Genomic DNA, 57,671 nt, shown 5'->3' on the forward strand with positions numbered 1-57,671 from the left:
CTCGTCATCTTCCCAAAGAATCCCGTACCTGGTACCTTGTTCGCCTTCTGGAACTTGATAAGCGCAGCCTTGGTAGCGGGGCCAAAGTATGTAGTCTCCTTTCCTTTGGAACCAACACCTGTCTTTGCAATAGCAAAGCCATTGTTGTTCAAGAACTTCTGTAGTTGTAGTACATCATTGTTTCTCATACCAAGTCTAAGGTCTTTGGTGAAGTCGTACTTTGTTGATGAAGTTGTAATACCACATGCTTGACCTGTGACTGTACTGAATAGGTTTCCGGAAGCACAACCAATGTTGTTTGATGTCGTGCTTGATGAGACAAGAGTAGCAAGGAGAGCTGGAGGATAATATCCACCACCTCCTCCCCCACCAGAAGATACAACAATACTTGGATCAGCAGATGTGGTGAAAGACATTACAGAAGTTGTAGAAGTGTTTGAGTCAGCATCGGTTGAAGTGATTTGGTAATAGTATGTAGTGCTGTAGCTTAAGTTTGGGAGTATCACATAGTGTGATGTTGAAGCAAATGATGCATCGGTTGTTGTTGAGGTTGTAACAGATGAGTCTGTTCCATAGTTTAATCCAGTTGTTGCTCCCTTGTCTGTGTTCCAAGAGATTGTAGCTTGAAGACCAGATAGTGAGACGGCGGTGTTTGTAATTACAGATGGTATTGTTAAGCCAAAGATACCAAATGTTGAGAAGTGTGTTGTTGGGCAAGTTACGGTGTGAAGTCCAGTATCAACTACACAAGATGATAGCGGAGACCATACAGATCCATCAGTACTGAATATTGTAAGGGTTGAGGGATCAGTGACACCAAGTGTTGCTGGGTTATACGTTAGGGTGATGAATAATGGATTGGTGAATGTTGTAAGGGTTGAAGTTGCTGTTGGCATTGCTTGCAATTGATACAGTGAGTTGAATAGATTGTATCTTGCTGGTTTGCCGAGAGTGGAGATGACGGTTGTTGTTGCGAGTTCTGTGGCTTCGAACTGGGCGGTGGTTGTTGTTGCGGAGAAGCCGGTGGGGATGGTTAGGTGTAGGTTTCCCAGACTGAGTGTTCCCAGGTTGCTGATTGCAGTTGAGGTTGATTGAATGTATGTGGTGTTTGCTATACAGCCCGATGTTTTAAAGGAGTAGTTGGGGGAGGTGGCAGGATTGCTGTATATATCCATTACATCGTATTTATAATTATATGTGGTGCATGGAAGGAGGTTGGTGATGTTAAAGGAAGATGTTGTTGAAGCGGTTGATGTTGATACTGTATCAGTGTATATACTTGGTGCGAGACCGTATGATACTGATGATGTTGCTGATTTGTCCGTAGTGAAGGAGATGGTTGAGGTAGATACTCCGGCTGAGAGGCTGTTGTTGGAGATTATTGGGGTGGTGAAGGAGATGGTGCCACTGTGATCTAGTGAAGTTATTGTGAGACCATCATAAGAGACAAATAATCTTCCAGGAGTTGAATCAAACGTTGCGTTAGTACCAAACACGTTCGAATCCGAAGAACGAACAAAAGCAGTACCTCCGTCTATAGAACTATACAAAAACCAATTACCTGCATCCGGTGTACGACCTGCAAACACCTTCATTCCATCATAGGATGAAGCAATCTTTCCCCATCCTGCAGTAACTCCAGGTATATCATAATATGTCCAAGATAAACCATCATTTATGGATGTGTATATCTTAGAGTCAGCATCATCAGCCCAAAATAAATGACTTCCATCAGGAGAATATTTAAAGCCCATCAAAGTCCCAACCACTGTTGGAAAAGTAGCGGATCTATCTACCCAAGTCGCACCACTAGTTGTTGATACATAAAATTTATTAACACCATTAGAAATAGATATTTTTGTACTACTTGCTGACATAGTGAGATAGTTCCAATATCCAGACGGTATACTAGAAGTTGCCCAGGTCGCACCACTTGTTGTTGAATAATATAAATACGGCGCAGTATTATTGGTTAAAAATAAATTTACGCCACTAGCTGATGACCACATGTCTTTCCATTGTGTATGCGGTATAGAATTTACAGAAGTACTTGTCGCCCACGTTAAACCACTATCTATCGAATACCATATATTTGTATTTGTTTTTAGCCATAATTTTGTAAAATCGTCTGACCCCGTTATACTTATACCCATATCGGACCATGTACTTGTACCCAATTGACTGATTGGAGTAAAGGTAGCGCCGCTTGTAGTTGAAATGTTGATAGATCTGGTTCCGCCCCTAACGCCAACGATATTCCTGCCATCAGAAGATACAAAGTTAGTGTAAGACGTTTGAGTAAAATTTTTTTCCACGTGGGCAGTAGAAGCTTCAGCTTTTTTATACTCAACAGGACATAAAACAATCGAAAACAAGAACAATGACAAGGTAATCAGTTTAAGATTATTTTTTAACATATGTTTTATTCTAACATAAAAACAAAATATTTACTAGTAAAATAGACAATCGAGCCCTCGTTAGAGAGCTCGATATAATGTCTTGACCTTCCGTATTAATAATTTAAATACCTATTCTGGTGACTATTTAGCTTTTACGATTTTTGTTGTAACAGCAGCCCCTTTTTTAACGACCTTCTTTACAGACTTTGCTCCTACTCCCAATTCCTTTGAAATTGTCTTCCAATGAGACTTTAATTCTGTTGCTAATTTTTCAAGCTCTGGAGCCTCAATCTTCTTGATTTTAGTGTACTTTGATAATACAGAGTCCACATTAGTTTTGTACTTGTCCTCTGTAACATCCTTCATGTCTTCTAGTCTATCAAGTACCTCACCCTTTGCTTTTAATATCCAACCTTTAGCGTTTTTAATTTTTTTCTTTGCATCTTTTGAATTGTGAACAAAATATGCTCCAACTGCAGCTGCTGCAGTAAGACCACCAATAACTCCTAGAACACCCGCAACATTACTGCCTTTAGCGTCAGTGCTTTTTTTAGCACCTGCTTTGTTTCCTGTTTTTGTTGTATTCATAACTCATATATTATATCAAGAGTAAAAAATTATGCAAAATAGATATACCCTAATATTAGGCAATTCAGTCCAAGGTTTAAATTGTGAGTAACTACGCCCCGAATACCTAGTCCTCTTTCTTTACCTTCTTCTTTCCCCCAGCTCTAGATTTACGTGTAGTCCTTTCTTCCCCATCCCCAGCAGATCCATTACCCGATCTAATAAAAGATCCAAAAACAAACTTCATTAGATTCATTGCCTTGCTTCCCTGCTCCTCAATAGACTCTCTAACCATCAAAACATCTTCCATAATACGGTCAGCCTCTTCTTTTAATTTTCTAGATGTATATTCCAAATGCCTAGCTATTTGTATAATGTAATATAAAAATATTATTAGCAGCGATGTAAGGACCACCATTGCTAATGTTGTCATAAAGAAAAATATATCGGCATGAACAAAAGATGAATTCATTTTAATTTAAATTAAGTATTTTTTTAAAGGTTGAACCGTGTGCTACAGATATTTTACCATACTTATTTGGTTTGGACATACCAGAATCGAACATAAGAAATATAAATAAAATAAAAAGGGCTGTATCATAAAGAAACATTCCTATGGGTGCGTATTCTGAAGATGGAAAAACAAACATTCCAAGATATAGAAAACTTATAATTCCCGGTAGTTCCAAATCATGAAGTCTTCTTGTAATCAATGAAAGGAAAATTAAAGTAAAGGGTGCAAACATAATTGGCATATACAATAACAAAATATTATTTGTATCACTTGCAACTAATTGACCAAGAAGTCCCCATGCCTCCGGTGACATAGCTTGAATAAAGCTAGCTACAATTATTAATACACTGAAGAAAAGGCTGAATAAAAAAAGTACAGAAATTGTAAAATCTTTTTTATTCAGTCTTCCAGCAAATAGCCCAAGATGAGCATGCTGATCTTCTGCTGACGGTGATTTTTTATTCTTGACCACACCCTTATTCTTGTTAAGTGTCGGTAAAAAGTTATTAGCTGCAGCAACATCCTGATGTAATGTTCTGTGGGTTTTCTTGGTATTACTGATACCTTCTTCTATCTCTGAGTCAGAAAAACCAGCACTTTTTAAAGACACGTTTATCTCGTCTATAGTGTTAGCTTTCTCAAGCTTTCTAATTATAAAATTTTCAATTCCTTCCTTTGATTTAGTCACAATATTATATTACTTTATTAAACCAGCATAAACTCATTTATCCCTAGTCATTATAATTAGTATACTATGATTATTTTAAAATAAAACAGCCGGGTGTGAACTAATTAGTTCACACCCGGCTGTTTATAATAGAATCGCTATTCGTAATTACTATTGATTATAACTATTTCTTTGAAGGTAATCTATATTTTGTTGAATCAACTGAAACAAGAACAAAAAGTAAGGCTATAATAACAATATCAAACTCCCACCCACCTACTCCAGAAAAACCAGCATTCCATACGAATATTTTTGAAAATATCGCTCCAAGTATCACTACTCCCAGAACTGATCCAGCTAATCTTATTTTTGTACCTAACAATATAAATACCGCTGACGCTAATTCTACAAGACCTACTATTGTCATAAATATTGACCCTTGTCCGCCTAGCTTAGTAAGTGCGTGATAAATAAAGACACATCCGATAACGATACGTGCAAACATCATTGCCTCATGAGCATACTTTCCCACCTGAGTTATTTCATGTATTTTGTTATTCATTTTTTTTAATTCGTTCATTTTGTAATTTTATAAGTATCTAATAATTAAATTTATTTAAGCTTTCTTATGACAGCTTTGACAACAGCAGCAATCTGAAGGTCGTATTCTGGATAAATATTTGAGTATTTTTTATTTGCTGGCTGTAAGTATATCTTACCATGTTTATCATGCTTTAAGTATTTGAGTGTCCAACCCCCATCTATTTCCGCAACTATTATTTCACCATCTTTAATTTGTTTACCACCTTCAATTCTCTCTACTAATACATAATCACCTTCACTAATATGGGCTTCTATCATGGAATCCCCTTTTACTTCTAGCATGTATGTAGAGGAACTACTTTTACCATCAAGAAGCCACTCATCCAAGCTCAATGTATCTAGAACCTCCTCTTCTGCTGTTGTTGGGATTCCAGCTTCAACCACTCCAAGCAATGAGACTTCTCCAAAAATATGTCTTGGGGACAATTTACCAGTTGAATCTTTCTCTATGATGCCATCATCAATCAATTTATTAACTAATTTAAATACGGCATTCTTTGACTTAAAACTAAGCAAGGACATTATCTCTGAATAACAAGGCATGCGCCTGTTGCTTCTATAAAAGTTTGTTATTTTTTGTTTATAATCTTCGTAGGACATTATTAATTATTTTTATTTTACTCAGCTCATTGAATTCACATTCATTTTACCAGAGACTACAGGAAGAAAGAAGCTAGAGCGAAAGTTCTGGCCATTGATGCCTCCCCTTCAATTTTTCTCAATTGACTTACCAAATGTCTATGACGGCGTGACTCTTTCTCGTAAGACTGATTACGTATTATTTTTTTATCAATAGCATTGTTTAGTGACTTAACCTCTCTTCTTATTTCAAACATCATTGTCATTTTGCTCATATTATTTAAATTAATTATTGTTATTAATATAAATATATTATAAGTGAACGAACGTTCACCGTCAAACATTACAGAGAAAAATGTTGTGGATAACTCAAAACTCCACTTAAGAACCTAGATTAAGCTGATGATTCCTCCTGCATTAACAATATTAGTAAAATCCATTAATTTTAATAAACGCACAGCTTTCTCTGATCTTGCACCAGACATACAGTAAGCATAGATTTTAGAATCTCTAGGCACATTTGGAACCTTCCCATATTCAATATCTTCAACACTTAGGTTGATTGAATTTGGCAGTGAAAACTCTGCAAACTCTTCCTTTGATCTCACATCCAAAAGATATGCATTACCAGCCTTCACTTCCTCGTGTATTTGATGTGTATCAATTTTTTCTGTCATAGATATATTATATGCTATTTTTGGAAAAATAAAAAACACCAGATTGGTGTTTTTTGAGTTGTATTTATTTAACTAGAATTTAATTTATATTTTTATTGTTGATGTTGTTGATGTTGCTGATGTATTTTGTTTGACTTTTTTAGGAGTCTTTATTTTTTTTGATTTATTATTTTGTATCCTTACTGATGTTGACGTAGGTGTTATTTTTTTTGTTGATATTTTAGCCTTTAAATTAACTTTTCTTTGTGCGGCCGTAAGCTTTGGAGATACTACCTTGTTTTGAGTTAAGACCACTTGGGTCGATGTAGAATTTACATCACTAGCAAGAGATACTCCTCCACTTACAGCAAAAAGAACGACAAACGGGGCTGAAATAGCTAAATTTTTAAAAGCTTTTCTTAATTTCATTTGATTATTTTAATTGCACCATACTGTTTATAATATTGTATGACTTCATAGCCTTACACTTGTTATTACGCTGGTCTGAAATATTTCTTTCATTTTTATCTGAGTTTTTTAAATGCTCTCTTATATCCGCTACGGCAGGAGCATATTTAGCGCTATCCCAAGGAAGAACATAGCAAGCACTCATTACTCTTGTCATAGAAGATGAAGCTATTCCATTTCCACTAGTGATACCAACAACTCTAATCTGAGATGACGTGGATATTAGATCTAGACTTACATCAGGAATATAATCGGAAGATATCGTCCATAAATTACCGGTGAAATCTTTTAGAACAAAAGTTGAACTACCATCGGAAAATGAAATAACCTCTCCAGAAAGCACTCCTTTATCTGGCTGATTCCAAGCCTGCCTTCTCGTAAAGTCTGATGATCTAATAAACATATTGTTTGTTGTAATATTTTCATCAATTAATCTTGAAATTCCAAACTCATGTAAGGCTACTCCTCCCGCAATATTTGCAACTAATCCAAATAAAAGCACTATACTAAAAGAATACTTATAACCCTTATTTGTATGTCGATAATTTTCATATCCCAGGAATGCAAATGTGGCAAATAAGACTATCCATATATATGGTGTCATCTCTAGTATGAACTCGATGATGCTGTCGTGAGTTATTTCATAAATTTCAGACTCTGAATTAGTAAAAGTAAAAATCATCACAGAAAAAGCTATAGACCCAATTATCAATGACAAAACAAATAAGGACCAGAAGGCTTTATTTCTAGCAGAGAAATAATACTTAGACGTAGGTTTTATTTTATTTTTTTCGATAAGCCCCAACACCTTAGCTTCCAGATTTTCATCTTTTTTTGTGTATGTATTGCTATTTATTTGTGTTTTTATTTTATGTTCCATGTTTTTATTTTTGAATCGAATTTTCAAGATGTTTTAATTTAACCCCCAATCTCTGTTTGGCCCTTCGGATAAGTGTTGCGACCGAACCTGTTGGAATTTGTAAAATGTCAGATATATTTTCATAGTCTCTGTCTTCAAAGTATCTGAGGACTAGAACGTCTCTATATTTCTGATCGATTTCTAAAATTGCCTTACCTAATAATTTGGAATTTATTTTTTCATCAATTTCCTGAACCAAATCGATATTTTCATCTTCAATTCTAAAGATAATTTCCTCGCTATCGTCAATCATGTTACCTTCCGGTCTCGCCTTATTGTGCCTAAAAAATGAGATAGCCTCATTGTGAGATATTCTGTAAATCCAAGAAGAAAAAGAAAGGTCCTTATTGAAAGAGTTTATATTTTTATAAATTTTTATGAAAACATCCTGAAGAAGATCTTCCATATCCTCATCCTTATAAACACCAATTCGCTTAAGGTACCTTGAAAGTGGGGCTTGATATCTGTCAATTAAAACAGACATAGCTCCATGTTTTGACGCAATAAGTAGTTCTACTAGCTCGCCATCTGTTTTTTTTGAGATATCGTCCATATTCTATATAATACAAAGCTCCTAATACAAAGCTCCACAGGATACTACATATATTACTACGTATAATAAAGTATCTAATTTCAAATAGCTACCAAGAGCACAAGTTTGAATATTTAGAATTCTGTCAGAAATCAAAACAAGCCAGGTTGAACAACCTTATTATTACCCTTGACAATAAACATATTCCATAATATAATATGAAAAGAGTTACCGCCGAATACTCCACTAGGTAAAAGGGTGTCATCGAACCCGAGTCACCTGTGTGGGTTACTCGTTTGACATCTGGGCTTGTGCCACGTCACCTGAAAGTGATGAAAAAGTACTTAGATTCTAGGCATACACAAAAATGACGACTAACCAAAAAAAACTGATTGAAAAGACAGGCGGACTATTTGGGAGGATCAATGCTGTTGTGCACCCAAATGACAAAGGCATTATCTTCAAGGTAAATGCGGAAGACTGTTTGCAAGAGGCAAGAAGCTGGAACCAAATCAAAATTGTCCTGTTGATGATTACTTCATTAGCAATTGCAGCTGTGATTGTGGACTTTGGTCTGCCGTTGTGGTATTTGCTGCCTGGCACCATTATCATTGGAACGATGATGGGCAAGTTCGATAAAAAGAACAACAAAATGAGGCTCATCATCGGCCTAGCCAAGAAGTGGTCTCCTAATCGGAGAAAACTTTTGCAGCTTACGAAGGGGGTCACCATTCCCGCTGTACAGCAGGAATATACTGACGACGCCGACCTGCGTGCCTACCTAATGGAACCACTGTTCAAGACGATTGCAAATGCAATCGCCTACAAGGTGGTCAAAATTGAGAGTCTGACTGGTGAATCAAAACACCCCAAGGAAGACAAGAAACGAAAGGAACTGAATGAGTTGGCTGGGGCCTTCAATATGTCAATTCCGTGGACGGAGATCTTCAAGGAATCCGTTAGTATATTCGGGAAGCGTGAGAGGATTTAACCACCCTCTTCAATCCAGACCAAACCCAACCGCGACGCACAGTGCGCCGCGGTTTTTTAATTTCTCAGTTTTTGGTCCATTGATTTTAGCCAAAAAATATCAGTTCAAAAGAGACCGTCTAAAATACTTGGTTGCTGGTCTGAAAAATGATAGAATCATAAGACTACACATACATAACATGAATCAAATAAACCCAAAAAATTTAGCGTATTTAAAAAGTAAGACCTACACTATCGCTATACTAGATAGTGCAATTTTTCTCGGACTCGCGCTTGTTGCAAATTTCTTTGCGGGAAGATTTGCAACATTTAAAGCCGGAAATTCAGTGAATGATATAGTACTTAGTAATATTCCAGTTTATGATGTTCACAATATCTTCATCTACGGACCAATTGTAATGTGGGCTGTATTACTTGTTTACTGCTTTAACAAACCTCACAAAATTCCCTTCATATTAAAAAGTATCGCTATTTTTATATTAATTAGAAGTACCTTCGTTTCGCTTACTCATATTGGACCATTTCCAGATAGATTAATAATCGGACTTGACGGAGCAAACTGGATGAGGTTATTCACATTTGGTGGAGATCTTTTCTTCTCGGCCCACACAGGACTTCCCTTTTTACTAGCCTTAATTTTCTGGAAAGAGAAAGCTCTTAGAATAGTTTTCATTGCAACATCTGTTTTCTTTGGAATTATAGTTTTAATGGGTCACCTTCACTATTCAATAGATGTTCTATCGGCGTTCTTTATTACCTACTCAATTTACTGTATATCAAAGTGGATGTTCAAGAACGATTTCGCAATGTTTGAATTGAAATAGTCTAAGTATCCACAACTAATATACAAAAAAACCTGTAGTAAACTTTAATACTACAGGTTTTTTATATTCGCAGCCCTGAACTATAGACTAATAATTGTCTTCAAAAACTCTGTAAACAAAGGATGCGGATCAAGTGGTCTTGCAAGAAACTCAGGATGAAACTGTGTACCCAAGAAAAATGGGTGTTCACTTTTTGGAAGTTCTGCAATTTCCATCAGCTTACCATTTGGAGACTTTCCAGAAAATACTAACCCAGCAGTCCTTATCTCCTCAACATATTCAGGATTAACCTCATATCTATGTCTATGTCTTTCAATAACCTCATCTTCGCCATATGCTTTGTGTGCAATTGTCCCCTTCTCTATGTGAGCTTCGTATGCACCAAGTCTCATCGATGCGCCATAATGACCATTGTCTAATTTAATCTTCTGATCAGGCATTATATCAATAACCACATGTTCTGCTTTAGGATTAATCTCAGCAGTATTTGCGTCTTTCCAACCTAAAACATTTCTAGCGTATTCAATTACCAGAAGCTGCATTCCATAACAAAGACCAAAGTATGGAATCTTGTTTAATCGAGCAAATTCTATGGTACTAATTAAGCCTTCAATTCCAGAATTTCCAAACCCGCCTGGAACGATTATTCCATCGTAATCTTTAAGACTTTTAATTGTCTTTGGGTCCTTCTCAAAATCCTTAGAATTTAACCACGATAATTTAACCTTAATCCCCAACTTATATGCAGAAAACTTAATTGCTTCAATAACAGAAACGTAGGCATCAGAAAAGACAAAATCTCCTGAGTCAAAATACTTTCCAACTACCGCAATTTTTAATGTTTTCTTTCCACTTTTTCCATCATCATTTTTTACAGCATCGCTCGCTGCTTTTACTTTTGAAACAAAACCCTTCCATGCTTTCATGTCTGTATTTCTATGTTCCAAGGAAAGCTCTCTAATTATCATCTCTCCAAGTTGATCCTTTTCAAAGTTGATAGGAACATCGTAAATGCTATCTATGTCAGGCGCTGATATTATATTATCAACGGGCACACTACATGAGAAAGCAATTTTCTCTTTTCTCTTTTTATCTACTGGAACTTCACTTCTTGCAACGATAAAATCTGCATGAACTCCATATGAGTTTAATTGTCTAATAGCATTTTGAGTTGGCTTACTTTTCATTTCTCCAATCTTGTTTGGAATTGGCATATAGGAAACCAAAATAAATACAACATCTTTTGGATGTCTAAGTTTCATTACACGAGCCGCTTCAATAAACATAATGTTTTGATAGTCGCCAACAGTTCCACCAATTTCAACAACTGTTATGTCAGAATCATTCATCTTTCCAGAAGCTTCATATCTATTTACAATTTCGTCTCTAATATTATCTGCATCAATACACTTTCCACCAAAGCCAAGTGCACGCTCTTTATCTATAACATATTTATATACCATTCCAGATGTCATATAATCTTCCTTCTTTAATGATCGATTAAGAAATCTCTCATAGTTTCCCATATCTTGATCAGTTTCAAGTCCTGAGTCCATAACAAAAACCTCACCATGCTCGGTGGGGTTCATAGTACCCGCATCTACGTTTAGATACGGATCAACTTTCATTATATTTATTTTGTATCCTTTAGCCTCAAGTATAGTACCAATTGACGATGTAGTGATTCCCTTTCCTACTCCTGACATAACCCCTCCAATTACGAATATGTATTTATGCTTATCTACTATTTTTTTGTCTTTAGCCACTTTATCTGTTTTACTTGTTTTTATCTGTTTTTTTGCGATTTTGTTTGTTTTGTTGATTTTGGAATTGGGCATGGTTTCTCTTTATTTTAATATTTTTTGAGAATAATGCAAAAGGCGTAAATATGCTGTAAAATATAGACTGAATAACATGAAAAAATACATCAACTCAAATAGCATACTTGTCGTGACTATCTTGATTGCCCTCATAAGCTATGCCTTTCTAAGATCCACAGAATATAGGCAATATATTGATACGATTATTGTATCCATAACAATTATAGGTTCCCTTCCTATAGCCTATAATCTAATAATTTCCATATACAAAAAACAGTTTGGAGTGGATCTTATCGCTCTTTTTGCAATTATAGCAACGCTTTTGACCAACGAGCATCTCGCTGGTGCAATTATTCTTTTAATGCTTTCTACTGGAGTTTTTCTTGAAAAATATGCAGAAGGCCAAGCAAAAAATGCACTGGAAAATCTATTAAGATACGCCCCCACAAAGGCACATAGAGTTATAAAAGGTACAACAAATTTTGAGGATATAACTGTTCAAGAAATTAAAATTGGTGACACACTACTTATTAAACGAGGAGAAATTATGCCCGTCGATGGCGTTGTTGTTTCAGGAGTATCTTCAATTGATGAATCTATTGTTACCGGAGAACCAATGCCAAGGAGTGTTAAACCGAGTTCAAAGGTTTGGAGTGGTACTACAAATACAGTTGATGTAATTTATATTAAGTCTACAACAAATTATGAACAAAGTACTTTCTCAGCAATCATCAGATTAGTAGAAAGAGCTCAAGATGAAAAAGCTCCCACAGTTAGGTTGGCAAACAAATTCAGTGTAGTCTTCACTGTCACGACTTTCATTATGGCTGGTATCGCATGGTACATTGATCCAAAACTAGTTGCAGCTGTTTTAGTTGTTGCAACACCCTGCCCTCTTATCCTAGCGGCGCCGATTGCTTTCATTGCTGGAATGAGTAGATCAGCAAAGAATGGAATTATAGTTAAGCATGGTGGAGTGTTTGAATTAATTACAAAAGCGCATTCTTTCTTTTTCGATAAAACAGGCACGCTCACTTTTGGTGTACCTCAGGTGAATAAAATTATTATTTTGGATAATAGTTCTGATAAAGGTATATCAGCAAAAAAGTGGACCAAGGAGGAGGTCTTAGCACTCTCTGCTTCTGTTGAACAATTCTCTACACATATACTTTCACAAAGTATTGTAGCCCTTGCTAACACTCAAAAACTTGATTTATTTGTACCTGAAAAGTTTGAAGAAACATTAGGTCAGGGTATAAGTGGGATAGTTAAGACAAATAGTCATGAGGCTACAGTTGTTGACGGTAGAGCGTCCCTGTTAGAATCAAAAGGAATTACAATTAGCGGTGAGGCAAAAAGACTTGTCGCAGAAGCAAAGGCCACAGGGGAGATGGCAATATACATTGCGGTTAATAACAGAAATGTTGCAGTGATGACTTTCTCAGACAAAATAAGAAGTGACATTGCTGATATTTTAGAAAAGATAAAAGAAACAGGAGCTGAAATTGTTTTGGTAACTGGCGACACTGAGGATAGGGCTCAAAAAATTGGTGAAGAATTAGGTTTTACGATAATTGAAGCGAATTGTCTACCAGAACATAAGATGGATTTAATACAAAAATATGAAGCCGCTGGAAAGCCTGTAGTGATGATTGGTGATGGAGTTAATGACGCACCAGCAATCGGACGAGCAAGCGTTGGTATTGCACTTGGATATCATGGAGCAACTGCATCGACGGATACAGCTGATGCAATAATTACCTCAGATGATACAGCAAAGGTTTTAAAATTAATTCAGATTAGCCATAAGACAATGACCATTGCCATGCAGTCTATTTTTATTGGAATGGCATTAAGTTTAACAGCAATGGTTTTTGCTATATTTGGTTTTATAACTCCAATTTCAGGTGCGCTACTTCAGGAAGCGATTGATGTTTTGGTTATATTAAATGCTTTGCGTGCGCTGAGGAATTAATACATATCACAATAGCCCAAAGACTACTTATAACGCTAATATTCGTAGAACCTGATTAATTTGACACAAAAATATAATCCATGATAAACTGTAAGTACGTTTTGAGATTAACGTGCACAGTTGATCTTTTGATTCTGGTTTAGCAATGAACCAGATGACAATTTTAGGGAAGCTCAAGTAAAATCTTGAGTTTTTCTTTTACCTTATTTAAATCAGATAGGCTAAGTTCCCCTATTTTTACAGATAATCTCTTTTTATCAATCATGCGAATCTGATATAACATCACACATACAACCTCATTGTTCAATCTGACGTTTGAAAACCATGTACCTTTTTTTGTTTGTAAGTCATCGGCAGCCCGATACACAGACTTGAGGATAATTTCTTAATTACTAAAATAGGACGTCTAAATACATCTCCTTTGCCAAACGACTCCTCCCCAACATTAATACCAACAGAACACCACCATACGTCACCCTCTCTAAAGTACATCACCTGATTTTGATAATGTTCAGCAAATTGAATACTTTGTTTTTTACTATTCCAATCATTGTATTTCTCTATCTTTTTTTCTTTTTCCATTCAACAAACATAACAAATCACACCTATGATTTTCATAAAGAAATTCTAAATAAAACCATTAGTAGATATAAAATATACCGATTGCCACCGATAGAATCCTATTAATTTGACACGAACGAGCGCCCTACTATATACTATAAATACGCCAAAAAAGATCTTGTTAAGCCGCGTGCTTAATGAGAGCTTTTTTATTTTTCTAGATGACGCTTAATTTGTATCAAGTACATAAGCCTTAAGTATGATCTCTGTTTTATAAAAATCGATGTGCTTGATGGAGTCACCGCTATACATAAAACTAATTTACCCATATCACGAGCGTAATCCATTAAGAAGACAAAGTTCCCATCACCTGATATTATTACTATTTTATCAACCAGACTTCTCTCCACGTCTAGTGTCATTCTGTTTGTTAGTTCAACGTCACAATTGGCTTTAATTCTACCTCCCTCCATAGATATTTGTTTTATGACTAATTCAACACGGTACTCATTGAGAGTATATTTAATATTTTCTAAATACAGGACATCACCGACAAAGAAAATTATTTTACAATCTTTATGTTTATCATAAAGATATTTAAAAAGCTTACCTAAATCTAAATTAAAATTTATTCTTTTTGCACACAGAATAACATTAGCTGCATCTATATATATTGAGGTTAATTTCACCCCTAGATGGTAGCAAACCACTCCTGCTATTTTCATAAAGAAATTCTAAATAAAACCACTAGTAAAACTACTCCACTATATCCAAAATCTTAGACGGATGATGATGCCCTGTAACTATTCTAACTTTTGATCTAACAATCTTAAATTCCCCAGCAAGCAATTCAATCATTCTTCTGTTGGCCCTATTCCCTTCCGCAGGTTCTTTTACATGAACAATAAAACTCGCATCATTCTTTTTAACGATTTTATCTTCCTTACTATCCGGCTTAATCTTTACGTGCATCAACATTTATTATTATTTTAGGTCAGGCGATTTTGGTCAAAGACCTAAATCGTGCGCCTAACCTTAAATTATTATTGCAATATCATACCCTTAACTTCAAAAGTCTTAACTGTTCTTACCGTGGGCTCAGCTGACATCGGCTCATCTGTGTTTCTATCAATGTAAACTAGCTCAATTTTACCATTCCTTATTTTAATACTTATTGGTTCAATTCTATCTCCTATAAAGATAGAGTTAGTATTTTTTATAACACCCGCGTTATTCATTACAGAAACCACATAATAAAATAAACCAGTTCCTCCAGAGTCCTGTACCAAAAGTACAGCTGAGTCATTTTCCTTATCATTATTTAAGTCTCCAATAGCTGGCTTATCAAACACAGTAGTTTCCAGCTTCTCGGCGGATCCAGGTACTATATCTGATGTCGATGTACCGTTGGCTAATGTAATTTTTTCACCTTCAATATCATAAGAAAAATTTAAAGGGTCGAAGTTTAAATTACTCGTACTAGTTGCGCTCGTATTCACATTATCAAAATTATGAACTTCTTTTTTCTTGTTACCCAACAAGTACCAGGCTCCAACAACTAGAATAATTATAAGTAAAATTATACCCAAATATTTATTTCCCTTAGTCTTTGTTTTCATACGCTAATTATAGCACCAAAAACGCAAACAAGAACTGCAACACCTGAATTTACAAATGCCATTTTATATATCAAAAAAATCCCACCTTTTAAAGATGGGATTTTTAGGTTAGCATTTAAGCTATTGTAATTTAATTTGACTTTGAGGTTGTAGTCTTCTTCAAATCCCCCTTTTTAACAGCCTTACTTCCTGGAGCCTTAAGACCGTTTGTGATTATTGAAGCTGCTTTTCTAGCTGCTGCCAAATCTGCATTTGCATTCTTGATACTAGTCCTTGCTAACTTAAGAGCTGCAGTATTTGCCTCTAAAGTTGCCTTGTTTCCATTATCAGGAACTAATCCTGAAATTGTTGTTTGAGCAGTTAATGCTTCCTTTTTTGCATCTGCTGTCTTTACTATCATTGAATCAAGTGCAGTTTGTAATGTTGTTACAACTGTTCCTGTTGCCTTTGCCTCATCTATTCTTATTTGTAATTTTGTAGCTACAGTTTCGAGCATTGTTGCTATTGTATTCACTTTATCAACTGAAGCTAAGATGTTTGCTCTAGGAATTACCAATGCGTATATTCTTGATCCGGAAATAATAGTAGCTAAATCTGTCTTAATTGTTGCAATATCTGTATCTGTCGCAATTTTAGAATTTAGAGCCTGTAGTTTTGAAATCTCAGATTGTATTTCTGAAGACAATGTTGCTTTTTCTGAAGCTGAAACATTTTTCATTCCATTAACATTCTCCAATGTCTTATTTAGACTTTCAACTCTTTTTGTAATTTCTGTATCAGCCTTCTTTATTGCATCAACAATTGTTTTTGCAATCTTTGTAGCCTTAGTTGATGAAGCTGTTGATGTTGCTCTAGCTTGTATCTTAGCCTTTATACCATTACCTCTCATCAATGGTTTCGGTGATGTAGTACCGGCATTAATATCCGCAGCTTTTGACAAAGCTGGTAGTGAAGAAAAAGATAATGTCAAAACCAAAGCCAGAGTCACAATCAATTTTATTTTATTATTTTTCATATTTTATTTGATTTGGGAGTCGGTTACATGTTTTAGGTCTTTGACCAAAAACGCCTGATCCCAATTATTAATTATTAATTAGCTGAAGTTGTGTTCAAGGCTTTAATTTGATCATCGACTTTACTCAAATCTGTAGTAAGAGCCTCGTCTGAGTTATCTTGTACTGAAATTGATGTGCTAGCGTCTTCAATTACTGCAGATACCTCCGTTGTTGTAGCTTGTAATTCAAATTGTTGAACTGGAGCAACAGTTGGCACTTGGGATTCTGGATTACTACCAATGAACCACCAAATACCTCCGACTAGAATAAGTATTATAATCATCCATGAAGTTGTCTTTGCTGTATCAGTCATATTTATATATTTAATATTAGAATTAATATCGGGCGCACGGTGCACAGCCACGATGAATATGGAAACCATGTAGCGTTATACCGAACATGCCCCACCTAACTATTATACACCCCTGTCATCAAAAGGTGAATATCTCAAAGATTTCATAAATTCAAGGTCTCAAAAAAGGATTTCGGGCAAACTCTCCAAACACATATCAATAATCACTACTTAATGACTCTTTGCAGACTTCATAACAGCTTTTGCAACAACCTTCGCTACCCTTCTGTCAAAAGGACTTGGTATTATATAGTCCTTTTTAAGCTCTGTTTTTTTAACGAGTGATGCGATTGCGTGAGCCGCAGCTAGTTTCATCTCATCTGTAATTTGTTTAGCTCCAGAATCAAGGGCTCCACGGAAAATTCCAGGAAAAACCAAAACATTATTTATCTGATTTGGATAGTCTGAACGACCTGTTCCAAAGACAGCAATCTTTGTTTGCTTCGCATCCTCATAAGATATCTCAGGATTTGGATTGGCCATTGCAAAAACAATTGGATTCTCTGCCATTTCACTCACCCATTCTTTTTTTAGAGCTCCAGCAACCGATACACCAATAAACACATCGGCATCTTTAATTACAATATCAAGAAGCCCTTCTACCTTCTTCTTGTTTGTAATTTTTGCCATTTCAATTTTTGATGCATTTAATCCTTCTCTCCCTTCATAAATTGCACCCCTACTATCTACAATAATCATCTTCCCCGCTGTTATTCCAGCCTTGATAAGTAGTTTTGAAACTGCTGTTGCTGCAGCTCCAGCTCCATTTACTACAACTTTAATATTTTTTATATCCTTCTTAATAATCTTTAGCGCATTTATTAATGCAGCAAGCACAACAATTGCTGTACCATGCTGATCATCGTGAAAGACAGGAATATTCAATTCTTTCTTTAGACGCTCTTCAATATAAAAACAATTTGGCGCAGATATGTCTTCAAGATTAATTCCCCCAAATGTTGGTGCTAATAATTTTACGGCTTCAATAACTTTTTCTGGATCTTGTGTATCAAGACAAATTGGGAAAGCGTCTACATTTGCAAATTCCTTAAATAAAATAGACTTTCCTTCCATAACAGGCATCGCAGCATAGGGACCAATATTTCCTAGACCAAGAACCGCTGAACCATCCGTTATAACCGCCACTGTATTGCCTCGCATTGTGTATGAATTAACCTGCTTTTGATCCTTATGAATTAAACGGCACACTTCCGCCACCCCCGGGGTATAAGCCAAAGATAAATCAATTTTTGTTTTAAGTGGAACTTTGGATTTTAATTCCATTTTTCCTTTATATTTCTTGTGAAGTGCTAATGATTTTTTATTGTAGTCCATACAGCAATTATATCACATTCAATTTAGCGACAAACATCAGAGTACACTACCTATAAAAAACAACCCCGACAGCAATTACGCCGTCAGGGTTGGGGTTATTAAACTAAAACATCGATCCGATACCAATCAGAACATCATCTTGCCATGAGGCCAATCCTGCAATTTCCAATTCAGAGTTGTTCCTCCCTTGAAGATTTGAACCGGGCCTAATTTCATGGGGACTTCCCACGACTCACGCTTAATTGTCATAAACTCGGTAGATACCTCCATGTCATACAGATCAATGAAGTTCTCTGACATGAATGGACCCAGATGTTTCAAGGCATTATCTTCATCGAAGATTGTTGTATATAATTCAACAGCATTTGGTGCAGTGAAGATACCAGCTGCACATCCGTAACAATGAGACTTCGCAGCTTCATCATGAGGAGCAGAATCAGTTCCCGCTCCAAAACGAGGGTTTCCAGAAGTGACATGCTTCCGAACACGCATACGATGCTCTTCACGCTTAGGCACAGGTTTGCAATAGTTCCCTGGATTCATTCCACCCAAGAACATTGCATTCCTGTTGATCATCATGCCTTGAGGAGTAGCTGTTGCATAAATTGGATGGTCAACCTCCGCTACAAAGTCTGCAGAACGTCCATCGGTAATGTGTTCAAACACAACCTTGAGCCCTGGGAAGACTTTTATCAACGGAACCAAATCACGCTCAATGGAAACAATCTCGCGATCGAATTCATCAACCTCTCGCTCAGCCGCTTCAAAGTGACCAAGAAGTGGAATACCATGTTTCTCCATCATTTCAAAGACAGGGTATCTTCCAAGAAGATTTCTGACTCCATGTTGGGATCCCGTTGTTCCCCCTTCTCCATTCTTGTCAGCCATATACAATTTGACAGCAGTAAGATATCCAGTGTCAATCCACTTCTTGATTTCAGAGGCTGGAGTTGTGTCGGTGAGATACAACGCCAAACGCGGTTCAAAGTCACTCCACCAAGGAAGGGTTTCTTTGATTCGGCGATAATAAGCTTCAACCTTTTCCGGCGTATCAATCTGATCAGGATATTTCAGGTTAGGCATAATCAGCGCACCACTTGCCTGTTGGCAAACAGTAGCTGGCAATACCAGACTCATCACTTCTCCATCTCTCACATGTAAATGGCGATCAAACCATCTTTTAATCAAGATTTTATTTTGTTTTTCTTTCACGACTCAATTTCTTTCTATGTTTGTTTTGTTTTCTGCGTTTTGCGGTCAGACACACGATTCAGGTCTTCGACCAGAATCGCCTGACCCCAAAGATTATTCCAACAAATGTGTTGGCTGATCCTGATGATTCAATTCCTCCACAATCGCTGTCGGCCTCCATGGAGTCCTTAAGTGAATTGCACCGAAGCTAATTGCAGCGGCTTTGAGAATTAAATTTGCATGTACAACGTCTTGATAGTTCATCACGCTCGGCACAATTACCGGAAGTGATCCTTGTCTGTAGAGCTGTTCAGCAGCCCTCCAATTAAGTTTTTGTGCTGGCTTCCCAGACACACCACCACCACCTCCACCAACTTTTTTCTCCAATCTCCAAAGAGGTGTTTCCTCACCGTCAGGAAAGGCGGTTTTCCAAGGTATACTATTCAGAGCGATTGCTTCCGCAATGCCCTCCAGATCACTGGCGATAGTCAAATAGTCTTGGTCAACTGAAACCTTCACGATAACAGGGTGCCCAGACACTTCCTTCACAGCCTTAACAGCATCAACGACACTGCCAGCGTCTTGCAAAGCATCTCCAGAATTTGGACATGAATAATTCACCTTGATTGCAACAAATGGATATCGGTTGAGCATCTTTGTCATTTCGACAAGCTCTTCCTTTGTTCCAAAAATTGAGGCAATTAGAGGAAATTTTACAAAATCATGAAATGGTGCAATTTCTTTACACCACCAATCAATTCCCTTGTTAGTCAATCCAATCTTGTTGACAGAGCCTCCACGAATCAAACGCATGCAAGTCCAAGGATTCCACCAACGCAGATTTCCCGGACGAGGATGACGAGTCAGAGTTTTGATAACCACGGTAAAAAGCTCGGGTTTAATAATCCCAAGCCAAACCAATGGCCATTCCCAAAACCATCCTTTCCCATCAAAAGCGAGAGCCCCGCTTGCAACAACATATTTCAACTCATGTCCATTCGATAGTTTAATCATCTTATGTATTCCTCCAGTTTGTAGTTTTTGTTCAATTGTCAATTGTAAGGCCGTAGGACCGTTACAGGACGATGTCGATTTAATCGACTATACGGCAATCCTAGACTAAATAAGGCTTAAAAGCAAACCAAAATACTATAAATTATTCTTCCTAATTCTATTCCCTGCAACAAACAAAAGTGTCAAAAAAACTAAAGCTGAAAATCCTATTCCCGCCCAAGCTATCCAGGGATATTGTTCAGTGAATCTACTTTCACTAGTGTCGCAAGCATCTCCAATTTTATCGCCATCAGTATCTCTTTGATCATAATTTGGAACATCCCTACAATTATCTATGGAGTTAATTATTCCGTCTCTGTCATAATCATCACAAACATCCCCTCTTCCATTTTGATCAATATCAAGCTGATCTCCATTGGCAACGTTTATACAATTATCTATTACATTAGGAACACCATCTCCGTCAGTATCACTTAGGACAAAAACTGGGTTCTCCAAAACAGCAGGCATTGAGATTTTCCTTACACCAAGAGACGATGAATAATTGGAGGCCTCTTCATAATTTGCATATATCTTAGGTGCAACTTCAGGATTTACATAAATTACATACTCTTTTTTGGGAAGCGCTAAAAAACTTAAGGACTCTCCAGCATATGCATTTAATGTATCATTTAAATGAATCTCTGAAATTCTAATAGGTTGAGCGTATTGTAGTTCTAAAATCCATTTGTTTGACAATGTTATTGGAAAGTTAATTTCATTTGAGGTTGGTTTGTAATTGTTTAGCAAGACAATTTCTTTGCCATTTACGTATGCCTTCAATGTAACCAATGTAGGTAGTGAGACATACGAATCAAAAGATAAATTTAAAGAGTCAGACTTAATTGCTTTTGAATAATTAATTGAAATTGCAGAAATACTTTTACTCTCTTCCTTATTAAGGTAGAAATCCTTCATCGTTTGATAATTATTATCAAACAAATCGTTTAGATTTTCATTAGTAGAAATATCTATTGCATTTACATTATTAACATTTATTTGATTATCTCTCGTGACCAAACTTGAAATAAATTTACCATCAGTTTTATTGTATACACCAAAAGAGTCACTACTGATTTGATTGATGTCTATGGGAATCTGTAAGAGTGTCGGAACTAATATATTTTGGGCAGGAACTTTCATATAGTTCTTATACGCTTTAAATATCACCTCGTTTGTTGATGTGGCGACACTTGTCACAGGTTGCCAATCTTTTACAATCGCATATGCAGGCTTAAAACTTAAAATTAGGACGAATGCTATTGCAAGACATGCTGTAACCGATGATTTTATAATTAGTTTTTTATTCATGTTTATTATTGTTTTTATTTTTACTGTGGACGTATCTTATTGTTGTTTTTTTGAAATAAAAGCTGTACTGATAAACATAACTCCCAAAATAATGAATGTAACAACACGTAATGCCAACTCCATTTGCCATACATCAACGAGTACTAATCTAAGTACAACCAAGACAAGAAGAACTCCTCCATACTTTTTTAGAATATCACTCCTGTTAAATAACCCAATAAAATACGTTCCTAATCCAATAACTGTATACATAAATAAGCTAACAAAGACCGCTGTATCTTGATTGAATATTACAGCGTGTGATGATAGCCAAATTATTACATAAAGATAAACTGTTGAGAATATTAGTGATAAATGATAGAAATCAAATTCAGGCGCCATTGAGTCTTTTTCTTTATTTAACCTATAGAACATTCCAAGAGTAGCTAGAATTACTCCTATCAGAAATAGAACAAAGAAGTCAACATGGAACATTCCCATTCCCCTTTCATATTCCCAATTAGAAGAGAAAACACTCTCCAAGGACATCGCCATTGGTATAACCATTAAAGCACCAAAGGCCTTTGATATTTTAATATTATTTGTTACCAAGAATGATGCGATAGAAACAATTGCCGCTTCAATAGCAAAAGCAATAATTAATGATTTACCACTTAATTCTACAGATGTGGCTATCGCTAAAAACAAAACGGCAACTAGAGAATGTATATAGAATAGCTTTTCGTTTCTTGTAGCTTGAAATACAATAAATCCTGAAACTCCGTATATCAACATCCACATAGATAACACAAGAGATTGATAAATCATAGGAACAAGACCTAGTGTAAGACCTAGAATAATTATTGTACTGACCACAGTTAGGAGTACATCATTTGAAGTAGCGCCAAACTCTACACTCTCTTCACTATTAACACCTCTATTTTTGGCCAATGCAACACTTCCATTTTCTGCGATTAGTGTATTGTCCTTTTTAATCAAACTCCAAGAACTAACAACAAGGTATAATAGTGATATTACGTATGCAAGTATAAGTGTTGTATATTTTGCAGAATCAGAGGCAAAGCTGTTTTGAGCATTCATCATTATAGGAAAACTGTAAAGTAGTATTCCAACTATTCCTATTGGATTACCAAATCTCCATCCCTTAACAATAGAAACCCAGATTGTAGAAATCGAAATAACAAGTAAATACAGGTAGATAGACACATAATCTAGATTCATTGATACATGAGATAGAACAGGAGCAAGAAGCGCTAATATTAGACCGTAAATTGCCAACTTTTCTACAGAGTATGCAAGGGCTGTAAGGCTTACATAGAACGAAACCAAGAATATTATTCCTAGCACTATCATTGGAGAGAAAAATTGATAGAAATATTGTCCAGATAGAACAGAAATAATAACAAGAGCAGCACCTAATGCTGTAAACAAAACTCCCTGTGTTTCATCCTTACCAAGTCTAATTGTTCCAAAAATTGATATAAACGATCCTGCAACAATACCAATTGCAATTCTACCTACGGGACCAATCCAATCATGCATAAATGCATAACTCACAAACCAACCAAAGCCAATTAGAATCATCAGTACTCCAAGTTTTAATAACCAGTTCTCTTGAATCCACGCAAGTACAGGATCAGGAGTACTTGTTTCAGGCTGATTTACTCTGGCGGGTTGACGATAAATAGGCTGACCCATTTCCGTCACCCCAACATACGTATGCGTTTCAGGATTATTAGCCCCATTTCTTTGTTCTGCATAATTTACGTCTGTTCGTTGAGAATCAGAAATTGAAACCTTAGATGAAGACTGCGAGACTCCTCCTTCTATTTCAGCAAGTTTCTGCTTAATCTTATAAACCTCTGACTTTAAATTCCGCACAGAACTACTTAAATCTGATGTCCTCGCGAGGAATATAATCCCTAAAATAATAAGTAAAAAATAAATCATAAATATGATGAACAATAAATAATTGGTAAATAATAAAACCTTCTTGTTTATAATTATACAACATTAAGCAAAACAAAACACCTCGCGTTTAAGCGAGGTGTTTTGTTTTTTTTGAAATCAGTATTACTTAGTCAATGAAAGTAAGAGCCTTACCTTTCTTATCACTTCTACCTGTTCTACCAATACGGTGAACATAGTCATCATGAGTTTCAGGTAATTCATAGTTAATAACGTGAGATACGTTAGGTATATCAAGTCCACGTGCAGCAACGTCAGTTGCAACAAGCATTTGAACTTCACCATCCTTGAAAGACTTTAGAGCACGTTGACGTTGAGTATGAACCTTGTCTCCGTGAATAGATGCTGCTTTGAAACCACGTTCTGCAAGCATTGTTGTTAGCTTCTCTACACCATGCTTTGTTCTTCCAAAAATAATAACCTTTTGAAATTCTGGATTGATCAATAGATCATGAAGAATATCAATTTTTGTTCCTCCCTTAACATAGACAACATCTTGATCAACGTTCTTTGCGGTATCTCTAGTTTTAACAGAAATACGAATTGGGTTTTTCAAGAAGTCATTAATGATTCTTTCAATATCAGGAGACAATGTAGCTGAGAAGAAAAGAGTTTGTCTTTCCTTTGGCATAAGACTCATAACGTATTTCATATCGTTAATGAATCCCATATCAAGCATACGGTCAGCCTCATCAAGAACTAAGTTCTTGAAGTTTGAAAGATTTAATTTCTTTCGCTCGATAAGGTCCTTCAGACGTCCTGGAGTTCCAATTATAAAGTTGTTGAAATATCTTAGTTCAGAAATTTGTCTTCCGATTGGCGCTCCACCAACACAACAAACTGAATAGATTTTTAATCCTTTAATAAAAGATTGTAATTCTTGATCAATTTGAATAGCTAGTTCACGAGTTGGGGCCATTATAATAGCCTGCTCATCAGGATTTATAAGAACCTTGTTTATAAGTGGTAAAAGAAAAGCTGCTGTTTTACCAGTACCTGTATTTGCAATACCTACCAAGTCTTCCCCATTAAGAATATGGGGAATTGTTTTATCTTGAATTGGTGAAGGTGTTATGTAACCTTTTGCGATTACACTTTTCTTTAGAGTTTCTTCGATTTTAAAATCGCTGAAAGTATTCTCTGGTACGTAAACCTCTACCTTGTCATCAGTTGTAGCTTTGTTGATGAATCTTGAAACATCAAGACGTGCACCACCTCTTGCTCCACCGCGACCACGGTTACCACCAAAGTTTCCTCTGCCACCGAATCTACTTGCTCCACCTCCAAATCCACCGCGTGAACCACCGTTTCCTCCGGCGTATCCACCACGACTTCCTGATGAAGCTCCGTATGAAGAACCTCCACCAAAAGATGAACCGTCACGTGAACTTGCACGTGAGCTGTATGAAGAACCACCAGATGAACGTCCACCAGCAGATGATCCGCTGTATGAAGAACCACCATGACTTGCGCCAGATGTTCCTCTTGATGATCCACCATAAGATGAACCACCACGTGATGCACCGTATGAAGAACCTCCAGATCTTGGGGCGCTTGATGAAGTGCTTTTATTTAATGAACCACCGTATACACCAGTAAAAGCAGCGTTACTAGCTGATCTTGGAGCACTAGAACTACGAGGCGCTGATTTACGAGCTCCTCCTGTTGTACCACGAGTAATATTGTTTCTATTGCTAGAAGTTGTTTTATTATACATATTATTTAAGACTCTTTCTAAAAAGAAAGAGGTTTGATTTCCATTTATTTATGGAAAACTGAATTAGTCTTTAGAGATATACGTAAGGCGACTAGAAATCTCTAAAGTTTCGAAAAGTATATAGTTTGTGTGAAATATCCACGCAAAACCCATGAGAGATTAACTTACCCCTGTAGTATGTACTATTTTGATGCTTTTGTCAAATGAGCGATTGGGTGCTTATTGAGCAACCAAAAAACCCCGAGATTCGGGGTTTTTTGGTGTATTGAGATTAACTCTTTACTTATGCGACTACTTCTTCTGCTGCTGGAGCAACTTCTTCAACTGGGGCTACTTCCTCTGCTGCAACTGTAGCAACTTCCTCTGTAGGAGCTTCTACTGTAGCATCAGCTGCAACCTCTGCAGAGGCCTCAACTGTAACCTCCGCTGCAACTACTGCATCATCAGCTACACCTGTAACAATTGTTTGTTCATCTGTCATATAATTATTATAAGATTAGATATTATTAAAAACGACCAAGGGAGTATACTACACATGTTCTGTATGTACTAATTTATTAGTTTTTCTATAATTTTTTTTGTCTCCTCCGGTCCACTTACCTGAATACAATCAACACCCGTCATTTTTGCAGCATAGTCATTTCCTCCGGGAAATATTTTATCACCAACAAAAACCATCTTGATGATTGGAATCTTCAAGAATTCTTCAAGTTTATGAATTCCATATGCTTTATTCACCCCTTTCATGGTTATATCAATTGATGTAGATCCACCCATTGATACATCAAAATTTGGAAGTCTCTCCTTAAGAATATCAACTGCAACCTTACGTTTTGCTCCATTTGGATCCCAAGCATTCTTAAGCTCAAGCGGGGCTTCTTGTCCAAGCGCCGAAAATGTTATTTGTGATTCCCTATCCTCAATAATTTGCCCATATGTTTTTTCTGGAGTTTCTATACCAGCTTCAAGTAATGCCTCCTTAAGCGTTTTCAAAATAGTTTTTTTGTCATCCTCAGATAAATTTTCTGAATACTCTTCATACCAGACTCCAACTGCACCCACTTTTTTTCCGCCAGAATTTTCCCTTTCCCCTTCACGTTCACCAATCATCTTCCAAGAATAAAGTCTGGTACCTGAAGTAGGTAATAAAAATAAATTTTGAAAGTACTTTGCAGAAAGTTCATCTTTAGGCAAATTTCCTAAAAATTGTTTCTCAAATTGAGCATATTTTCCACCAGAAATAACAGCGACCTTTCTTCCTTCTAGGAGTTTAATAATTAGGCCTGCCATCTCACTATCCAGTGCAGACTTGCTGGCAGCAAGGGTTCCGTCTAAATCGAAAATGATTAACTCTTTCTCCAGACTACCTTTATGTTCTAAGCTCATATTATATTCTTAGTTTATGCAACAAATCCTTCAAAACAATTGTTGCAACGCCAATAACACTGTCTCCTGCTCCATAATAAATATAAGCTCTTTCATCTCTTAGAACCAAACTACATGGGAATACAACCTTAGGAACAAGACCATTTAATTCATAAGGATCTTCTGGCTCAAAAATTGGAGCTGCAGTTCTTGCTTTTACAATTGTTGGATTTTCTAAATCCAAGAGCACAGCACCCACACGATACGTTTTATTTTTTGAAATACCATGATACAAAAGAAGCCATCCTTCTTCTGTCTTTATTGGAGGGCCTGCAATACCAACCTTAACACCATCCCACATACCAGGTTGCGGATTCAATACTTCTATACATCTACTAATTTTTTCTTTAGTAAAATCAAGTGTTGCAACAAAGTCTGCGCAAATACTTGTGTTAACTCTGTGTATTATCATGTACTTACCACCAATTTTCTCAGGAAAAATTACAGCGTCTTTATTAGGTATATTTGACGGAGTAATAACATTTGGCATTTCCCAATTATCCCATTTTCTATTCACAAAATCTTCAATAGAAATGGAACTTACTGCAACACGCGGGGTAACACCATCATAGGCAGTGTATGTCATGTAAATTCTTCCTTCAATTTCTATAATACGAGGGTCTTCACATCCATAATTTCCACTAGCTCCAATGCTTCTTTCAAAATCGGTACGGGGTGAATAAATTGGAGTATTAGGCCTTTCGTCGATTTTTAAACCATCACTACTTACAGCATAACCAAGGACAGAGAGATTGGTTGACGATGCTGCTCTGTAGATAATATGAGTTTGACCGTTAATATTAATTGCCGCTGGATTAATTGTTCCACCAGCTTCCCAAAGAAGCCCTTGTCGTGGAGTGATTATTGGATTCCCAGCAAAGCGCTTAAATTTATGTTCAAGCTTAGAATCCGTCATCATATCCAAAAGATTTTCCATATATATAGTAGCTGTAGCACAGTGTGTATCAGCTGCTCCGTAGAATATTTCCAATCTTCCTTCCTTAACTAGTGCTCCTGTTGGAAATACAATATTTATAATATGCCCAGTCTTTTCATAATATGTATCAGGCACCATAAATGGACCCTTTGTTCTTCCCACAATACGTCTTGGATCTACTAAATCAAGCAAAACGGCCTCAACACCAAAAACAGGAGCCGAACTATTGTATTCCTGAATATGTGAATATATAAAAAGCCACCCCTTATCTGTTCTTATTGGAGGTGTCCCCATCTCAACCTGTTCATTATCTTTTCTTCTAAGAATTATTTTATGAACATCCATGTGCGCCATCCACTCTATCCACTTATTTTCATTCCACATATCTTCAACGTTATCAAACTCTGCATAGCAAATATCGGACATTTTAAGATCTGTATTTACAGTAAGAAGCGCTGCAAACTTTCCATTTATTTTTTCTGGAAACAGGACCATCGCCTTTGCATTAAAGGGTGTAATAAGGTGTTTCTCCCTAACTGTTTCCAAATCATCAGATATTGCAACAGCAACCTTTATATTGTCCGATGAATATGGGTAACCCCCAAGTGCTGTATAAAAAATATAATATGTGTCATCAACCTTGGTAATTCTTGGATCCTCGCAACCAGCTTTATCGTAATCTGTATTTGGACCAAAGAAAACTTTCCTATCTTCAAAATGCACCCCATCATCTGCTATTCCAACACCAATTACAGAAGTACTTATATACGGGTACAAAAGAAGGTCTGGGCGTGACATTGCTCTATAGAAAAGATATGTCTTATCTCCTTTTACTATTGGACACCCATTAAACGATGCGCTAGCCTCCCATGGATGATCCTTAATTGGTGATAATATTGGATTGTGTTCTGATCTGGTTAATGTAAACATGTTTTATTCTTTGGTTATATTTTATTTATTATCGATATCTTTTCCTAAACCTTTCCGTAGGTTACCAACCAATCTAATAGTGGTTTCAAAGGGGTCTTTGCAACACAAACATGTTTATCACCACCTCCATAATAAACATACAGATCATCATCTTGAAGAATTGCACCTGAAGCATATACAACACCCGGTTTTTCATCATTCTCATAATTCTCTACAGGCTCAAGTATTGGCGAAGGAGAACGATACAAAATCTTTGTTGGATCTTCAAAATCCAAAATCATACATCCTAACTTATATTTATTTGGATCACTCTTATCCATTGCGTGGTACAAAAGTAACCAACCGATTTCTGTTCTGATAGGTGGTGATCCCGCACCTCTTACCCAATTATCCCACTGATCCTCTCTTCCTCCTGAAGGCGCGGAGCTTTGAATAAATTCTTCATCGATACGATCAATGTCATCAATATATCCAATTCTAATTTCTGGAGAAATACTGTGAATTACAGCAAATTTTCCATTTAGCTTTTCTGGAAATAATACCCAATTTTTATTTATGTCTTTTGCAGATGAAATAAATTTTGGTTTTTTCCAATTCCATTTTCCTTTTTTAAAATCCTCCATTGAAATAGAGGTCAATGCCATACGCACTGATCCCCAACCTTCAAAAGCTGTGTAGGTCATGTAAATACGATCACCAATCACAACTGCCCTTGGGTCTTCAGTTCCTCCCCATCCTCCACCAGAAGCGTAAACCATTGGATTATAAAAATGCGGTCTATCCTCCTCGCATTCATTTTCTATACAAAAAGTTGAGACAGAGACATAAACAGGATAATTATACCTTTCATCAAAAACAATTCCGTCCTGACTATTTGCATATCCAATACGTGAAAGTCCATCATCCCCCACAGCTCTGTATAACATATGAACAACACCGTCATCATCTTTTATGATTGCAGGGTTGAATGTTCCAATGTTCTCCCATTTATTTAGGAGAGAAGGACTTATAACAGGATTGTTTACATTACGATCCAGATGAATACCGTCTACGGAGACTTCTGGAGTCTTAATTGAGATCTGCTTCTTTCTGAAAATCGAAACGATAAGCACCCCTAGAAATATAATCGCTAATACCCAAAATGGGTTTGTTATTATTTCTTTTAAATTAGGCATTTATTTTTACTTTACTCTATTGTATTTATCCTCAATACGAACGATGTCTTCCTCATCAAAAGTTCCGTATGCTATTTCTAAAAAAGTGACATTCTCATCACCAGCTTCAATTCTGTGTAACATCTTTCTAGGAATGAATAGCTCAAGACCTGCTTTTATTTCTATTTTCTCTTCGCCTACTGTAGCTATTCCGTTACCAGAAAGGATGTACCAGAACTCATCACGCGAATCATGATATTGCAAACTAAAAGCTTGACCACTGTTTACAGTAATAGTCTTTACCGTACAGGGTAAATTTTCCACAAATTTTACAAAATCACCCCAAGGGCGTTTTTCCTTATATGATTTTGGGGGATTTTCTATTGTAAATTGTGTTGTCATTTGCATTGATTATTATATCACAACGTGCCCTTTTTTTGTCTATTTGTTTGTACTTATTGCATTACCAGGCCTTAATCTTTGTATTTACAAAGATTCTATACTTTTCTAGGTTGTCTTGTTCTCTTTTGGAGACATTAATGCTTACTGGAATTTTATCAGCATCGAGTGGTAGAACTGTATAATATTTGTTTCCATTTTTGTCTGACCCTCTCTTTACCCATGTACCCATAAAATCTGGTGTTATAGACAGAGTACTACTGCCATTAACCCTGCTGGGATTAATTTCTTTTGTAATTTCAAGCTTAAGTATTCCTCCAAGGTCCGTATATGGATTGGTCATTCCAGACACAAAATTTCCAAGTGAATATATAACTAGACACTTTTCACCATTAGTACTTTTCAAAAATGTTATAGGTTCCAGTACATGAGGATGATCTCCTAGAACAATATTTGCACCACTGTTACATGCCAGCTGTGCAAGTTCTCGTTGAGATGCATTCTCTTGTAATTTATACTCTACCCCAAAATGTAATGCTGTCACAATTACATCAACATTTTGTTTTTTTAAATCATTTATGTCCCTTACTATTTGCTCTTTATTAATATATGAAAGCATTCCAGATTTACTTTTAGGTAATGTTAGGCCGTTTGTATCATAAGTATATGAAACAAAACCAAATTTAAGTCCGTTCTTTTCAGTAATTTGATAATTAGAAATAGGTGAAACAATTCCATTTGGTAATGAACTTGTGCCAGATAGAGCAATTTTAGTATCGGGCTGAATTCTAGCACCCAATCCAATTAAGCCAGAATTCTCGACATTCTTAATTGTATTCGTAAGGCCTACAACACCCCTATCGAGCGCGTGATTATTTGCCAAAGACACATGAGTAAAATAATTATTTTTTAATTCAGTTAATATTTCTGCAGGAGCATTAAACCTTGGATACCCAGAGTATTTTAATTCCTTTCCTGCAATTGGCGTTTCTAAATTAGCATAAACAATATCCGCATTATTTAAATACGGTTTTATGTTTACAAAAAAACTTGAGAAATCATATTTACCATTTTTTTTATTATAAGTAGCATCAAGTTGTGCCTGATGCATCATAATATCTCCAACAGCGAGAAGCGTCACCTTTCTAACCACTGGGGCCGGCTCAACTTGTTTTATAGAGTCAGCTCCCGCAACCTGCGCGGAGAGACTTGATTCTACTTTTTTAAAATATTTACCATATTGTGTGTTTACAAAAAAACCTCCGATTATGAAAACAGCTGTTGCTGTTAGGTAAAATGCATAATGACTAATTCTTCCTGATTGATTTTTGAGTATCATTTTATATTATATCTTTATTATTCAGCTTCATTAAAATTTTCAGCATTTTGAATCATAAATTCCCGAACACTTTTTAATGCAATATTTCGCATTGCAAAAGAAGACCTTTCTTCATCTAACATTTCGGCGTATGTTTTATCATATCCATCTGGAATGAATATAGATGACCAGCCAAAACTATTTGTGCCCTTTGGTGAATCAGAAATAGTACCAGACATTGATCCATCAAATAGATGAACAGTTTCTCCATCGCAAAAACCATAGCAAACTTTAGCTGTACATCTCCTATCTTTTCCATCAATAAGTCTACAAAGGCCTTCATTTTCAAGTTCTTTTAAAAACCATTTAATTAGTGGGCCAGGCAGTTTTCCCAAGGCATGAAAAACAAAAGAGACATCCTCCACAAGAACAGGTTTTCCAATTTTACTATATGCACGCAAAGCTTTATCTTTTACAATTTCTTCTAGATCTAAAGATTGTATTTCTTCCAAATCAAGTGAATGATGGTCTATTTCAAGACCTAGGTACCTACTAACCTCTTCGGCCTTTCCAGCATTTCCAGTTATAAAGGTTATTTTCATACATTTAATATATCATATAACACCCCGGGGAAGAACTTCTTTTTAATGCTAAAGTTTACTGTATAGTAATTTAAAAATTTTAGTTTGAAACTGAGCAATCATCTCATTTTCTATAACAATTGCTGTCTTACTATTATAATCAATCAAAGCCACCTTATTTCCATAAATGATTTGAGTAATATTTAAATCAAATAAATTATAACTATTTGGTACCGTTCTGACAGATCTGCCAAGTTTTGCATGACCAGCATTTTTTGAGGATTCATCTGTAATAACTAATCTTTCAAGGGATTTCCTATCTCTTATAATTTTATAATCTGCCGGAACATATTTTTTGCGGGATAATGTCAGTCCAGAACTGTATCTATAATAGATAGCGTTTTTGGGTAAACTATGTACAACATCTGAAAACACAGCCTTGATTGCACTATCACCTTCTGTAAAGGTAACGATTGGTTTCTTGTCTCTCATTTTATAAGTCTCATGAAGTTCATGGATCTCCGCATTAAAGTTATCCTCCAAATCATTAAAAAGTTTTTCTAGCTTTTCTGGAGATTCTGCAACATACAACTTATACTTACCTTTTGGCATAGCATTAACTAACCCCAAACTAGATAGATTTGGTAATGCCTTATAAACAGTTGGCCTATGTAATTTTGTCTCTCTTATAATATCTGAAATAGAAGCAGGACCTAGTTTCAAAAGACCCTTATAAATCAAGGCTTCTTCTTTACTCATCCCTATTTGTTCCAGTACAGTTTTGTTTATTTTCATAAGTTGTAATGTTTTGTTACAACTTAATATATCACTATTAACTATGTAAATCAAGGGTGCTACAGCAGGCTCTCTGTTTAATGTACAAATTTTAGCATTTTCAAATACAAGTTTGTTGATTTGAACTATAGTTTAATCAGAAAAGAAATTAACAATTAACAGCAAACAAAACCATGAAAAACAAAATCGAAAACACTAGGGTTAAGCAAATTGGGAATATCATTCTTCAAAACCTTGTTCCACAGGCAATACAAATAATTCAAGATGAATGTCATGACCTGACTATAATCAAGAAGGTTGGCTATGATGGAGTGAAGCCTGACCTTGCAACTAATGGTGACAGAAAAGCACAGGAAATGTACATGCGAGAAATCGCCAAACACTTCCCTGACTTTGGAATCATCGCCGAGGAAGATGGGGTTGCCTTTGATGGCAAAGATAATGGCGAGGATGGAGAGAAGGGCGAAGATATATATTTCACTATTGATCCACTAGATGGAACCAAGGCGTATGAACGTGGTGCAGGACAAGGTGTTGGAACAATGATTGCCCTCTGTAAAGACAACGATGTCATTGCAGCTTACATCGGCGACGCAAACACTGGTGAGACATACGGTTTTGCAGACATGGAAAAAAGAGGCGCAGCCATAAGGCAAAGATTTGGTGTAACAACCAACTTAAAGCCCAGAACTGATAAACCTCTAGCTGAACAATATGTACTCTTGCGTGAAATGCCTCGCAAGCAACCCGAGTTAATTAATAAAATGATTAACGATATAACAGCAGGTGGGCTATTTAAGGACGCTGAGGTTACAGGAGGAAGTATTGGTACAGCTTTTGCAAGGTTGTGGAAGGGAGAGGTTGGAGCGATGGTTCTTCAGCCAGGATTCAATACACCATGGGATCTTGCTCCAACACTTGGTATTAGCCGTAGGCTTGGCTACAAGTTTTTCAAACTTTTAGATGGTAAACTCATTGAGAATGAGCCAATGCTTACAAAGACTGTTGTTGAGAAACCATACACAGAAATTGTTGTCCATGAAGCTCATGAAAAGGAATTGATGGAGTGGTTGAAGGTTAATTAACAGCGGAATAAACCGCAATGCCCCGGCGCCAGAATGGCGCCGGGGCATTGCAAATGTTTAAACGTTTCCGTTCAATATACTCGTGCTATATCCAATCATAAAAAAACAATTCCTTCTGTTAGAGATTATCCATCCCTGGCCTTCTGATTAATGTAGAATAATTCTCAGCATACCCAGTTTTTTGAGAAATATCTGTAATGTAAAATTTCTTTCTAGCCTGATCTATAGTAAGTTTTGTATCGATTAACCCACTATCTAACGCCATCTTATCGGCATGACTTGTAAGCACTACTTGCCAGTCAAAAGACGTTAACATTCCTGGCCAAAGTTTGTTCACATGTCCTGCAATACTTGATGTACAATTTGCAAAGATAGAGTTGTACCATGCAGGGTGAATAGATAACTCGTTCATTCTATTTAACATATCCACAAGCAATAACTTACCATCTTTTTGATTAGCTTTAAGTGGGTATATATAAATGTCAGCCTTGAATATATTTGCACGAACATAAATAGCATCCCTCTCGTCCGTTGCAATATACATCAATGGAAAAGTACGAATAGTTCCATTCACCGGGCTGTATTTTTGACCCTTTGTTAATCTTCCTTCAATTGTAATTACCAAAAATGAATTATCTTCAAATTCAAATGATAAAAAGGTATGAGCAAAAGAACTATCTGGACTGAATGGAGCTGTTATGTACCAAACTTTTTTTAACTTATTCAAATCATAGGTTTTATCATAGTACACCTCAATAGTTGGGTTCCCATTAGCATCATATTGAAAATTTCTGACATTTTTGACCGTGACTAAATTATCTTTAAATTCAGCTGTAGACAGTACTTTTAAGGTATCCTTCCAGTCTCCATCAGTTGGAACTTTTTTTGTTGCTTGCCAAATGATAAAAACAGCGAGGATTATACAAATTAGAGACAGGGTGAATTTTAGTATTTTTCTGAATTTGAAGCCCTTCCTGATTTTTGCCATGTGAGATGGTTTCGTGTTTTTCATTTAGTTCATTATAAAACAAAAGCAATACAATTACACGCAAAAATCAAAAGATTTTTATATATTTTACGCTTAAAAACATTGTCCCTCGCTAAGCTCGGGATGATTTAGGCTAATATTGATGCGCTTCGCACCTAATAAGAGGAACATCTACGTCAAAATCTGCTGATTTTGACGCGATTTTTACGCTTAAAAATTGGCTGCGAGACTTGGACTCGAACCAAGATAGCGCCCTTCAGAGGGGCGCGTCCTACCATTAGACGATCTCGCAATGTAAATAAAGAATATCATTTTAGACTCTCATAAACAAGGGGTTAAAAATAACACTGATTACCACTTCAAAAACAAAAGCACCCCCTGTATGTTGGATGCTTTTTCTAGTTTACCAACCATATTATGAAACGTTTTAGACCTTCAAATACTTCTTCACCGCCAAATAACTTGAAACAGCACCGAGAATTAGTCCTGTTCCAACAACAACCATAAACATCTGTCCAAAATTTGAAACATAGTAGCTAAAGATATTTAGCCCAGTTCCAAGATTAAACGTAAGCGGACCAACATAATAAGTCATTGGATATAATAGAATCAAGGTTATAATTCCAGCTACGGCACCATACATTAAACCAACAGTAACAAACGGACCTCTAATATACATTTCACTAGCACCAACTAATCTCATAACAGCAATTTCCTCTCTGAAGATGTAAATCGCCAATCTAACGGTATTAAATGTTATTAAAATTGAAACGATTGCAAAGAACGTCACCACAATTGTTCCAAGCTTCCTTGAAGAATCCATTATTCTATTAAGCGCATCAATTGCTTGTTTATTGTTAGAATAGTTTACTCTATCAACAATACCCGCGCCATTTCCATCGACACCAGTTTTCTGACTATCCAAGAATTTTACGATTGACTCATATTGTGAAGGATTCTTTGCTCTAATATTAAAGCTAGCTCCAAGTGGGTTTGCCCCAATTTCATCTAATGCTTGAAGTGTAAGCTCATCATCTTGATGTCTCTTTCTAAATTGAGTTAATGACTCCTCTCTTGAAACAAATGTAGCTGAAGCAACTTCTGGCAAATTCTTAATAGACTTTTGAAGTGAAGCTATGTCTTCATCGCTTGCGGATTGAGTTAAATAAACATTAACATCAACCTTACTTTCAATTGATTTCAATGTCGATGTTAGCATCGCGCCAATAAAGATGATTGAAGATATGACGAGTAGTGTCACAATCATCACGAGAACCGATGCCAGAGAAACTGATCCGTTTCTCCAGAAACTTACAAAACCTGACTTTAATGTTCTTTTTATATTTGTCCAAATCATAAGTTTATTATAACCCCATATGTGGGAATTACAAAATCATGAAAAATAGATATACGGTTAGTTTCCAGCACAATATGACCGGTCCCAGACATAAGGATCCGTTGGACCCACCAATTCCTTATTTAAATAAGAAATACCCACGTCTATAGGATTGTTTTGTTTATCAAGTACATACAAATTAAAATAATATTCGTTAAAGGATCTTTTACCCCCACAATCATAACCCCAACTACTATCCCAAGATAAAGGAGAAAGGTAGCTAACATTAACTGTGCCATAATTTGGGATAGTTTTTAGAATAGATATTAAATCTCCATTATACATTTTTTTTAACTGTAGATCAGCCGTAATATAAGTTGTAAAACCTCCGTCACTCCATACTGTATCACCAGGATCAAAATTAACATCACATTCACCATACTGACACAACGAAGAGGATGGGTAGTGACCGTAAGCTGTTCTGTACACTTCCAAAGACTTCATGAACTCCTCAAGAGAACTTTTAACCTTGGACATTTGCGCTTTTTGCCTAGCTATATTAACAGAAGCCAACACAATAGATGAAAGCAAGGCAATAATCGATATAACCACCAAAAGCTCAATTAAAGTGAATCCTGCTTTTTTACTATTACCACCCCCCCCCTTGCTAGTTTTTTGTTTTTGAAAATATTCATTTTACTAGTTTTTCAGGTTTTTTTCTTTTTATTACACAACAAACTCCCCTGTCTCACTATCCATAACAATCGCACCATCCTTCATTGAAATAACTCTTTTACCAACATGATCCACCACTCCAGTGTTATGTGTAGTTAGGATGACGGTTGTTCCAAGATCATTGATCTTTTTAAGAATCTGAATAATCTCATAGGCGGTCTTTGGATCTAGATTTCCAGTTGGCTCATCGGCAATAATAATGTCTGGTTGATTAACAATAGCTCTTGCGATAGCCACTCTCTGCTTCTCTCCACCTGAAAGTTGGTGAGGAAAGTTATGCATTTTATTACCAAGATCAACTAACTCTAGAACATGAGGAACATCAGCATGAATCTCTTCCTCATTTCTTCCTGCGGCTTCCATTGCAAAAGCTACGTTCTCATAGGCAGTTTTGTCGGATAATAATCTAAAATCCTGAAACACAGTTCCAACACGCCTTCTGTATTCATTCATATCAGACTTTCTTATTCCATGAATATCAATATTTTCAAAGGTTATAATTCCCTCTGTAGGTTTCTCCTCCGCTAAGATCATTTTAAGCAAAGTTGTCTTTCCAGCACCTGAGTGCCCCACAATTGAAACAAACTCTTTTGGTTTGATTAATAATGAAACATTATCTAACGCAAATGTATTATCAGCGTATTTTTTTGAGACTTTGTCGAGGAATAACATATAGAGATATTATAACCCCATATGCGGTTTTTACAAAATGCTTTATTCCGCAAAGAACTTTTTCTCTGCCTGTATAAAATCGTCCAGATCTCCACTTAAAACATTCTCCACCTTACTAGTCTCCTCCCCAGTCCTATGATCCTTAACCATTTTATATGGATGAAGTACATATGATCTTATCTGATTCCCCCACTCGGCATCCGTAGTCTTGCTCACATATAAACCTTTTTCTTTTGCCAGTCTTTCTTCTTCTTGATGTGCATATATTTTGGCCTTCAACATTGCAATTCCTTTTTCTCTATTCTGTAACTGCGAACGTTCAGTTGTAACATGCACAGACATTTTTGTTGGCTTATGAACAATCCTAACTGCAGTTTCCCTTTTATTTACATTCTGTCCCCCAGGACCTCCGGCTCTTGCATAGGAGTATTCCAATTCATCTTCTGGAATTTCAATATCAACTTCCCTTTCAAATTTTGGTACAACCTCAACCATAGAAAAACTTGTATGTCTTAATTGTTTTGAATTAAACGGAGAAAGTCTAACAAGCCTATGCACTCCTGACTCATGTTTTAAAGTTCCGTAAGCGTTCTTTCCATCTATGTCAAAAGAGACATTTCTGTATCCTCCGTGATCATTTTTGTGTTCGTGAATCAAGGTCATACTCCAGCCTTTTTTTGAGATGAACTTCTGATACATTTCAAATAGCATTCTAGAGAAATCTTCTGAATCATCCCCTCCAGCTCCTGAGAAGATTGTAATAATAGCCGAGCCTCCGTCATAAGGGCTTCCACCAAGACCGCTTGCAAGCTCTGTTTTTAGGTCCTGAAGCTCTTTTATTGTAGCCTGCGCTGTTGTTGAATCATTCCAAAAATCAACAGCGTTCATTGCTGATTCTATTTCAATTATTCTAGCTTCTTTTTCTTTTTTGTTTAGATTATTCATGTTTTTAGACCTGATTAAGCATATTTTCCTAACACGATTCGCATTACTCCATCTACTCCGTGACCCTTCCCTTTTATTGGTATTTTAGCATAAATTTGGGTTTTCTTTATCTTTCCCTTGGTAATTCGAAACCCCGCCAGATAAACAAAAATTTGACAAGCCAAAATTATTTGATAAACTAAAAGTACAAATGGGGTATCCCAACCGCCCGAGCCTTAAAACCGCTCGGGCTTAAGGTTTGATTTTATTTTAATCAGATCTTTTATAGACCTCTGTATCATTGCGAAATCTTTGTCTGACAAATATCCGATATGAGTGTCTAGCCTTTTTGTATCCAAAACCCTAAGTTGAGAGATTATAACAGACTGCTCAGTATTTTTCAGTAAGACCTTCACATAATAGATATTGTCTTTATTTTTAGTACTCATTGGTATTCCCCAAAAAATGTTATTATTGAATTTTTTGAATACCAAAACAGGCCTTCGAAATATATACCCTTTTCCGTTTTCTTCATCCCCAACATTCTCCCCCAGTGCGCACCATCGAACCTCACCTTCTTTAATATAGATTCCCTTCCTTTCTTTTTTATCCAAATTAATTTTCACATATATCCAATCAATAAATATTTTTAGCATTTAGAAATGTTATCAAAATGCAAGTGTGATTTTCATTAACAAATTATAAAGAAATTCCAAATTTTTTATAAACATACGTGAAATTGGAGCCAATGGACGGGATCGAACCGTCGGCCTGCACGTTACGAATGTGCCGCTCTACCAACTGAGCTACATCGGCTTAAATAAGTCACTCACTATCTCACTTTTCCACACAGCATATTAACACTCACATACAATACTACTCTATCCCTTTTTTACCAGTTTTGAAAACAGGTCCATTATTACCTTAGTATTTTTGCCGACAACTCCATCACCAACCTTATCTTTATCAACCATAACAATTGGAACGATATCTTTATAAGAGGAGGTTAGAAAAATTTCATCTGCCTTCTTCATCTCTTCTATTGTGACGTCTCTTTCCTCAATCTTAAAATGCTTTTTTGCAATATCAAGCACGGCCATTCTGGTTATACCGAATAGAACATTATCTTTTGGAGTAACAAGTGTATCACCGAAGAACATAAAAATATTACTTGTTGAACACTCAAGAATTTTTCCCTTATCGGTGAATAGTATCTCTATTGCTTTTTCTTTCTTACGCTTAACCTGTAAACTAACTGTGGTTATGTAATGAGTACTTTTTACATCAGGCATAAAACGTTGATGTTCTTCTACAATAATCTTTCCACCTTTTATATATAAGTCTTCAGGAAGTGGAGTCCATTTTTCTGCTATTACAAAAAAAGTAGGTGTGTTTACATTGAATTCTATTCCCCTAATTGCGTCACCCCCTGTTAAAATCATTTTTAAATTAGTTCTTTCAAACCCATTCTTTTTTATAAGCGTCTTTAGAATTTGCTCTATCTCAACATCTGTAGATGGTATTTGTAGTCCGAGTTTTTTTGCAGATCTTTTAAATCTAGCCAAATGTTGTTTAAGGTAAAAAGGTTTATCGCCGTAAGCTGTAATTCCTTCATATATTGCATACCCTCTCAAAAGTCCAATATCGTAACAACTCACGTAAAGTTTATCAGCTCTCTCTATCTTTCCATTTATATAGCAATAAGGCTTAATGCTTGGCTTACCCGTTTTTTCTGATGTCATAAGTTAAATATACCAAATATGGTCTAGGGTTACAAACTATATACGAGTTCTTAGATACATTTAACATAACAGGACACAGGTTCAATACTAATTGAGCCGACAGTGAGAATCGAACTCACGATCTCTTCCTTACCAAGGAAGTGCTTTACCACTAAGCTATAACGGCTTTGATACCAAATGAGTAACAACCAGAACCCCGATGGACTCTGACTATACCCTACTCATCAATCTCCTGCTCCTCTTCAGTCTCAATATGATGATTACTTGGAATAATATCATCATCGTCAGAAAATGCACGGTCGAGCCATGCGTGCATGATATTCGAGCTTGCTGGCACAAGATTGAATAGAATTGCTAAAATAAAGAGTACTTTGGCCACCAGGGGACTCCAGAAACAGACGATGATTGCAAGAATAGCTGTTGCAACAGGAAACAGAATTCTAATATAACCACTTCTTCTATCGATTTTTGTTATATCAACAGTGTCGATTTCCGGATCCTTTTCAATATGCCTCCTCATTAAATATAAGCTCAATCCTATCAAAATAACATTTATCGCATAAACAATTACAGCTATTTTACTATCTGGATATCTTCCAAGTAAGGTTGTTGAAAAAGGGACTAGGATAATTAATAGGAAAAATAATGCGTTATAACATGCAAGGTATACGGTTAGAGTTTTGGCGTAAACAGAAGATATATAGTGGTGAGCACGCCAGTATGTAAACAAAAGAGAGAATGACATTATGAAACTTAGAAAGATTGGAAGTAATTCTTTTAGAGAAGTAAGCAGAAGTTGTTCAGATGCTCCATCTGCTAAAATTGGGACCTTAATTTCAAAAGCCAGAAGCGTCATAACAATTGCAAATATACCATCTGCAAGCCCATCTAATCTCTGACGTCGCATATGAATTGGTCTCTTTGTAATCATGTAATTATTTTAGCATGACTTTGGGGTCAGGCACCAGCGTGCCTGACCCCAAATTAAAAATAGCGCAGCCCAATTCTAGGTCACACTATTTTTATGAAGCAAATAATTTGTTCAACCCTTCCCCCTAGTCTCTTTGTCTCTCCATGTAAACAGATATTGTTCTTCTTTTGTAAGCTTTACCGTCTCTTATATGTTTATAAGATTTAATCATCTTATGAATTTTAAAATATGGTGAAAACAATTCTATAATTTCATCATCTGTCCAGACGTGCTCATAAACATCAATTCTAGGATGTATATATGAATTCAACTCCCCCGCTGGATTTTCCTTAATCAATCTTATTGCATGAGCGTCGGCGTCAAGCACAAATGTTTTTAGAAACGCCCAACCATACGGCTTAACAACTCTTGCAATTTCTTTAACATAATTTTTACGCTCTTCATCTCTAAGAAAATGACTTGTCATCATGTCTAGGAACATATCAACAGTTCCGTCCTCTGTAGGTATTGGATCTGATAGGTCCTGAACATAAAATAGAATTCTTTCTGCTTTAGGGATTTTTGCATCTGGATTCACTTTTGTAACACCCTTCTCTTTTGCCATATCCTTTGCTTGTGAAATAGCAGTTCCAGAAATATCTATTCCAATACCCCTCATGTTATATTCAGCACAAAGTGGGACGAGATTTCTACCATTTCCGCACCCCGCATCAACAATTAATCCATTCTTTGGAAAAGGAGGCCACTCTGAGTTTCTGGTCACCCATTTTTCAAAAGTAATTAAATCAGAAGAAGGCTCAGTGGACATTGCTAAATGCTCCCCTGTTTTATATTCCTTATTCCAAAACGCTGCTGAATTTTTTTTAGTCATGATATTTGTTTGTTTGATTTGGGGTCAGGCACCACGGTGCCTGACCCCAAATCAAACTATGAGAACAAAGCATAGATTGTAGCCAAAGCTGTAACACCCATAAACACTACCGTAACCCACCCAACAACATTAGTCAATTTTTTATTTCTATTTTCACCCATCACATCCTTTCTAGAGCTTAATCTAACGATAAAATACAATATTACAGGGGCAACAATACCATTAAGAACGGCAGAGTAGATTAATGCCTTTATAGGGTCTAAACCAATAAAGTTAAGCCCAATACCCACTATTACAGCAAGTGATATAACTCCATAAAAAGCCCTAGCCTCTTTTAGCTTCCTATTCAAACCAAACTTCCATCCAAAACTCTCAGATACAGCATATGCTGCTGAGCCTGCAAGAACTGGCACAGCAAGTAGTCCAACACCAATGATACCTATCGTAAACAGCAAATAAGCAAAATCTCCAGCAAAAGGACGAAGTGCAGCAGCAGCATCAGCAGCAGTGCCAATATTCGTTACACCATGTGAAAATAGAGTTGCAGAACAAACTGCGATAATAAAAAACATCGCAGCATTTGAAATAAACATTCCCATCCAAATATCTACTCTCATTTTTTTAATATCCTCTGGAGTAGAAATTGTCATCAATGGTTCCGTCACAACTGATACAAAAGAAGGGTCAGTTAAAGGAACGGTCTCTAAGGTTTGAACATTCTGATTATTTTGTAAATCTAAAATTCTTTGAGCAAGTTGTTTTTCTTCTATCTCCTGAGAAGTCTGCCAGAAGAATAGATATGGAGAAATTGTTGTTCCTAATATTCCACAAACCAAAAGTATTTGATCTTTTGTAAAATCAAAATGTGGAACAACAGTATAATATAATACCGCTGACCAATCTATTTGAACAAAGAATGCCGTAATAACATATGAAAGTAGCACAAGCGCTAAATATTTTAAATACCTAGCATACTTTCCATAGCTCATAAATATTTGCATCAATAGACCACTCACACCAAAGAAAATAACAGTTGGACCAAAAGGAAAATAAGGAAAAATTAATTGAAGCGCCTTAGTCATTGCACCAAAGTCTGCACCAATATTGAAAATATTTGCAGCAAGCAATAGAAATGTACAAATATAAATAGCAGTTCTTGAATGATACTGTCTTATGTTTGCAGCAAGGCCTTGCCCTGTAATCATACCAATTCTAGCGCACATCTCTTGAACTGTTGCCATTAAAGGAAAGGTAAAAAGAGAAAGCCAAATTAATTTGAAACTATACTGAGCGCCGGTTTGAGAATATGTAGCAATTCCTGATGGATCATCATCAGAAGCACCCGTAGTTAGTCCTGGGCCAAGCATACGCCAAAAGTTTTTTGCTTTCTTTTCAACCACAACAGCTTCATGGCCTGCAGCTCTTACCCCCTCTCCTGCTACATGAATAGTTTTTCCAATTACATGACCAGTTGCATGTAAGGCATCTTTCATTCTATGTACATCATTTTGTTCATCATTATTCACAACAATATTATACACTATTAGATATTTTTTGAACAAGCAGTTATAATACATATGTAGCCTAAAATGAAATTTTTCTGAATATTAGACGTAATAATCATTATGAAGGCTAAAGGTGACAGCTTTCTGTTTTAACTAAACATAAATATAAATATGAATATAAAAAAAATATCATTAGTAACGTCTAGCCTTGCATTAGTTGCAAGTATGATGATAGCCTCTTCATCTTCTGCAGACAGCATTACTAATACTAGACCCCAAGGAATGACGGGTCGAGGCGTGGCGCCTTATGGCGTAAACAAAAACGCAGTAAGACCTGTAGCTATGGGGGCAGTTACATCCATTAATGGATCAACAATTACAATCGCAGGACGTCAGGTATCATTTAGTGAAAGAAGTAGCTCATCAACTCCATCGTCAGCAGTAGTAACCTATACTGTTGATGCAACAAACGCTGTTGTAACTAAAGGAAACGCTTCAAGCACAGTTTCAAGTATTGTAGTTGGAGATAACATTGTTGTTATGGGTACCGTAAGTGGAACAAACATTGTTGCCACAACAATTTTTAATAGTGTAAGAGGTCCGGCAAATGGACAAGGTAAAGAGCTGCAAAACAGCGGTCAAGATAGTAGACAAAACGGTGGACAAAAAACTGGAAATAGAAATCCAAGAAACGGAACCTCAACGCAACCAGGAATTATTGGTAATGGGCAGCCGGTTGTGGCGGGAAAAATTGTCACTATAAATTCAAACTCTATCACAATTACAACCTCTGGTAATCTTACATATACAATCGATGTAGCAAACGCAAAAATTACACTAGGGCAGGCCATCAGTGATATATCAAAACTAACTATTGGAGATATGGTTGTTGTTCAGGGTACAATAAACGGATCATCTGTTACAGCTTCAACAATAATGGATAGAGGAAATTCTAATGGGCCATCCGGAACAGCAACAGGCTCTGCAAACACAAATCCTACTAATGGTGTAAAGGGATTTTTTGGTGGAGTAGGACAATTCTTCATGCACATGTTTGGATTCTAATCTAAATTTTTATCGATTAAATAAAAAAGGACCGCATTCTGCGGTCCTTTTTTTAATTCTTATTCCTATTTACCCACCAAGCATCATCCTTATCACCAAACCACCAATGATCAGATTCTATATTTAATATTTTCTCTGCCAAGTCTTTTGCTTCATCCGTCTTTAGTCTACTTATTGTAGATTTAACCCAAGTCCTTGCTCTCTCATTACCAATATCAATTTGCTCTTTTAGTGAAATTAAAAATTCTAGATTATCTGCATCTTTTGCAAGCTGTGATTCATATGTAGTTCTTTCATGATATTCATGCAACAACTCCCCTATTTTATTTCCAAACGGCAATGAATCAACCAAATCTTTTTCAGCCTTCTCCTCTAGTCTTTCTGTATATTTTTGATGAACATAATTTAAATCAGAAATTCTAGATTCTGTTATGTCGTGGAATTGACACATTTGAACGATTCTTCCAACATCAACTTTTCCATTTATGTGACCTAGGCAAAATCCAATATAAACAACTCTGTTAATATGTTCAGCAACACTTTGTTGTCCGCTGCCCAAAAACGCAGACCAACTACGAGGTGTTTTTGCTAAGATTCCAACTTCATATAAGAAGTCTACTACGGGGTCCACTGAATTCTCTGGAATGTTAGTTATGATGTTTTTCATATAATTAGATACTAGCATATCTGAGCCAAATTTGTGTACTGCTCCAAATTTTTAACTTCTATATTACGCTCCTAACACAGCCCTCATGTTCCAGAATTTTAGCAGAAATAAAAAACCTCTGGGTCACATATAATGTGCCCCAGAGGGTGTTTGAGAATAGAATCATATTGTAATGATTGGTAATCACCAGCCAAACGGGTTAGCGTATGGATTGTAGTATGGTTCCACGTAGTGTCCACGGTAGTAGCCACGGCGGCCATAGCCACCGTACGGAACAGTCGGACGGTTCATGGAATTGTTGAGGACAGCACCCCCTACCGCAGCAGCAGCAACACCCAATGCGGCCATTCCGACAGCATTGCCCATCTTGGCATTAGCTTCAGTTTGGCGAGCGCGCTGTTCGGGAGTACCACTTGGCATGGCGCAGTTTGTGAAAACAAGCGACACCATCGTAACGACAACAGTCAACAGTTTAGTTTTCATTTGTTCTGATTCTGGTTTTGGTTTTCTGACATCAGGAAAGGAGTATTCCTCCGGTCCTCACTAATGCTATTCCTATCATATTTTTTGTCAATGATCATCTATTGTTATGACCGTGTCCACCTTGGTGTTGATTGCCCCCAAAGTTTTGGTGCTGACCATATCCACCTCCTCTTCCTGGCGTGTTGTATACACCACGGTTGTAACTACCGTTGTAACCACTATATCCATGATTACCGCCAACACTGTGACCGTAACCACTTGTATATCCACGATCTCCATAACTTGATCCGTAGTTATGGTTATCGTAACGATTATAGTATCCACCTCCGCGATAATAATTACGATATGGTTCGTACCCATAATACTGGGGACTTTCCACAATCACCTCCTCGACATACCCAGGTGTGTATGCTTGACTGCTATAATCAATCATCGGCACACAACTCGTCAAAAGAAATGCTGGTGGAGCAAGGACAAGTAATGCTGTAAGAAACAATTTTGCATTCATATTCTTTGTGATTCTAGGGTTCTGTATTTTAGTTCAGGGTTCTGATGCAAGGAATCGATAACATCTTCACATCTGTCTTAATGCTATTCTTCTCGTGATTTTTGTCAATGCAGAAAAATAATCACAAAAAAAAGAGCCCTATTGCTAGGACTCTTTTTATTGTTTCTTTGCGCGGCTGATGGGTGCTGACCCCACGGCCTCTCCCGTGACAGGGGAGTGCTCTACCGTTGAGCTACAGCCGCATTTTCATGAATCCTTCGAAAATAAGCTTTTTTCTGTCCAGATAAAGCTTACTCGTCGTATTATACATGATTTTATAAATTTTCAAAGAGTCTCGGGTACTATACTGTAATCTACTATAATTTCCACTTCTAAGGTTAAATAAACTTCCACCGTCCAAACCTAAAGAATTAAGCATATTAAATAGATTATTTAAGAACATTTTACTAGCAGAAGTAAAGGCTACAAACATCACGGATGTTGGTTTTTTTCTTGTTTTATTAGTATGCCCTACCCAGATATTTCCATCCCCATCAAAATACCCTCTAATAAAATCTCCTTCATATTTTTTTGGAATGGTAGGAATATCCATTCTTAATGACTTATTTGGGGTAAGTCCAAGGAGTACAAGGTCATTAAACATTTCTTTGCTTCCAATTTGGACCCTATATACAGACCCCGTTTCTGATTTTATTTCAGATATTTTATGTGGTAATTTCATTACTTCAGCAATAGAAATAAGAAGTTCCCTGTCAGCCGTATAGAAAGAGATAAAATGAGTATTTCTTTTAGTTTTAATTATGTTACCATCTGCAAATAAAAAACCTAAAATATAAGCCATGTTAGGCGACCATTTTTTGAAAAAGTTGTTGTTGTTAATTTTAAATACTGGAGTGGTATTATTATATATTCGAAAAAATTAATGACAATTGCGAACATTAAAAAAGTGTGTCGACGGGAGGGATCGAACCTCCGACCTTGGGCTTATGAGTCCCACGCTCTAACCAACTGAGCTACGTCGACGTACAGACACTATAATACAAAAACACCTAATTTTCAAGCTTTATAGAAGGCTCTATTTTATGCATTTTTTACGATTAATATCTACCCAGCAAAAAAGCCCCTATTAGGAGCTTTTTTTTTTAAATTGTTGCGGAGTCCGGAATTGCACCGGATCTACAAGGTTATGAGCCTCGCGTGCGACTGTAACACTCCCCCGCAATTTGTATCTATATCAAATATGAATACCTTCGTACTATATAACATATTGTAATAAAAGACAATCCTTTTCAGGTTTTAGTCTAAAATACCAAATAGCAATAAGTCAGCCTAGATAAAATAGAATTCAGCAAAAACCTTTCTGTATAAATCTATTGTGTTTTGAGCTTGCTCATGTGACAACTCATATGAAGACCCTTCATGAGCAATGGTGTTTCTAACTTTATGAGCCCTCCATGCCAAATCAAGTGTATTAAAGTCTGAGGACTCAATTGCTTTTAATTTGTCTGCGATAGTGTCTCCATCGTAACCCATTTGATCAAGCATTTCATATAGCAAAATATCAGCTTCAAGAATTGCCATTCTCCAATCTGAAGAATTTGTAGATGCTATGTGACCTAAAATATCTTCCCATTTTTTATTTTCTCCAGATGGATTAAGTACAGGCTTACCGGCAGACAAGTCTGTACCACCTTCAGACACACCTTCTCCAACACCCCCCTGCGATACACCACTCTGTGAACCCGCAGTACTTGAAATACTTGCGATATAACCTTTTGGTAAACTAGTTTTATACAAAGTAACAATTTCCTTTTGCTTATTTTTTAAATAAAAGGACGCAAGAAGGAAAAATAGAATTAAAAAAACAGAGAAAAATATCACCATATTAAATAGTGAATTGAATGAGTCCAGAGCCTGATTTATAAAACCAGTTGAGTCTGTAGTCAACTTTCCTTGTCCGTACCCCAAATTCTCTAAAACTCTTTTCCCGGTTGCAAGATAAATAAGAACAATAAAAGCGACAACTGAAAATATCTTAATTTCCAATGCGAACATATGGTCTGAAGCCCCAGCACTTGCTGGTTTTTTTGCATCTGGTTTTTTATCTGCCATTGTATTGTAATTCTATCATACTAGATGAGCAAAGAGAAAGACTAATTAGAATATGTACAAATTTTCGATTAAATTCCCCACCAACATACAGTATTACTGCCTAAAGTAGAATTAGTTTCCCTTACTGGGGGGTGCTGGTGCCGGTGTCAACACAGGTGTTAGTTACATAGTCAAAATATGTGGTCTCCGTTGCTCCAGCACAGTAAGGTTCAACAGACGTCTTTCTTTGATCAACCGAGGCTGCGCATGTACCATTGGCAGTATTTTCCGTTCCGTCTGTAAGGAACACCAGACCTTCAGGACAAACAGCCTCAGTAGTACAATCCGTATCCGCTGAATCCACATCATTATCCAAATCATTATCTATACCGTCATGACATGTTGTTAAAGTATTTTCAGGACGTGATAGAAAAGGGTGAGCACCCGAGTGCAAAAAACCGGCACAATCTGCATCATAATTATCACTAGCTCCATCACCATCATTATCGATATGATCGTTACAAAGATCTGCTGTATTCTCCTGTGGAGATGGAGAAGTAATGGTATTTACGATTGGAGCAAAGACAGTCTCATAGAAGCTTCCTCCTGAACCATTAGAAATAGCAGGGGCACCATTTGTAATACCAGCAACGGCATCAACGGAGTCGCTTATATTGGTAGATGCCTCTAAACCATCATGTCCTGCAGGGAAGGGTCTCTCAGAAACTTCAGATTCACCAGCTCCAACAGTATACTCCACAACACCATACGTGTACCCATTTTCGTTTTCGCCTCCATTATTCAAAACATCAATAGCCGCAGGACTCGTGTCCCCTAAAATAAAACCAGTTCTCTTGTTTATAATACCACTTGATTCTGACCCACCTCCACTTACTCCAACTTGAGCTGTCAAAATAGAGTAAGTTGCAAACGTTGTGTCAGTTTTAATTGCCTTATAACAAATCCCTGCTGCATCATCATCATATGGGTGAACGGGTACGGCTGGCATGTATTTTTTTGCTACCAATGCCGCCGCCGCATTATCAAAGTTTACACAAAGCTGTGTCGTACTATGTGTGGCTGATGCATCAGCCTTTTTAATAAAAAACGAAAGTTTGTTTGCCCAATTTGCTCTTTGTTCATTGTTGTGTCCAGCCGTTCTCTGCAAACCCAAAACCTTATTTTCCTTTTGATTATTCAGCGCAACGGTAGTTCCATCTGTTGGCGGAAATGTATGTGTATCATTATAATAAAGATCTGCAGCTATTCTAAACTGCCTCAAGTCCTCTGTTATCTTTGTATCATTAGTTTTCATTCTTGTGCTAGCAAGATTATTTAGAACAATTGATGACATTAGTGCGATTATCGCAACAACAACGAGAAGCTCAATTAAAGTGAAAGCTCTTTCTCTATTAGTTTTAGTTTTCATCATACTTATATTATACAGCTTTATCGAAAAAAATCGACAACATAACGCCAAATACAATCAAACAATGACTATCTCACCTCTTCAAACTTCTTTCCTATTGCAAACAAAACGTCTTCTCTACATGACGGTGCCATGAATTGAATACCAAGTGGTAATTTTATTTTTCCCCCATTATTTTCTATAGAATTTACACTTGAAGAATCTTTCTCTTCTGCTTCTACATAACCCGATGGAACAGAAATAGCTGGGATTCCAATTAGGTTTGCAGTAACCGTAAATATATCTTCTAAATACATTTGAACTGGATCACTAGTATTTTGGCCAATTTTAAAAGCTGGACTTGGTGCTGTTGGTGTCAGGATGACATCAACTTCCTCAAATGCTTTTTTGAAATCTTGTGCAATCAAATCTCTGACAATATTGGCCTTGTTATAATACGCATCATGATATCCAGATGAAAGCACATAGGTTCCTAAAATTATTCTTCTTCTAACTTCCTTTCCCAATAATCCCCCTCTGGTATTTAGATAGTCACCAAGTAAATCATCGCCCTCAATTTTTGAACCGTATTTTACAGCATCAAATCTTGCCATGTTCGATGAAACCTCAGCTGGCATCAAAATATAATAAACAGCTAGTGAATATTTTATATGAGGAAGACTAACTTCTTTTATCTCAACCCCTGCTTTTTTAAGTTTTTCTATTGATTCATTTAAATTCTTAAGAACAGCTGGATCAATTCCACCCATATTCATAAGCTCAGGAACAATTCCTATTCTTAATTTATTCAAATCTATTCTTGATGTATTTGCGACTGTATTCTTCACCTCTTCATCTGAAAGTGAGGTTGCGTCATATCTATCCTGTCCTTTTATTACATTAAAAATTTGTTCCGTTTCTTCAACTGTTTTTGCGATTGGTCCGATTACGTCTAGTGACGACCCCATCGCCATTAGTCCATGACGAGAAACTCTTCCATATGTTGGCTTAAGTCCAACTACTCCGCAGTAACTTGCGGGTTGTCTAATTGATCCACCTGTATCTGATCCAAGTGAAACAAGTACGGCGTCCATTGCAACCGAAGCCGCTGATCCACCTGATGAGCCTCCGGCAACACGAGATAAATCATTTGGATTTTTTGTTACCCCATATGCGGAGTTCTCAGTTGAACCTCCCATGGCAAATTCATCCATATTCACTCTTCCGATAAAAATAGCTCCGACTGCTTTTAGTTTTGTGATTACATTTGAATCATAGGCGCTAATATAATTTTCCAGGATTTTCGATGAAGCTCCCGCGTGCTTTCCTTCTGTTAAAATATTGTCCTTGATTGCAAAAGGAATTCCAAGCAGGGCTCTCGCTGAAAGGTCTCCTCCTCCCTTTCTTTCGTCATCAGCTTTTTTTGCTTGTTCAAGTGCGTCTGCAAAAACCTCTCTAAATGCATTTATATCTTTGTCTTTTAAATTTATTTGATCAAGATAAGCTTGCACCAAATCAACACTGGTTAATGTGCCGTTTGCAAACATTTCTTTTACTGATGATATTGTGAGTGATTTTAGATCTATTGTAGTCATATTTTTTGTTGGGGTCAGGCACCATGGTGCCTGACCCCAAATCGTTAGCCGAGAATTTTCTTAACCTCCACCAATCCATCTTGATGCTTTGGAGCAGCCTCTACCAGCTTTTGTGGAACTGGATTAAGCAATTGATCAGCAACATCATCTCTCATTACATTTCTATGAGAAAGATCCGATGGGTTTTTAATTGAAGCGCTTGTAGTATCAGCACCTTCTGTCACCTCTTGTATTTGATCTACATACTTCAGAATATGGCTTATCTCCGTAGCGTATTGCTCAGCCTCTTCATTTGCAACCTTAATACGTGCAAGGCTAGCCAATTTTTGTATATCTTCTGATGTGATTGTCATGTTTGTTATAGTAGCATTATTGGGACGATTTTCAAATGTCGAGGTCTGGTGAGACTTAGGCCTATCTTCATAAAATGTAGTACATTTTATTAAAATTAAACTCTACTAATAAAGTTCGCTATGCGAACCAATTTCGACTAGAATAACCACATCTTTCTGACTTTTATCAAAAATAACTCTAACATCCCCTGTTACATTCAAACTCCATAAATCCTTTAACTTACCAGATAGTCTATGAATATTTAGAGACCTATCACCTGAGTCTTTTATAAAAATTCCTATTCTAGCCCTGAACTCATTTTTAATTCTTTGGTCCTGTTTTTTAAATTGCTTATCAAATTTATTGGTAGTGGTTATTATCATTAGTAAGGTTCATTATGACGACTAGAGATTAAGAATTAAGATGCTTCATTAAATCATTGGTATTATCAAATGGGCCCGAGGTTTTACCTTCTTTATATTCTTTCCTTGCTTCAACAATTAAAGACTCTAAACGTGGTGTTATGGTTGTTGATGTAGAAAATTCAAGCTGACCAGTTCTTGCAAATTGCTTTAGTGTTGCGTTCACTATTGAACTCAAAGACAGCCCTAGATCAAAGGCTCTTTGCTGGGCTTGTACCTTTACATCATTATCTATCTTTAGATTGACCTGTGTTTTCATATACCATAAGTATATACTTATGGTAGCGTGAGTCAAGTCAACTATTATAATCCAGACAGCTTTCTAAACTCCTTTTCATCGATTATTTTAACACCTAATTCCAGTGCTTTCTCATATTTGGATCCCGAGCTTTCGCCCGCCAAAACATAATCCGTTTTGGCGGACACAGAACTATTAACATCACCTCCCAGTGACTTGATTATATCTTTTGCTTCATCGCGGGTCATAGTTGGGAGCGAACCGGTTAGAACAAAGGTTTTACCAATAAAGTTGACAGACTTCTCTTTATCCCCCTTCGATCCATCTCCAGCCTTTACACCCATACTAGCAACTCTGTCTTTTAATGCCTCAAGTGGTGATACAAACTTCTGTACCTCCACATACTCTAATAATCTATTTACTAATTCTAAATTGGCTGCACTTTGAAACCAATCGTAAATAGAATTTGCAACAACATCACCCACTCCCTCCACACTTCTTAAATCATCAACACTTGCCTTCATCAGCTTTTCCAATGTATTAAACTTTCCAGCCACACACTCTGCAGTCTCCTCCCCTACATGAAGAATTGATAATGAAAATATGAATCTAGGCAAACTAATCTTTTTTGAACGTTCAATTCCCTCTATCAAATTATCAGCGGACTTTTCAGCAAATCTTGGAAGTGCAAGAATATCACCACGAGTTAGAGTAAAAATATCGTCAAATGAAGAGATTAAATTATTCTCAACGAATATATCAATTTGACGAGGTCCAAATCCGTCTATATCAAAACACTTTTTAGAAACAAAGTGATACAATTTTCTTCTTTGTTGAACATCAGAATCTTTTGCAATACATCTCCAAGCAGATTGTCCTGGAATTCTTTCTATACTTCCATCTCCCCCACATTCTGGAACATACGTAGGAAATTTATATTTCTTTTCTTTTCCTGTTCGCATTTCCTTCAATACACTTACAATGTCGGGAATAACATCGCCAGCTTTTTGCAGAATTACAGTATCGCCAATTCTAACATCAAGGCGATCAATTTCATCTTCATTATGAAGTGTCGCTCTAGAAACAACAGAACCAGCAACCTCAACTGGAGTTAAATGAGCAACAGGTGTCAAAACACCAGTCCTTCCAACCTGTAATTTAATATCCTCAACAACAGTTGTCACTTGCTCTGCTTGAAACTTAAAGGCGATACCAAATCTTGGCGCTTTTCCAGTGTAGCCAAGAGCTTTTTGATATTTAACTTCATTAACTTTAATCACAACCCCATCAATCCAATAGTCTTCTTTTTTGGAAAGTGTTTGCCATTTCTTCCAGAAACTTATAACTTCATCAATATCCTTGCAATGCTTTGCGTTTTTATTAACCTTGAACCCAAGGTCTGCCAAAAATGCCAACTCGTTTATTTGAGTTTCAGGCTCTAAAATTTTACCTCCTCCCAATTGAGCAAGATCATAAACAAAAACATCCAATTTTCTATCAGCAACAATTTTTGAGTCCAATTGTCTAATTGATCCAGCTGCAACATTTCTTGGATTAGCAAACAAAGGCAATCCCTTATGCTCCTGCTCCTTATTTAATCTTTCAAAATTACTTTTGCTAAGCCACACTTCCCCTTCCGCAATAACAGAAATCGGCTTTCTTAATTTAAGAGGTACGGACTGAATTGTTCTAACATTCATCGTTACATTCTCACCAACTTTTCCATCCCCTCTAGTTGCAGCCTGAATCAAAACGCCGTCAACATATTCCAGAACAACCTTTAATCCATCAATTTTAAGTTCACAGTCATACGTATACTTAATATTAGATTCACCGAGCACTGATGTTAATTGCCTTTCAACACGCGCATCAAAATCTCTCATGTCCTGCTCTGTGAATGCATCATTAAATGACCATTGAGGAACTTTGTGAATGACTTTTTCAAATTGCTTTAGCGGTTTTCCTGCTACTCGTTTCGATGGAGAATCAGCATCAACCAAGTCAGGATACATTGCTTCTAGATTGGATAACTCTCTTTTTAATGAGTCTAAGGCTTCTGCTGAAATTTCCTCCTTATCAAGTACATGATAATTATATCTATGGTGTTCAATAGCAAGAGCGAGCTTTTTCATTCTCTCCCTAATCTCAGCCTTTGTTTGCTCACCACTCTGATTACCACCCTGCTCTTTTTTAGATTGAGTCATAGCAACAGTTTAACACAATTTAAGCACGGGGTCAGTCACGACGGCACTCAAACACCCAATAGTCATACATAGTCCTAAATCATTAGTATTGTACATCCAGACCTCTTTCTACCGTTCTTGGATTTGCAGTATTACAACCTATTTTATCGGCTGTTACACCAGAATTATATCCTCTAGAAATAATTCTGGTGTAGGGTACGTTTTCTGTATTACCCAAATCATCTGTTGCACTATTATAACCTTTAGCAATCACGACTTTTGCACAAGACGGATATCCATCGGTATTATTTGAATAATCAATAATTAAAGTTGAGGTTGCTGCATCAAAAGACACCATTTTTGATGCATATATTTTACCAGCTCCGCAACGAATAGTTGCATTTTCGGTGGGTATAGGTATAGGTGTAGGTGTAGCTGCGACAACAGTAGAAGATGCAGAAAATGGACCATCATCCAAAACATTTGTTCCATCAGCATTTTTTACATCCCAAAACTGTACACATTCAGAGCCAGAGTCAGCTGCATAAAAAGCAATCTGTGAATCTTTTCCTGAGCCTGCAAGAAGTAATTGCTTCAAAATAATATTCCCAATAGAAAAACCAACAGCAAGCAGAAGGCTTGAGACAACCATAGCCACAAAGAGTGTAAAACCAGAAGATCTGCTTTCTCTTGTGCTGTTCTTTTTGTTTTTCATCAGTTTATTTAAATTAATCATATTGTAATTATATTACTTAAATTATAAACCATTTTTAGAAGCCCAGTTTGTAAAATACTCTTTTAAAGTAAGCTTTGATTGACTACTTCCAGTTTTCCAATACATATTCACAACCATAACAATTTCTTGCGGGACTGCCGGTTGAGTACCTGTAGGCATAGGTACTCTTTCAAAATATATCTCTCTTTTAAATATAGAATCTGTTACTACACTCCCTGTTGTTTTACCAAAAATACCATCCCCAATCTTTAAAAAATTATCATTGTATGCATCAAATTGATATCCACCAACACCTATAGTCAAGGATACTGTATTTGTCTTAGTAGTTGCAGCATTAGGAGCCGTCAGTATCATCTTGGTTCCGAATACACCGTCAGCTGTATTATCTCCAAGCCATATTCTTCTATCAGCATATTTCGCATTATCAACGTAAAACCCCGTAATTCCAATGCTCTGAACATCTCTCAAATTCCTTACATATTCAATTGCCTCCTGCGCCAGATAATAAGCGGTCATTTGGTCTCTTGTGTAATACGATGAATGCAAAGCCTGCGCAATAATTCCGAGAGGCCCAATAACAGCAATTGTCAAAATAGAAATTGCGACCAAAGTTTCTACCATAGTTAAGCCTGCGTTACTTCTCACCTTACCAATATTTAATTTTATTTTTTTCAGGAACATATTTATTATTTTGGTAGATTTAGATTTCTTTGAGAAATATATGTCTGCACTGTAAAATCAGAAGTCTGGGTTGGGTTCACATTTGCCGTTCCATTCATCGTAAGAAACACACTCGGTTGACCAGTATAATTTGCAGAGATGGGATTACTCACAACAAATTTTAAATCCTTAATATCAACTTCTGGTGATGTTAATGGATATTGGGAAACGACTTCGGACCCTGTGCGGGTTTCTTTCCATATTCTACCCTTACCGTCTGTCACTTCACGATAATATCTAACACCTCTTTTTTCACCTGTAATTGTGGATACTAGGGAAATAGAGAAGAACGACGTATTGGGAGTACAACCATTATCACCAGATAGATTAGAAGTCGTGGATGCTGAAATAACATTCACAGTACAGGTGTAAGCATATCCTGTTTTAATGTCTCTGACCATACTTTCGACTGCAAAGTTTAAGTTATTAGCTACAGCATTTATTGCTTGAGCTTTTTTGTTACCATCAACGATAGATAAGATTGCTCCAAGACTCAGAGTCATAACCATAGCAAATAAACTAACAGAAACCATAACCTCAATAAGGGTAAAACCTCTTTTTTGATTGGTATTCTTTTCAGTTTTATTTTTATTATTATTTCTAATCATTTTTTTATTATTTACTATTTTTCAATAGAACCTCACATTATTTTACGGAATTGGAGTAGTGGGTGTTGTACAATTAAGTCCTGGATTAGGAACCCCCGGATTCTCAACTCTTATCTGCCCAGTAACTTCAACTACAATAGCTCTACAGTTTGTCCCCTCCGCATTGTTTACAATAATTCTTGCAGGACCCACAGCCTGAGTGACACCAAGACTAGCATCAACAACATAAAAAGTAGCCTCAGGATTTGGTCTTTTAAACATTATAGCTAGTTTTTCACTAGATTGCAGAGACATACAGGCAGGGTCAGTACCATGGGCGACGCAAGCTCCTGTAATTTTATTTCCTCTCTGGTTCTGAATTTGATACATTGATTGAACTTCTGATGGTTGACCATCAGACTCAAGTATGCGGGGCACTTTGTTATCATCAGCGTCACCAAATACAACAACTTGATTTGAAATTCCCATATCAAAATACGCACCATATCCCATATTAAAATTAGGATTGGCAGAGGCTGTTGCTCTCACTCCAATACCATAGGTCTGTGCCTCTCTTACAGAAAGTGCAGTCTCATACGCAAGGTTCGTTATCAAAATACTACTATTCAATC

At 36.5% G+C, this 57,671-nt stretch carries 62 protein-coding genes, 5 tRNA genes and 1 pseudogene (1 of these 68 running past the window's edge); 5 read left to right on the plus strand and 63 right to left on the minus strand.

The features are described 5' to 3' along the window. From WCQ00_00005 to WCQ00_00055, 11 genes are all read right to left on the minus strand, one after another. Nucleotides 1–2,417: peptidoglycan-binding protein (locus WCQ00_00005; protein MEI6041945.1), on the minus strand; the 2,417-nt coding region annotated here is incomplete at its 3' end. A 123-nt stretch (nucleotides 2,418–2,540) separates the two neighbouring features. Further along, nucleotides 2,541–2,987 carry a hypothetical protein gene (locus WCQ00_00010; GenBank protein MEI6041946.1) on the minus strand — a complete coding sequence of 149 codons (447 nt, stop codon included), beginning with the start codon at nucleotides 2,985–2,987 and terminating at the stop codon, nucleotides 2,541–2,543. Between the two features lie 106 nt (nucleotides 2,988–3,093). Next, on the minus strand, nucleotides 3,094–3,399 hold the full coding sequence (locus WCQ00_00015) for a hypothetical protein (protein ID MEI6041947.1): 306 nt from the start codon (nucleotides 3,397–3,399) through the stop codon (nucleotides 3,094–3,096). Between the two features lie 40 nt (nucleotides 3,400–3,439). Continuing rightward, nucleotides 3,440–4,168, minus strand: coding sequence for a DUF805 domain-containing protein (locus WCQ00_00020; protein ID MEI6041948.1), 729 nt, complete (start codon nucleotides 4,166–4,168; stop codon nucleotides 3,440–3,442). 163 nt (nucleotides 4,169–4,331) lie between these two features. Further along, nucleotides 4,332–4,727, minus strand: a complete 396-nt coding sequence (locus tag WCQ00_00025; protein MEI6041949.1) for a DoxX family protein — start codon at nucleotides 4,725–4,727, stop codon at nucleotides 4,332–4,334. A 32-nt stretch (nucleotides 4,728–4,759) separates the two neighbouring features. Beyond that, nucleotides 4,760–5,350 carry a LexA family transcriptional regulator gene (locus WCQ00_00030; protein ID MEI6041950.1) on the minus strand — a complete coding sequence of 197 codons (591 nt, stop codon included), beginning with the start codon at nucleotides 5,348–5,350 and terminating at the stop codon, nucleotides 4,760–4,762. A gap of 56 nt (nucleotides 5,351–5,406) precedes the next feature. Beyond that, a complete protein-coding gene (locus tag WCQ00_00035; protein ID MEI6041951.1) occupies nucleotides 5,407–5,604 on the minus strand; it encodes a hypothetical protein in 198 nt (65 codons plus the stop codon). Nucleotides 5,605–5,718: 114 nt separating this feature from the next. Next, complete coding sequence (locus WCQ00_00040) at nucleotides 5,719–6,006, minus strand: rhodanese-like domain-containing protein (GenBank protein ID MEI6041952.1); 288 nt, start codon at nucleotides 6,004–6,006, stop codon at nucleotides 5,719–5,721. 84 nt (nucleotides 6,007–6,090) lie between these two features. Continuing rightward, nucleotides 6,091–6,414 carry a hypothetical protein gene (locus WCQ00_00045; protein MEI6041953.1) on the minus strand — a complete coding sequence of 108 codons (324 nt, stop codon included), beginning with the start codon at nucleotides 6,412–6,414 and terminating at the stop codon, nucleotides 6,091–6,093. Nucleotides 6,415–6,418: 4 nt separating this feature from the next. Then, a complete protein-coding gene (locus WCQ00_00050; protein MEI6041954.1) occupies nucleotides 6,419–7,333 on the minus strand; it encodes a hypothetical protein in 915 nt (304 codons plus the stop codon). Between the two features lie 4 nt (nucleotides 7,334–7,337). Then, nucleotides 7,338–7,925: an RNA polymerase sigma factor gene (locus WCQ00_00055; protein ID MEI6041955.1), complete on the minus strand. Its 588-nt coding sequence runs from the start codon at nucleotides 7,923–7,925 to the stop codon at nucleotides 7,338–7,340. Nucleotides 7,926–8,271: 346 nt separating this feature from the next. On the opposite strand from WCQ00_00055, the gene WCQ00_00060 reads away from it, so the two are divergent. Beyond that, nucleotides 8,272–8,895: a hypothetical protein gene (locus WCQ00_00060; protein MEI6041956.1), complete on the plus strand. Its 624-nt coding sequence runs from the start codon at nucleotides 8,272–8,274 to the stop codon at nucleotides 8,893–8,895. A gap of 178 nt (nucleotides 8,896–9,073) precedes the next feature. Next, the gene (locus WCQ00_00065) at nucleotides 9,074–9,718 is read left to right on the plus strand and encodes a phosphatase PAP2-related protein (GenBank protein MEI6041957.1); all 645 of its coding nucleotides are present in this window, start codon (nucleotides 9,074–9,076) and stop codon (nucleotides 9,716–9,718) included. A gap of 80 nt (nucleotides 9,719–9,798) precedes the next feature. On the opposite strand, the gene WCQ00_00070 is transcribed toward WCQ00_00065, so the two are convergent. Then, complete coding sequence (locus WCQ00_00070) at nucleotides 9,799–11,556, minus strand: CTP synthase (GenBank protein MEI6041958.1); 1,758 nt, start codon at nucleotides 11,554–11,556, stop codon at nucleotides 9,799–9,801. 76 nt (nucleotides 11,557–11,632) lie between these two features. On the opposite strand from WCQ00_00070, the gene WCQ00_00075 reads away from it, so the two are divergent. Continuing rightward, complete coding sequence (locus WCQ00_00075; protein MEI6041959.1) at nucleotides 11,633–13,513, plus strand: heavy metal translocating P-type ATPase; 1,881 nt, start codon at nucleotides 11,633–11,635, stop codon at nucleotides 13,511–13,513. A 163-nt stretch (nucleotides 13,514–13,676) separates the two neighbouring features. Here the strand turns inward: WCQ00_00075 and WCQ00_00080 are convergent, their stop codons facing one another. The 21 genes from WCQ00_00080 to WCQ00_00180 all read right to left on the minus strand — a co-directional run bounded on the left by WCQ00_00080 (nucleotide 13,677) and on the right by WCQ00_00180 (nucleotide 33,214). Next, complete coding sequence (locus tag WCQ00_00080; GenBank protein ID MEI6041960.1) at nucleotides 13,677–13,796, minus strand: type II toxin-antitoxin system PemK/MazF family toxin; 120 nt, start codon at nucleotides 13,794–13,796, stop codon at nucleotides 13,677–13,679. Nucleotides 13,797–13,816: 20 nt separating this feature from the next. Continuing rightward, a complete protein-coding gene (locus WCQ00_00085; protein MEI6041961.1) occupies nucleotides 13,817–14,095 on the minus strand; it encodes a hypothetical protein in 279 nt (92 codons plus the stop codon). A gap of 188 nt (nucleotides 14,096–14,283) precedes the next feature. Continuing rightward, nucleotides 14,284–14,799, minus strand: a complete 516-nt coding sequence (locus tag WCQ00_00090; protein ID MEI6041962.1) for an NYN domain-containing protein — start codon at nucleotides 14,797–14,799, stop codon at nucleotides 14,284–14,286. Between the two features lie 31 nt (nucleotides 14,800–14,830). Then, nucleotides 14,831–15,046, minus strand: coding sequence for a DUF167 domain-containing protein (locus WCQ00_00095; GenBank protein MEI6041963.1), 216 nt, complete (start codon nucleotides 15,044–15,046; stop codon nucleotides 14,831–14,833). 71 nt (nucleotides 15,047–15,117) lie between these two features. Next, entirely contained in the window at nucleotides 15,118–15,693 is a 576-nt protein-coding gene (locus WCQ00_00100) for a hypothetical protein (GenBank protein ID MEI6041964.1), read from the minus strand. A 130-nt stretch (nucleotides 15,694–15,823) separates the two neighbouring features. Continuing rightward, nucleotides 15,824–16,708: a hypothetical protein gene (locus tag WCQ00_00105; GenBank protein ID MEI6041965.1), complete on the minus strand. Its 885-nt coding sequence runs from the start codon at nucleotides 16,706–16,708 to the stop codon at nucleotides 15,824–15,826. Nucleotides 16,709–16,782: 74 nt separating this feature from the next. After that, the gene (locus tag WCQ00_00110) at nucleotides 16,783–17,061 is read right to left on the minus strand and encodes a hypothetical protein (GenBank protein ID MEI6041966.1); all 279 of its coding nucleotides are present in this window, start codon (nucleotides 17,059–17,061) and stop codon (nucleotides 16,783–16,785) included. Nucleotides 17,062–17,271: 210 nt separating this feature from the next. Further along, nucleotides 17,272–18,435, minus strand: a complete 1,164-nt coding sequence (locus tag WCQ00_00115; GenBank protein MEI6041967.1) for a malic enzyme-like NAD(P)-binding protein — start codon at nucleotides 18,433–18,435, stop codon at nucleotides 17,272–17,274. A gap of 126 nt (nucleotides 18,436–18,561) precedes the next feature. Continuing rightward, complete coding sequence (locus WCQ00_00120; GenBank protein MEI6041968.1) at nucleotides 18,562–19,647, minus strand: dihydroorotase; 1,086 nt, start codon at nucleotides 19,645–19,647, stop codon at nucleotides 18,562–18,564. A gap of 93 nt (nucleotides 19,648–19,740) precedes the next feature. Beyond that, entirely contained in the window at nucleotides 19,741–20,682 is a 942-nt protein-coding gene (locus WCQ00_00125; protein ID MEI6041969.1) for a hypothetical protein, read from the minus strand. 93 nt (nucleotides 20,683–20,775) lie between these two features. Continuing rightward, nucleotides 20,776–21,990 (minus strand): thrombospondin type 3 repeat-containing protein, encoded by a 1,215-nt coding sequence (locus WCQ00_00130; GenBank protein MEI6041970.1) that lies wholly within the window; start codon nucleotides 21,988–21,990, stop codon nucleotides 20,776–20,778. A 36-nt stretch (nucleotides 21,991–22,026) separates the two neighbouring features. Next, nucleotides 22,027–23,940 carry a DUF2339 domain-containing protein gene (locus WCQ00_00135; GenBank protein MEI6041971.1) on the minus strand — a complete coding sequence of 638 codons (1,914 nt, stop codon included), beginning with the start codon at nucleotides 23,938–23,940 and terminating at the stop codon, nucleotides 22,027–22,029. A 127-nt stretch (nucleotides 23,941–24,067) separates the two neighbouring features. After that, on the minus strand, nucleotides 24,068–25,675 hold the full coding sequence (locus tag WCQ00_00140; protein ID MEI6041972.1) for a DEAD/DEAH box helicase: 1,608 nt from the start codon (nucleotides 25,673–25,675) through the stop codon (nucleotides 24,068–24,070). A gap of 283 nt (nucleotides 25,676–25,958) precedes the next feature. Beyond that, on the minus strand, nucleotides 25,959–26,156 hold the full coding sequence (locus WCQ00_00145; protein MEI6041973.1) for a hypothetical protein: 198 nt from the start codon (nucleotides 26,154–26,156) through the stop codon (nucleotides 25,959–25,961). 68 nt (nucleotides 26,157–26,224) lie between these two features. Further along, complete coding sequence (locus WCQ00_00150) at nucleotides 26,225–27,061, minus strand: HAD hydrolase family protein (GenBank protein ID MEI6041974.1); 837 nt, start codon at nucleotides 27,059–27,061, stop codon at nucleotides 26,225–26,227. A gap of 1 nt (nucleotide 27,062) precedes the next feature. Then, a complete protein-coding gene (locus WCQ00_00155; protein MEI6041975.1) occupies nucleotides 27,063–28,967 on the minus strand; it encodes a hypothetical protein in 1,905 nt (634 codons plus the stop codon). 44 nt (nucleotides 28,968–29,011) lie between these two features. Then, on the minus strand, nucleotides 29,012–30,142 hold the full coding sequence (locus WCQ00_00160) for a hypothetical protein (protein ID MEI6041976.1): 1,131 nt from the start codon (nucleotides 30,140–30,142) through the stop codon (nucleotides 29,012–29,014). A 6-nt stretch (nucleotides 30,143–30,148) separates the two neighbouring features. After that, complete coding sequence (locus tag WCQ00_00165) at nucleotides 30,149–30,523, minus strand: phosphomannose isomerase type II C-terminal cupin domain (GenBank protein ID MEI6041977.1); 375 nt, start codon at nucleotides 30,521–30,523, stop codon at nucleotides 30,149–30,151. Nucleotides 30,524–30,584: 61 nt separating this feature from the next. Continuing rightward, nucleotides 30,585–31,859 carry a CapA family protein gene (locus tag WCQ00_00170; protein MEI6041978.1) on the minus strand — a complete coding sequence of 425 codons (1,275 nt, stop codon included), beginning with the start codon at nucleotides 31,857–31,859 and terminating at the stop codon, nucleotides 30,585–30,587. A gap of 17 nt (nucleotides 31,860–31,876) precedes the next feature. Continuing rightward, complete coding sequence (locus WCQ00_00175) at nucleotides 31,877–32,440, minus strand: non-canonical purine NTP pyrophosphatase (protein ID MEI6041979.1); 564 nt, start codon at nucleotides 32,438–32,440, stop codon at nucleotides 31,877–31,879. Nucleotides 32,441–32,488: 48 nt separating this feature from the next. After that, entirely contained in the window at nucleotides 32,489–33,214 is a 726-nt protein-coding gene (locus WCQ00_00180; GenBank protein MEI6041980.1) for a helix-turn-helix domain-containing protein, read from the minus strand. 173 nt (nucleotides 33,215–33,387) lie between these two features. Between WCQ00_00180 and WCQ00_00185 the strand changes: the two genes are divergently transcribed. Continuing rightward, nucleotides 33,388–34,299 carry an inositol monophosphatase family protein gene (locus WCQ00_00185; GenBank protein ID MEI6041981.1) on the plus strand — a complete coding sequence of 304 codons (912 nt, stop codon included), beginning with the start codon at nucleotides 33,388–33,390 and terminating at the stop codon, nucleotides 34,297–34,299. A gap of 118 nt (nucleotides 34,300–34,417) precedes the next feature. Here the strand turns inward: WCQ00_00185 and WCQ00_00190 are convergent, their stop codons facing one another. The 13 genes and pseudogenes from WCQ00_00190 to WCQ00_00250 form a co-directional block, all read right to left on the minus strand. Then, entirely contained in the window at nucleotides 34,418–35,311 is an 894-nt protein-coding gene (locus tag WCQ00_00190; GenBank protein MEI6041982.1) for a DUF4105 domain-containing protein, read from the minus strand. Nucleotides 35,312–35,505: 194 nt separating this feature from the next. Further along, nucleotides 35,506–35,579 (minus strand) — tRNA-Gln (locus tag WCQ00_00195). Nucleotides 35,580–35,714: 135 nt separating this feature from the next. Continuing rightward, nucleotides 35,715–36,644 (minus strand): permease-like cell division protein FtsX, encoded by a 930-nt coding sequence (locus tag WCQ00_00200; protein MEI6041983.1) that lies wholly within the window; start codon nucleotides 36,642–36,644, stop codon nucleotides 35,715–35,717. Nucleotides 36,645–36,701: 57 nt separating this feature from the next. Further along, nucleotides 36,702–37,259, minus strand: a pseudogene (locus WCQ00_00205) (prepilin-type N-terminal cleavage/methylation domain-containing protein). A gap of 90 nt (nucleotides 37,260–37,349) precedes the next feature. After that, the gene (gene ftsE, locus WCQ00_00210; protein ID MEI6041984.1) at nucleotides 37,350–38,030 is read right to left on the minus strand and encodes a cell division ATP-binding protein FtsE; all 681 of its coding nucleotides are present in this window, start codon (nucleotides 38,028–38,030) and stop codon (nucleotides 37,350–37,352) included. A gap of 42 nt (nucleotides 38,031–38,072) precedes the next feature. After that, nucleotides 38,073–38,975, minus strand: a complete 903-nt coding sequence (locus WCQ00_00215; GenBank protein ID MEI6041985.1) for a PCRF domain-containing protein — start codon at nucleotides 38,973–38,975, stop codon at nucleotides 38,073–38,075. Between the two features lie 215 nt (nucleotides 38,976–39,190). Beyond that, entirely contained in the window at nucleotides 39,191–39,610 is a 420-nt protein-coding gene (locus tag WCQ00_00220) for a type II toxin-antitoxin system PemK/MazF family toxin (protein MEI6041986.1), read from the minus strand. 84 nt (nucleotides 39,611–39,694) lie between these two features. Continuing rightward, nucleotides 39,695–39,770, minus strand: a tRNA-Thr gene (locus WCQ00_00225). A 65-nt stretch (nucleotides 39,771–39,835) separates the two neighbouring features. After that, the gene (locus tag WCQ00_00230; GenBank protein MEI6041987.1) at nucleotides 39,836–40,696 is read right to left on the minus strand and encodes an aminotransferase class IV; all 861 of its coding nucleotides are present in this window, start codon (nucleotides 40,694–40,696) and stop codon (nucleotides 39,836–39,838) included. 94 nt (nucleotides 40,697–40,790) lie between these two features. Continuing rightward, nucleotides 40,791–40,862: transfer RNA gene (locus WCQ00_00235), tRNA-Thr, on the minus strand. 51 nt (nucleotides 40,863–40,913) lie between these two features. Beyond that, on the minus strand, nucleotides 40,914–41,627 hold the full coding sequence (locus WCQ00_00240; protein ID MEI6041988.1) for a TMEM175 family protein: 714 nt from the start codon (nucleotides 41,625–41,627) through the stop codon (nucleotides 40,914–40,916). A gap of 124 nt (nucleotides 41,628–41,751) precedes the next feature. After that, complete coding sequence (locus WCQ00_00245) at nucleotides 41,752–42,498, minus strand: class I SAM-dependent methyltransferase (protein MEI6041989.1); 747 nt, start codon at nucleotides 42,496–42,498, stop codon at nucleotides 41,752–41,754. 56 nt (nucleotides 42,499–42,554) lie between these two features. Beyond that, on the minus strand, nucleotides 42,555–44,024 hold the full coding sequence (locus WCQ00_00250) for a divalent metal cation transporter (GenBank protein MEI6041990.1): 1,470 nt from the start codon (nucleotides 44,022–44,024) through the stop codon (nucleotides 42,555–42,557). Nucleotides 44,025–44,174: 150 nt separating this feature from the next. Here WCQ00_00250 and WCQ00_00255 point away from each other — a divergent pair, with 150 nt between their 5' ends. Beyond that, nucleotides 44,175–45,068, plus strand: coding sequence for a hypothetical protein (locus WCQ00_00255; GenBank protein ID MEI6041991.1), 894 nt, complete (start codon nucleotides 44,175–44,177; stop codon nucleotides 45,066–45,068). Nucleotides 45,069–45,120: 52 nt separating this feature from the next. On the opposite strand, the gene WCQ00_00260 is transcribed toward WCQ00_00255, so the two are convergent. The 17 genes from WCQ00_00260 to WCQ00_00340 form a co-directional block, all read right to left on the minus strand. Further along, nucleotides 45,121–45,735 carry an HD domain-containing protein gene (locus WCQ00_00260; protein MEI6041992.1) on the minus strand — a complete coding sequence of 205 codons (615 nt, stop codon included), beginning with the start codon at nucleotides 45,733–45,735 and terminating at the stop codon, nucleotides 45,121–45,123. A 183-nt stretch (nucleotides 45,736–45,918) separates the two neighbouring features. Further along, nucleotides 45,919–46,218 carry a hypothetical protein gene (locus tag WCQ00_00265; GenBank protein ID MEI6041993.1) on the minus strand — a complete coding sequence of 100 codons (300 nt, stop codon included), beginning with the start codon at nucleotides 46,216–46,218 and terminating at the stop codon, nucleotides 45,919–45,921. 94 nt (nucleotides 46,219–46,312) lie between these two features. After that, nucleotides 46,313–46,726 carry a hypothetical protein gene (locus WCQ00_00270; protein MEI6041994.1) on the minus strand — a complete coding sequence of 138 codons (414 nt, stop codon included), beginning with the start codon at nucleotides 46,724–46,726 and terminating at the stop codon, nucleotides 46,313–46,315. A 170-nt stretch (nucleotides 46,727–46,896) separates the two neighbouring features. Beyond that, nucleotides 46,897–46,968 (minus strand) — tRNA-Asp (locus tag WCQ00_00275). Then, entirely contained in the window at nucleotides 46,959–47,567 is a 609-nt protein-coding gene (locus WCQ00_00280) for an LAGLIDADG family homing endonuclease (protein MEI6041995.1), read from the minus strand. The genes WCQ00_00275 and WCQ00_00280 overlap by 10 nt, the downstream gene beginning before the upstream one ends. A gap of 108 nt (nucleotides 47,568–47,675) precedes the next feature. Beyond that, a tRNA-Met gene (locus WCQ00_00285) sits at nucleotides 47,676–47,749 on the minus strand. Between the two features lie 306 nt (nucleotides 47,750–48,055). After that, the gene (locus WCQ00_00290) at nucleotides 48,056–48,838 is read right to left on the minus strand and encodes a hypothetical protein (GenBank protein MEI6041996.1); all 783 of its coding nucleotides are present in this window, start codon (nucleotides 48,836–48,838) and stop codon (nucleotides 48,056–48,058) included. A gap of 121 nt (nucleotides 48,839–48,959) precedes the next feature. Beyond that, nucleotides 48,960–50,249, minus strand: a complete 1,290-nt coding sequence (locus tag WCQ00_00295) for a type II secretion system protein (GenBank protein ID MEI6041997.1) — start codon at nucleotides 50,247–50,249, stop codon at nucleotides 48,960–48,962. A gap of 65 nt (nucleotides 50,250–50,314) precedes the next feature. After that, on the minus strand, nucleotides 50,315–51,820 hold the full coding sequence (gene gatA, locus WCQ00_00300; GenBank protein ID MEI6041998.1) for an Asp-tRNA(Asn)/Glu-tRNA(Gln) amidotransferase subunit GatA: 1,506 nt from the start codon (nucleotides 51,818–51,820) through the stop codon (nucleotides 50,315–50,317). A gap of 44 nt (nucleotides 51,821–51,864) precedes the next feature. Next, nucleotides 51,865–52,173 (minus strand): Asp-tRNA(Asn)/Glu-tRNA(Gln) amidotransferase subunit GatC, encoded by a 309-nt coding sequence (gene gatC, locus WCQ00_00305; GenBank protein MEI6041999.1) that lies wholly within the window; start codon nucleotides 52,171–52,173, stop codon nucleotides 51,865–51,867. A gap of 105 nt (nucleotides 52,174–52,278) precedes the next feature. Then, nucleotides 52,279–52,536, minus strand: coding sequence for a type II toxin-antitoxin system mRNA interferase toxin, RelE/StbE family (locus WCQ00_00310; GenBank protein MEI6042000.1), 258 nt, complete (start codon nucleotides 52,534–52,536; stop codon nucleotides 52,279–52,281). Between the two features lie 28 nt (nucleotides 52,537–52,564). Next, nucleotides 52,565–52,834 carry a DUF6364 family protein gene (locus WCQ00_00315; protein ID MEI6042001.1) on the minus strand — a complete coding sequence of 90 codons (270 nt, stop codon included), beginning with the start codon at nucleotides 52,832–52,834 and terminating at the stop codon, nucleotides 52,565–52,567. 44 nt (nucleotides 52,835–52,878) lie between these two features. Beyond that, nucleotides 52,879–55,017 carry an NAD-dependent DNA ligase LigA gene (gene ligA, locus WCQ00_00320; GenBank protein MEI6042002.1) on the minus strand — a complete coding sequence of 713 codons (2,139 nt, stop codon included), beginning with the start codon at nucleotides 55,015–55,017 and terminating at the stop codon, nucleotides 52,879–52,881. A gap of 82 nt (nucleotides 55,018–55,099) precedes the next feature. Further along, nucleotides 55,100–55,732 (minus strand): pilus assembly PilX N-terminal domain-containing protein, encoded by a 633-nt coding sequence (locus WCQ00_00325; protein MEI6042003.1) that lies wholly within the window; start codon nucleotides 55,730–55,732, stop codon nucleotides 55,100–55,102. A 21-nt stretch (nucleotides 55,733–55,753) separates the two neighbouring features. Beyond that, nucleotides 55,754–56,413: a hypothetical protein gene (locus WCQ00_00330; protein ID MEI6042004.1), complete on the minus strand. Its 660-nt coding sequence runs from the start codon at nucleotides 56,411–56,413 to the stop codon at nucleotides 55,754–55,756. 5 nt (nucleotides 56,414–56,418) lie between these two features. After that, on the minus strand, nucleotides 56,419–57,060 hold the full coding sequence (locus WCQ00_00335) for a type II secretion system protein (GenBank protein MEI6042005.1): 642 nt from the start codon (nucleotides 57,058–57,060) through the stop codon (nucleotides 56,419–56,421). 42 nt (nucleotides 57,061–57,102) lie between these two features. Then, nucleotides 57,103–57,671, minus strand: partial view of a prepilin-type N-terminal cleavage/methylation domain-containing protein gene (locus WCQ00_00340; GenBank protein MEI6042006.1) — the 3' portion only. The gene runs 133 nt beyond the window's last position; only the last 569 of its 702 coding nucleotides appear in the window; the start codon falls outside the window, past its right edge; the stop codon is at nucleotides 57,103–57,105.

The organism is bacterium (assembly GCA_037127815.1).
GTDB lineage: Bacteria > Patescibacteriota > Minisyncoccia > Phycocordibacterales > CAIZLB01 > CAIJKW01.

Bases quoted from the DNA above. Each gene is read 5' to 3' on its own strand.
- WCQ00_00280 (MEI6041995.1), bottom strand. From the start codon at position 47,567: ATGGCTTATATTTTAGGTTTTTTATTTGCAGATGGTAACATAATTAAA.
- WCQ00_00290 (MEI6041996.1), bottom strand. From the start codon at position 48,838: ATGGCAGATAAAAAACCAGATGCAAAAAAACCAGCAAGTGCTGGGGCT.
- WCQ00_00325 (MEI6042003.1), bottom strand. From the start codon at position 55,732: ATGATTAATTTAAATAAACTGATGAAAAACAAAAAGAACAGCACAAGA.
- WCQ00_00160 (MEI6041976.1), bottom strand. From the start codon at position 30,142: ATGCCTAATTTAAAAGAAATAATAACAAACCCATTTTGGGTATTAGCG.
- WCQ00_00085 (MEI6041961.1), bottom strand. From the start codon at position 14,095: ATGGAAAAAGAAAAAAAGATAGAGAAATACAATGATTGGAATAGTAAA.
- WCQ00_00060 (MEI6041956.1), top strand. From the start codon at position 8,272: ATGACGACTAACCAAAAAAAACTGATTGAAAAGACAGGCGGACTATTT.
- WCQ00_00010 (MEI6041946.1), bottom strand. From the start codon at position 2,987: ATGAATACAACAAAAACAGGAAACAAAGCAGGTGCTAAAAAAAGCACT.
- WCQ00_00155 (MEI6041975.1), bottom strand. From the start codon at position 28,967: ATGTTTACATTAACCAGATCAGAACACAATCCAATATTATCACCAATT.
- WCQ00_00110 (MEI6041966.1), bottom strand. From the start codon at position 17,061: ATGACTGATACAGCAAAGACAACTTCATGGATGATTATAATACTTATT.
- WCQ00_00095 (MEI6041963.1), bottom strand. From the start codon at position 15,046: ATGCACGTAAAGATTAAGCCGGATAGTAAGGAAGATAAAATCGTTAAA.
- WCQ00_00240 (MEI6041988.1), bottom strand. From the start codon at position 41,627: ATGATTACAAAGAGACCAATTCATATGCGACGTCAGAGATTAGATGGG.
- WCQ00_00330 (MEI6042004.1), bottom strand. From the start codon at position 56,413: ATGTTCCTGAAAAAAATAAAATTAAATATTGGTAAGGTGAGAAGTAAC.
- WCQ00_00065 (MEI6041957.1), top strand. From the start codon at position 9,074: ATGAATCAAATAAACCCAAAAAATTTAGCGTATTTAAAAAGTAAGACC.
- WCQ00_00165 (MEI6041977.1), bottom strand. From the start codon at position 30,523: ATGACAACACAATTTACAATAGAAAATCCCCCAAAATCATATAAGGAA.
- WCQ00_00045 (MEI6041953.1), bottom strand. From the start codon at position 6,414: ATGAAATTAAGAAAAGCTTTTAAAAATTTAGCTATTTCAGCCCCGTTT.
- WCQ00_00170 (MEI6041978.1), bottom strand. From the start codon at position 31,859: ATGATACTCAAAAATCAATCAGGAAGAATTAGTCATTATGCATTTTAC.
- WCQ00_00050 (MEI6041954.1), bottom strand. From the start codon at position 7,333: ATGGAACATAAAATAAAAACACAAATAAATAGCAATACATACACAAAA.
- WCQ00_00215 (MEI6041985.1), bottom strand. From the start codon at position 38,975: ATGAATAATCTAAACAAAAAAGAAAAAGAAGCTAGAATAATTGAAATA.
- WCQ00_00080 (MEI6041960.1), bottom strand. From the start codon at position 13,796: ATGTTATATCAGATTCGCATGATTGATAAAAAGAGATTATCTGTAAAA.
- WCQ00_00035 (MEI6041951.1), bottom strand. From the start codon at position 5,604: ATGAGCAAAATGACAATGATGTTTGAAATAAGAAGAGAGGTTAAGTCA.
- ligA (MEI6042002.1), bottom strand. From the start codon at position 55,017: ATGACTCAATCTAAAAAAGAGCAGGGTGGTAATCAGAGTGGTGAGCAA.
- WCQ00_00295 (MEI6041997.1), bottom strand. From the start codon at position 50,249: ATGATGAAAACTAAAACTAATAGAGAAAGAGCTTTCACTTTAATTGAG.
- WCQ00_00090 (MEI6041962.1), bottom strand. From the start codon at position 14,799: ATGAAAATAGCAGGAGTGGTTTGCTACCATCTAGGGGTGAAATTAACC.
- WCQ00_00260 (MEI6041992.1), bottom strand. From the start codon at position 45,735: ATGAAAAACATCATAACTAACATTCCAGAGAATTCAGTGGACCCCGTA.
- WCQ00_00220 (MEI6041986.1), bottom strand. From the start codon at position 39,610: ATGCTAAAAATATTTATTGATTGGATATATGTGAAAATTAATTTGGAT.
- WCQ00_00130 (MEI6041970.1), bottom strand. From the start codon at position 21,990: ATGAATAAAAAACTAATTATAAAATCATCGGTTACAGCATGTCTTGCA.
- WCQ00_00105 (MEI6041965.1), bottom strand. From the start codon at position 16,708: ATGAAAAATAATAAAATAAAATTGATTGTGACTCTGGCTTTGGTTTTG.
- WCQ00_00190 (MEI6041982.1), bottom strand. From the start codon at position 35,311: ATGAAAAACACGAAACCATCTCACATGGCAAAAATCAGGAAGGGCTTC.
- gatC (MEI6041999.1), bottom strand. From the start codon at position 52,173: ATGACAATCACATCAGAAGATATACAAAAATTGGCTAGCCTTGCACGT.
- gatA (MEI6041998.1), bottom strand. From the start codon at position 51,820: ATGACTACAATAGATCTAAAATCACTCACAATATCATCAGTAAAAGAA.
- WCQ00_00265 (MEI6041993.1), bottom strand. From the start codon at position 46,218: ATGAAAACTAAACTGTTGACTGTTGTCGTTACGATGGTGTCGCTTGTT.
- WCQ00_00150 (MEI6041974.1), bottom strand. From the start codon at position 27,061: ATGAGCTTAGAACATAAAGGTAGTCTGGAGAAAGAGTTAATCATTTTC.
- WCQ00_00075 (MEI6041959.1), top strand. From the start codon at position 11,633: ATGAAAAAATACATCAACTCAAATAGCATACTTGTCGTGACTATCTTG.
- WCQ00_00030 (MEI6041950.1), bottom strand. From the start codon at position 5,350: ATGTCCTACGAAGATTATAAACAAAAAATAACAAACTTTTATAGAAGC.
- WCQ00_00140 (MEI6041972.1), bottom strand. From the start codon at position 25,675: ATGTATAATAAAACAACTTCTAGCAATAGAAACAATATTACTCGTGGT.
- WCQ00_00255 (MEI6041991.1), top strand. From the start codon at position 44,175: ATGAATATAAAAAAAATATCATTAGTAACGTCTAGCCTTGCATTAGTT.
- WCQ00_00185 (MEI6041981.1), top strand. From the start codon at position 33,388: ATGAAAAACAAAATCGAAAACACTAGGGTTAAGCAAATTGGGAATATC.
- WCQ00_00055 (MEI6041955.1), bottom strand. From the start codon at position 7,925: ATGGACGATATCTCAAAAAAAACAGATGGCGAGCTAGTAGAACTACTT.
- WCQ00_00270 (MEI6041994.1), bottom strand. From the start codon at position 46,726: ATGAATGCAAAATTGTTTCTTACAGCATTACTTGTCCTTGCTCCACCA.
- ftsE (MEI6041984.1), bottom strand. From the start codon at position 38,030: ATGTTATTCCTCGACAAAGTCTCAAAAAAATACGCTGATAATACATTT.
- WCQ00_00245 (MEI6041989.1), bottom strand. From the start codon at position 42,498: ATGACTAAAAAAAATTCAGCAGCGTTTTGGAATAAGGAATATAAAACA.
- WCQ00_00100 (MEI6041964.1), bottom strand. From the start codon at position 15,693: ATGAAAACAAAGACTAAGGGAAATAAATATTTGGGTATAATTTTACTT.
- WCQ00_00180 (MEI6041980.1), bottom strand. From the start codon at position 33,214: ATGAAAATAAACAAAACTGTACTGGAACAAATAGGGATGAGTAAAGAA.
- WCQ00_00200 (MEI6041983.1), bottom strand. From the start codon at position 36,644: ATGATTTGGACAAATATAAAAAGAACATTAAAGTCAGGTTTTGTAAGT.
- WCQ00_00025 (MEI6041949.1), bottom strand. From the start codon at position 4,727: ATGAACGAATTAAAAAAAATGAATAACAAAATACATGAAATAACTCAG.
- WCQ00_00070 (MEI6041958.1), bottom strand. From the start codon at position 11,556: ATGCCCAATTCCAAAATCAACAAAACAAACAAAATCGCAAAAAAACAG.
- WCQ00_00230 (MEI6041987.1), bottom strand. From the start codon at position 40,696: ATGACATCAGAAAAAACGGGTAAGCCAAGCATTAAGCCTTATTGCTAT.
- WCQ00_00335 (MEI6042005.1), bottom strand. From the start codon at position 57,060: ATGATTAGAAATAATAATAAAAATAAAACTGAAAAGAATACCAATCAA.
- WCQ00_00135 (MEI6041971.1), bottom strand. From the start codon at position 23,940: ATGATTTATTTTTTACTTATTATTTTAGGGATTATATTCCTCGCGAGG.
- WCQ00_00175 (MEI6041979.1), bottom strand. From the start codon at position 32,440: ATGAAAATAACCTTTATAACTGGAAATGCTGGAAAGGCCGAAGAGGTT.
- WCQ00_00015 (MEI6041947.1), bottom strand. From the start codon at position 3,399: ATGACAACATTAGCAATGGTGGTCCTTACATCGCTGCTAATAATATTT.
- WCQ00_00115 (MEI6041967.1), bottom strand. From the start codon at position 18,435: ATGGACTACAATAAAAAATCATTAGCACTTCACAAGAAATATAAAGGA.
- WCQ00_00145 (MEI6041973.1), bottom strand. From the start codon at position 26,156: ATGACAGATGAACAAACAATTGTTACAGGTGTAGCTGATGATGCAGTA.
- WCQ00_00310 (MEI6042000.1), bottom strand. From the start codon at position 52,536: ATGATAATAACCACTACCAATAAATTTGATAAGCAATTTAAAAAACAG.
- WCQ00_00315 (MEI6042001.1), bottom strand. From the start codon at position 52,834: ATGAAAACACAGGTCAATCTAAAGATAGATAATGATGTAAAGGTACAA.
- WCQ00_00040 (MEI6041952.1), bottom strand. From the start codon at position 6,006: ATGACAGAAAAAATTGATACACATCAAATACACGAGGAAGTGAAGGCT.